Below are 56,900 nucleotides of genomic sequence, written 5' to 3' on the forward strand. Positions count from 1 at the left end.
GCCTCGAAGCTGTGAGTCTGGTGTCACCACCTCATTGGTGGTGTTGTTGGGATCGACGGTCGCGTCGTGACTCTCCTCGAAGCTGGCCCTCCGGGTGCCTTGGTCAGGACATGTCCGGCGTGAGCGTCGACCCCGACCCGAGCAGAAACCAGTGGCCTGATTCAGGAGCTTGACCAACCAGCGTCAGCAGCGCCGGTTGTGTCCCATCACAGTTGTGCCTAGTCCCTGCCCGGATCGGAACCCGATGGTTGACGTCCATGGAAGGGGACGCATGTCCAGTGTGAAGAATCTCCGCGAGCTTGTCGACCTCGTGATCGGGGTCGACACCCACGAGCAGTTCCACGTCGCCGCGGCCGTTGACGCGGTCACCGGCGGGGTGCTCGACACGATCAAGACCCCGGCCGACCCGGCCGGCTATCAGCAGCTCATCGACTGGGCCCACACCCGTCCCGGCCGGCGCGGGTGGGCCATCGAGGGCACCAACAGCCACGGCATCGGCCTGACCCGCGCCCTGGCCGGCGAACTGGTGGTCGAGGTCGACCGACCAGAGCGGATCAAGCGCCGCAACGGCGCAAAGTCCGACTCCATCGACGCGGTCCGGGCAGCCCGGGACGCGTTGGGCCGGGACTCCCTGTCCACCCCGCGGGCGGTCACCGGTGACCGTGCCGCGCTCCAGGTCCTTGTCACCAGCAGACACCTGACGATCACGCAGGCCACCGACACCGAACGCCAACTCCGCTCGATGGTGCTCACCGCCCCCGACGAGCTCCGGTCACGGTTCACCGGCCGCAAGACCGCCCCGATGGTCACCCAGGCCCTGAAACTACGACCCCACACCAATGACGACCCCCTGACCGGGATCCTGATGCCGGTACTGAAGGAACTCGCACAGCGGGCCCGGTCGCTGCGGCTCTACGCCAAGGCCCTGCAACGGCAGATCCTCGACATCGTCAGGAAGTGGCGCCCTGACCTGCTCGACCTCAACGGCGTCGGACCGATCGTCGCGGCGAGCCTGCTGCTGGTGTGGTCCCATCCCGGACGCGTCCACTCCGAGGCCGCATTCGCGATGCTCTCCGGAACCGCCCCCATCCCGGCCACCAGCGGCACACAACAGACCAGACACCGCCTTAACCGCTCCGGCGACCGCCACCTCAACCAGGCCATCCACACCATCATCCTCTGCAGACAACGCAACGACCCAGCCACCAAGGCCTACATCGAACGCCGCACCGCTGAAGGCCGAACCAAGCGAGAGATCCGCCGCTGCCTCAAACGATACGTCGCCCGCCAGACCTTCAGAATCCTCAAAAAAGGGGTTGACAAAACATAGGAGCGTCCTAAGAAGAGTGGTGGGGGCCGGGGCAGGTTGGGTGGGCGTTGCTGACGGCGCAAGCGCGAAGCGCCACCGCCGGAAGCATGGGCGGCCCGGCCCCCACCACACACCGCCAGCCCAACCACAGACACCACCAGCAGAGTCCATGGTCAAACTCGCGTTTCTTAGGCTTCGAGGCCGCTACGCGGCACCTCAGCCAGCGGAAAGGGCGGCACCGCAGCCAGCGGGAAGGGCGGCACCGCAGCCAGCGGGAAGGGCGGCACCTCAGCCAGCGGGTGGGGCACCTCAGCCAGCGGCAAAGGGCCGCCCCCTCCAGCGGGAGAGAGCGGCACCTCAGCCACCGGGAGGGGCCGAAGAACCCGACGACCCCTCCCCGCCTGCTACTTCCCCGTCATGTCGCCGGGGATCACCCAGGCGTCGAAGTCCTCGCCGCTGACCCCGTTGGCCAGGGCCGACTCCCGCAGCGACGTGCCCTCCTTGTGCGCCTGCTTGGCGATCTTGGCAGCCTTGTCGTAGCCGATGTGCCGGTTCAGGGCCGTGACCAGCATCAGGTTGGTCTCCAGGTTCTGCTGGATCCGCGGCAGGTTGGGCTCGATCCCGACGGCGCAGTGCTCGGTGAACGACAGCGCCCCGTCGGCCAGCAGCCGGATGGACTCCAGCACGGCGTGCGCCATCACCGGCTTGAACACGTTGAGCTGGAAGTTGCCCTGGCTACCCGCGAAGCCGACGGTGGCGTCGTTGCCGAACACCCTCGCCACCACCATGGTGAGCGCCTCCGACTGGGTGGGGTTGACCTTGCCGGGCATGATCGAGCTGCCGGGCTCGTTCTCCGGGATGTTCAGCTCCCCGATGCCGTTGCGCGGGCCGCTGGCGTACCACCGGACGTCGTTGGCGATCTTCATGAGCGCGTCGGCCAGCACCCTCAGCTCCCCGCTGACCTCCACGAGCGAGTCATGGGCGCTGAGGGCCGCGAACAGGTTCTCGGCCTGCCGGAACTCCAGCCCGGTCTCCGCGGTGATCTTCTCGGCGGCCAGGCGCCCGAAGTCGGGGTGCGCGTTCAGCCCTGTGCCGACGGCGGTGCCGCCGATCGCCAGGTCCCGCGCCCGGCCGTCGGCGTGGCGCACGCCCTCGACGGCGAAGTCCAGCTGCGCCACCCAGCCGCCGAACACCTGGCCCAGGCGCACCGGCGTGGCGTCCTGCAGGTGGGTGCGGCCCACCATGATCACGTCGTCGTACTGCCCCGCCTTGGCCGCCAGCACGTCGCGGAGCCGGGCGATGGCCGGGTAGAGCCGCTCGTTCAGCTCGGTCACCACCGCGATGTGCATGGCGGTGGGGAAGGTGTCGTTGGAGGACTGGCCGCGGTTGACGTCGTCGTTGGGGTGCACGGGCGTCTTCGAGCCGCGCACTCCCCCTGCCAGCTCGATGGCGCGGTTGGAGATGACCTCGTTGGAGTTCATGTTGGACTGGGTGCCGGAGCCGGTCTGGAACACCACCAGCGGGAAGTGGTCGTCGAGGTGGCCGGCGATCACGTCGTCGGCGGCCTGCGCGATGAGCTCTGCCCGGTCCGCGGGGAGCTCACCCAGCTCGGCGTTGGCCTGCGCCGCGGCCTTCTTCAGCACGCCGAGGGCGCGGATCATGGCGCGTCCCCAGACGAAGGTGTCGCGGCCGATGTCGAAGTTGTGCAGGCTGCGCTGCGTCTGCGCGCCCCAGTAGCGGTCGTCGTCGACCGGGACCTCGCCCATGGAGTCGGTTTCAATGCGGGTGCTCATGGGCCCAACCTACCCGCGCCAGTGGTGCGTCACGGCACAAAAAAGAGCCCGACCGCTGCCCTTGGGGGGGCGGCAGCGGTCGGGCGGTCTTTGGTGACACCATCGGGTGTCGCGCTAACAGTACCCGATCCGGGGCCTCTCGCGCGCGCTCCCGGTACTGGGTTTTCGGGGTCCTTGACCCTTTCTTGACGCGGGATGACAACACCCCCAGTCAGCGGGCCTTGACCCCCCGGAATCCCTTCAACCGAAGGCTGTTCAGGACCACGAAGACGCTCGAGAAGGCCATGGCCGCGCCGGCGATGATGGGGGTCAGCATCCCCAGAGCCGCCAGAGGGATGGCGGCCGTGTTGTAGCCGAACGCCCACACCAGGTTGGACTTGATGGTGCGCAGCGTGGCCCGCGACAACCGCACCGCGTCGACGGCGGCCATGAGGTCGTGCCGCATGAGCGTGATGTCGCCCGCCGCGATGGCCGCGTCGGTGCCGGTGCCCATGGCGATCCCCAGGTCCGCCTGCGCGATGGCCGCCGCGTCATTGACGCCGTCACCCACCATGGCCACCTGCCGCCCCGCGGCCTGCAATTCCTTGATGGCGGCCACCTTCCCCTCCGGCGTCACTCCCGCCCGCACGTCGTCGATGCCCACCTGCGCCGCCACGGCGCGCGCGGTCCGCTCGTTGTCCCCCGACAGCAGCACCGGGTGCAGGCCCAGCGCCTTGAGCTCGCGGATGGCCGCGGCGGCCGACTCCTTGACGGTGTCGCCCACGATGATGCGGCCCAGGATGCGCTGCTCGTCAGCCACCTCCACCACGCTGCCCACCTGCTCGGCCTCCCATGCCACGGGGGCCAGCCCGAGGTCCGCCATGAAGGCGGCCGAGCCCGCGAAGATCGCACGCCCGTCGACCACGCCCCGCACGCCGCGACCAGGCACGTTGACGAAGTCGACGACGGCTCCCGGCCGCTCCACCTCTGCGACGATGGCCTGGGCGATGGGGTGCTCCGAACCGGACTCGACGGCGGCGGCGAGCTCCAGCAACTGCTCGCGGGTGACGCCCTCGGCCGTCTCGACACCGGCCACGGACATCTGTCCGCTGGTGAGGGTGCCGGTCTTGTCGAACACCACGGTCTCAACCCGTCGGGCGCGCTCCAGCACCTGCGGCCCACGGATCACCGTGCCGAGCTGGGCCCCGCGGCCGGTGCCCACCATGAGCGCCGACGGCGTGGCCAGCCCCAGCGCGCAGGGGCAGGCGATGATCAGGACGGCGATGGCCGCCGACAGCGACATCGTCACCCCGTTGCCCACCAGCAGGTGGCCCGCCAGGGTCAGCGCGGCGATCACCAGCACGATCGGCACGAAGATGCCCGAGACCTTGTCTGCGAGGCGCTGCACCTCGGCCTTCCCGGTCTGCGCCTCCTCCACCATGGCCGCGATCCTCGCCAGCTGCGACTGGGCGCCGACGGCGGTGGCGCGCACCACCAGCCGCCCCGTCGTGTTGACCGACCCGCCCACCACGGATGATCCGGGTTCCACCTCCACCGGGAGCGACTCGCCGGTCATGATCGAGGCGTCGACTGCGGAGCGACCCTCCACCACCTCGCCGTCTGCCGCGACCTTCTCGCCCGGCCGCACCACGATCAGGTCCCCCACACGGAGGGTCTTGACGTCCACGAGGCGCTCCCCGCCGTCGACGACGACGGTGGCCTGCTTGGCGCCCACCTCCAGCAGGGCGCGCAGCGCGGCTCCCGACTCGGTCTTGGCGCGGGCCTCGATCCAGCGGCCCAGGAGGAGGAAGGAGATGATGGTGACGGCGGCCTCGAAGTAGATGAAGCCGCGCGCGTCCTGCCGGCTGAGGCTCAGCGAGAACTCGTGCTTCATGCCGATCATCCCGGCGTGGCCGAAGATCATGGCGTAGAGGGACCACGCGTAGGCGGTCAGCGTGCCCATCGAGACGAGCGTGTCCATCGTGGTGGTGCCGTGCCGGGCGTTGGTCCACGCCGCCTGGTGGAAGCTGCGGCCCAGCCACAGGACGACCACGCTGGAGAGCACCAGAGCCACCCACTGCCAGGCGGGGAACTGCAGCGCGGGCACCATGGAGACCACCACCACGGGCACGCTGAGCGCGAAGGACCAGAGCACCCGCGGCTTCAGCGCGGCCGCCTCGTCGGTCTTCTCCGCCTCGGGCACCGGCAGCGTGGCGCCGTAGCCGGCCTGGGCCACCACCTCCATGAGGCGTTGCGCGGTGATCCCCGTGGGCGCCTCGACGGTGGCCCGCTCGGTGGAGTAGTTGACGGTGGCGGTGACGCCGTCGACCTTGTTGAGCTTCTTCTCGATCCGGGCCGCGCATGAGGCGCAGGTCATGCCCTGGATGTCGAGCTGGATGGTGGAACTGGCCATGGCCGGCCCTTCCGGATTTCGGGCGCGTTCGTACGCGCGGACGCGGGAGTGGTTCATGGGCGCCGACGGCGCGTGGCTGGGAGCGGGTTTACCCGCCTGCGTCAGGCCTCGACGACGGAGTAGCTGCCCGCCTCGCGGACGGCCTCGATGATCGCGTCGAAGGGGATGCGCTCCGAGGACTCGACGAGCATCGAGCCGCCCTCGAGGGTGACGGACACGTTGTCCACCCCTGCGACCTCGGAGACCTCCTCGGTGACATGGTTGACGCAGTTGCCGCAGGTCATGCCGGAGACGGTGTACTTGCTGATCATGGTGTGAATCCTCTCGTGGGTCAGCGGACGAGCCGCTTGATGGCCTGCATCGCTTCGTCGATCTTCTCCTCGGCCTCCGGCCCGCCCTGGCGGGCGGCGTCGGCGACGCAGTGGGAGAGGTGATCGTTGAGAAGGCCGAGCGAGACCGCCTTGAGGGCGCTGGTGACGGCGGTGACCTGGGTGAGGATGTCGATGCAGTACTGATCCTCCTCCACCATGCGCGCGATCCCGCGCGTCTGGCCCTCGATCAGCTTGAGCCGGCGAAGGTACGCCGCCTTCTCCGGGGTGTAGCCGTGCGTGGTGTGACAGCTGCCGTCAACGGTCTCGGTCATCGATCCCCCTTCTCGCCACCCAGCATACCCCACGGGGGTATCGGATTCAACTGGTCCCATCATGACATGACGAGGCCTCGGACCTGCGGGCGGGGTCGGCTAGCCAGACCGGAATCGGACTTGTCCACAAGGAGGGCCGCACGGCTGTGGAAAGCGTGCCGTCCGGGCGCCATTCTGGCGCCAAGGCCGCGATGAGGGCCCTCTATCACAGACCGCGGATCATCGCGCAACAAATGCTGGAATTCACACGCAACCCAAGTCAGCGAAGAATCGCCGAGCCCCCCGGGCCCGGATCGACCAGAAGGGCGGTTGCTACGACGAGGTGCAGGGCCGCCTTGCCCCTCGCCGCGGCGATTTGTGGACAAACAGATGCGACACACCCACCCAGCCGGTAAACATAACGATTTGATAACGGCTCCTGGCGCTCGGCGCACAGCGATGTCCACAGCCACGCGGCTGGCCGTGGAGAGTTGTCCACAGGCCTTCCACAGGCCACCCCCAGGCTTGCCCACAGCAGGCCGCCGGGAGCTGTCGGAGACGTGCCCTAGCCTGTCCTGTGGCCGGATTCCTGGGCCAGAGGAGGGGAACATGACGCAGACCGCCGTCTACGACGATCGGGATCTGGACCGTACCCCCCCGCAGGACCTGGCCGCCGAGCAGAGCGTCCTCGGGGCCATGATGATGTCGAAGGACGCCATCTCCGATGTGGTCGAGGTGCTGCGTGGGGTGGACTTCTACCGCCCCAACCACGAGACCATCTTCGACGCCATCATCAACCTCTACGGTCGCGGGGAACCGGCGGACCCCATCACCATCGCCGGAGAGCTCAGCAAGTCCGGGCAGCTGTCCAAGGTGGGCGGCGCGGTCTACCTGCACGACCTCCTGGCCTCGGTCTCCATCGCCGCCAACGCCATCTACTACGCGGAGCTGGTCCGGGACAAGGCCGTCCTTCGCCGCCTGGTCAACGCGTCCATCCGCATCGCCCAGCTCGGCTACCAGGGCCAGGGCGAGGTGGACAAGATCGTCGACGAAGCCCAGCAGACCCTCTTCGAGGTCACCGAGAAGAAGGCGTCAGAGGACTACAAGTCGCTGCGGGAACTCATCGAGCCCACCTTCGACGAGATGGAGGCCATCGCCTCCTCGGGCGACGCACTCTCCGGCGTGCCGACGGGGTTCGTGGACCTGGACCGGATCACCAACGGCCTGCACGCCGGGCAGATGATCATCGTCGCCGCCCGCCCCGGCGTCGGGAAGTCCACCTTCGCGCTGGACGTGTGCCGCTCTGCGGCCATCCACCACAACCTCACGGCCGCGTTCTTCTCCCTCGAGATGAGCCGCACCGAGATCGTGATGAAGATCCTCTCGGCCGAGGCGTCGGTGCCGCTGGGCAAGATCCGCGGCGGCAAGATGGACGAGAACGACTGGCAGCGGGTCACGGACAAGTCGGCCATCCTCGGCGAGAAGAACCTGTTCATCGACGACTCGCCCAACCTGACGATGATGGAGATCCGCGCGAAGGCGCGCCGGCTGAAGCAGCGCCACGACCTGCAGCTGCTGGCCATCGACTACATCCAGCTGATGAGCTCCGGCAAGAAGGTGGAGTCGCGGCAGTTGGAGGTCTCGGAGTTCTCCCGCCAGATCAAGCTGCTCGCCAAGGAGCTGGAGATTCCGGTCATCGCCCTGTCACAGCTGTCGCGCAACACCGAGCAGCGCAAGGACGGCATCCCGCAGCTGTCGGACCTGCGCGAGTCGGGCTCGCTCGAGCAGGACGCGGACATCGTCCTCATGATCCATCGCCCGGAGATGTACTCGCAGAACCCCACCGACGAGGAGCGCGGCCTGGCTGCGTTCCACATCCCCAAGCACCGCAACGGCGAGACGGGCAAGATCGACGCGCTCTTCCAGGGCCACTACAGCCGGTTCACCAACGCCCCCATGTGACCCCCTCCGCAGTCAGGCCCCCTGACTAGCTCGAATGCCGGTCACGTGCGGTGTGCTGAATAATGCGAGGTGTCGGACTTCGCGATCGAAAGGCCCTCTCATGACCGGTGAAGCCCTGCCCCCCGTCGACACCTCCCCGGACGCGCTCCTCGTCGCGGACCTGACGCTGCTGACCGAGCTGCACCGTCAGGTCCTCACCGAGTCCGGCCGCGGGGAGCTCGCCACGCTCATGGACCGCCTCGAGGAGGCCGCCGCCGGCGCCGCGGATGGGGGAGACCCAGACGCCCCGTCGCACATCATCGAGAGCCTCACCGCCACCACGGCCGCCAGCCTGGCGCAGACCCTCACCGTGCACTTCCACCTCATCAACCTGGCCGAGGAGCGGCACCGCTCGCGCCTGCTCCGCCGGGCGGATCCACGCTCCGGGGAGGCCACGCCGGACATGTGGCCCGCGGTGGCGGCCCTGGGCGAGCTGGCGTCGCGGGTGCGGGACCTGCGCGTCCACCCCGTGCTCACGGCCCATCCGACGGAGGCCCGGCGCCGGGCGGTGTCGTCGGCGCTGGACCGGATCGGGGACCACCTCGACCGCTACGACGACGCCGCAGTCGGCCACCAGGAGCGGGGCGCCGCGCTGCGCCGGATGCTGGAGGAGATCGACATCCTCAGCCGCACCTCTCCGCTGCGCACCACCCTGCCGCAGCCCTCCGACGAGGTGCGCGCGATCATGCAGGTCTTCGACCAGACCCTCTTCCACGCGGTGCCCCGGCTGTACCGATCCGTGGAGTCGGTCATCTCCGACGGCGACGCGGGTCGTCGCGAGCCGGCCGTGCCTGCCTTTCTGCGGTTCGGCTCGTGGGTGGGTGGGGACCGGGACGGCAACCCGTTCGTGACCGCCGAGGTGACCAGGCAGACCGCCGCCATCCAGGCCGACCACGCGCTGCGGGCGCTCGCCACCGGGGCCATGCGGATCGCCCGCACGCTGACGATGAGCGATGACGCCACCCCGCCGTCGCCGGACCTGGCCAACTCTCTGGCCCGCGACGCCGTCGCCGCGCCGGAGACGTTCGCCACGATCCGGACGTCGTCGCCCAATGAGCCGCACCGCCAGAAGCTGCTGTTCGTCGCCGAGCGGCTGGCCGCCACCCGATCCGGCCGCATCGAGCTGGCCTACCGCCAACCCGAGGAGCTGCTCGCCGACCTCCGCCTCATCCAGGACTCCCTGCGCGCGGCCGGCGACGACCGCGCCGCCTTCGGCGAGCTGCAGCACCTCATCTGGCTCACCGAGACCTTCGGGTTCCACCTGGCAGAGCTCGAGGTACGCCAGCACAGCGCGGTCCACAAGGCCGCGCTGGAGGAGCTGCTCGGCCAGCTCGACGAGGCGCCGGCCGACGACGAGGCCCGCATCGCGCTGCTGGACCGGCTCGCCGTCGAGGGGTGGCCGAGCCACGTCCAGGCCACGAGCGACCGCACGCGCGAGGTCCTCGACACCCTGCGGGTGATGTCCTGGCTGCAGGAGCGGTGGGGCAGCCGGTCCTGCGGCCGCTACATCGTGAGCTTCACGCAGGCACCTGAGCACCTCGTCGGGGTGCGGGCGCTGGCCCGGCTCGCCGTCGGCGACGGCCGGCTCCGGCTGGACGTCGTGCCACTGTTCGAGACCGGCGCAGACCTCAACGGCGCCGTCGGGATCCTCGAACGCTGGCTCCCCCTGGCCAGCACCCAGGCGTGGCTGGGGCAGACCGGCGGCCACGTCGAGGTGATGGTGGGCTACTCGGACTCGGCCAAGGACGTCGGCCCGGCCAGCGCCACCCTCACCCTCTACACGGCGCAGAGCGGGCTCGTGGACTGGGCGGACCGGCACGGCGTCGAGCTGACGATCTTCCACGGCCGCGGCGGCTCCCTCGGCCGCGGCGGAGGACCGCTGCACCGCGCCATCCTCGCGCAGCCTCCGGGCTCGGTGGCCGGCCGGTTCAAGGTCACGGAGCAGGGAGAGGTGATCTTCGCCCGCTACGCCGACGAGACACTCGCCCAGGCGCACCTGGAGCGGCTCACCTCCGCGGTGCTGCTGGCCGACACCGAGGACGCCACCTGCCACAACCGCGACGCGGCGGCGCAGTTCGCCGATGTCGCGGCCACCGTCGAGAGCGCCTCCCGGGAGGCGTGGTGGTCTCTGGTGCGGATCCCGGGGTTCGCTGACGTGGTGGCCGAGTCGAGCCCCATGGAGGAGCTCGGCGAGCTGCGGCTGGGGTCGCGGCCGGCGCGCCGCAGCGGGGCCACCGAGGGCCGCGACCTCGCGGACCTGCGGGCCATCCCGTGGGTCTTCGCCTGGTCGCAGATTCGGGCCAACATCCCCGGCTGGTACGGGCTCGGCACCGGCCTGGCCGCCGTCGGGGACGCGGAGCGCCTCCGTGCCGCGTACCGGGATTGGCCGCTGTTCGCCAGCCTGATCGACGTGGCGGAGATGAGCCTTGCGAAGGCCAACCCACGGCTCGCCCGGTCGTTCCTGGCGCTCGGCGGGCAGCCCGAGGTCACCGAGCTGGTGCTGGCGGAGCTGGAGCTGACGAGGCGCCTCGTCCTGGAGACGATGGGTCAGTCCGAGCTGCTCGAGGCCAAGCCGATGCTCCAGGGCCGCGTGAGCCTGCGGGCGCCGTCGATCGACGCCCTCAGCCACCTCCAGCTCCGCGCGCTGCGTCTCATCCGCGACGCCGCGTCGCCCATCGACGACGCAGAACGCGCCGTGTGGGCCAGGGTGCTGCTGCTCACGGTCAATGGTGCGGCGGCCGGCCTGCAGAACACGGGCTAGTCGCGTCGCTCCCCACCGGGGACCCGCGTCGTCACCGGCCGCCTAGTCGGCTCGCCCGACGCCCTCGTCATCGGGCCCCGCGTCGCGTAGCTGGTCCAGCAGGTCGGCTTCGTCAGCCTCCGTCGACCCCGCCGCGGATGCCTCGAGGGCCGCGGACAGGTCGTCCGCCTCGTTGTGCAGGACCTCTGGGGACAGTTCATGGGAATCGTGCGTGGGCCAGTCCTCCGGGTCAGGGGGGAATCCCTCCTCGGCTCCGAGATCGGGTGTGACCATGTCCGCCTCCTCGCAAGTGACCATTCGAGCCTACTCCGCGGGCCTGGCCCACGACGGTTCCTGAGTGGAGACGTGCCCGCGGGCCCCCGTCAGGCGTCCCGGGGAGCCGCCACCGGCGTCGAGCGGCGGATGTCCAGGACCGCGCGCACCAGGATCCACGCCACGACCGCGGCCCCGGCGGCGCTCGCGGCCCAGTGCTCCGCGATCATCAGCAGCATCATGGCCAGCAGCGTGGGCGCCAGGTACTGCATCGACCGCACGACGTAGACCCCGAACGACGGCATGTGAACGCCCCGCGAGTCGGCCACGGACTTCACCATGAAGTTGGGTCCGTTGCCGATGTAGGTCAGCGCGCCGCAGAACACGGCGCCCAGGGAGATCGAGATCAGGAACGTCTCCGGCACCGCAGGCGAGGTGCCGATCATGGCCACGCCCGGCGGCGCCGGCACCTGCGAGGCCATCTCGTAGAAGGTGGCATAGGTGGGCGCGTTGTCCAGCACCGACGACAGCCCGCCGGTGAAGAGGAAGAAGGTGATCTCGTTGAGCGGCAGCTTCGGCGCCTGCTGACCGAGGAACTCCAGGGCGGGGATCATGGTGAGGAAGATGCCGATGAACAGCGCCGCGACCTCCCCGATGGGCGCCCAGCTGAACTCGTTGTCGCCGTGACGGACGCTCCGGGGGGTGGTCAGCAGCGAGGCCGCCGTCACGGCAAGCATGATCAGCTCCCGCACCGGGACCCAGGACCACGCCGTCGCATGCCCCGTCTCGATGGCGTGCAGGTCCATCGACGGCGCGAACGCCACCGCCGCGATGATCACCGCGAACCAGAGGAAGTTGATCTTCCCGCGTACCCCCAACGGCTCGATGTGGGTGCGGTCGAAGGCCACGTCCTCCGGCGCCTCGGTGGCGTAGATGCGGCGGTCGAGCGCGTAGTAGCTGAACAGCAGGATGGCGTTCACGAACAGCCAGTAGGGCCACAACCCGAACGTCCAGGTGAACGGCACGCCCCGGAGCAGGCCGAGGAACAGCGGCGGGTCCCCCAGCGGGGTGAGCAGCCCGCCGCAGTTGGCGACGATGAAGATCGCGAACAGAACGGTGTGGACCCGGTGCTTGCGCTCCACGTTGGTGTTGAGCAGCGGGCGGATGAGCAGCATCGCGGCGCCGGTGGTGCCGACGAACGACGCCACCAGGCCGCCGATGGCCAGGAAGGTGGTGTTGTTGCGCGGGGTGGCCTCGATGTCGCCCTTGAGGAACAGCCCCCCGGAGACGACGAACAGCGCCAGGAGGAGGGCGATGAACTGGGCGTACTCGTAGACCGCGTGACCCACGCGCCACGGGTCGTCCAGCGCCCATACCGCGAGGGCGACGGGCAGGCCGAGAACGAGCGCGTATCCCAGCTGGGTGGCCGGCTTCTCCCACAGGTGCCTCGTGCGCGACAGCAGGGGGAACACCGCGATGCCGCCGAGCATCGCGACGAACGGCAGCATGCTCCACCACGGATATTCCATCGTCGGGTCCCTTCACCGGAGCCCGCCGGGACTCCTGGCTAGACCGCTCAGCCTAAACCGCCCGGTGCTGGAACATGCGTCCGGGGCGGATGTTGCAGGCAGTTGCCGCCTGTCGTCGGGTCCAAGCCCGGCCAGTAGGGCGGTGTCGGCGGCACTGCGGACACGGTTCCCCACTGACCGGCGCCGCCCTCAGCGCTCCACCGGGACAGCGCCGCGAGGATCGTCTCCGCGGCCCAGCCTGGCACCAGCGAGCTTTGGCATGATCGACCGATGACCACCGACCCACTCCACCCCCGCCTCGCGGCGTGGTACGTCGAGCACGCCCGCGACCTGCCGTGGCGCGCGCCCGGCACCACACCCTGGGGTGTGCTGGTCAGCGAGGTGATGTGCCAGCAGACGCCCGCCGCGCGCGTGGCGCCGCAATGGGTGGAGTGGATGGACCGCTGGCCGGCGCCGTCGGACCTCGCGGAGGCCCCGACCTCGGACGTGCTGCGCGCCTGGGGGCGGCTCGGCTATCCGAGGCGGGCGCTGCGTCTGCAGGAGGCGGGCCGCGTCGTCGCCGAACTCCACGGCGGGGTGGTGCCCGACGACGAGGCGGCGCTCCTCTCCCTCCCCGGCGTCGGGCGGTACACGGCCGCCGCGGTGCTGGCATTCGGGTTCGGCCTCCGCTCCCTGGTGCTGGACACCAACGTGCGCCGCGTCCTTGCCCGGCTCGACGGGGGCGTCGAGTTCCCCCTGGCACACGAGACGGCCGCGGAACGGCGGCGGGCATGGGACTTCGTCCCCGACGACGACGCCGACGCGGCGCTCTGGTCGGTCTCCGCGATGGAGCTGGGCGCGCTGGTGTGCACGGCGAAGTCCCCCCTGTGCGGTGAGTGCCCCGTCGCCGACGCGTGCGCCTGGCTGGCCGCCGGCCGGCCGTCGTGGGACGGGCCGGAGCGACGGGTCCAGGCCTGGGAGGGCACGGACCGGCAGTGTCGCGGCAGGATCATGGCCGCGCTGCGCGGCCACGGGGCGGTCCGCCTCGCGGACGTCGCCTGGCCGGACGCGGCGCAGTTGGAGGCGTGCGCGGCGTCCTTGGTGGCCGACGGGCTCGCGATCACCGTCGACGACGGGCTCTCCCTGCCCTGACTCCTGCCTCCCGGCGCGTCAGGCGCCGGGAGCCCTGACACGACGCCCGCGCGGCCAGATGCCGCGGGGCTCCCTGTGCCGGTGCAGGGAGCCCTTGGTGGCAGGCCGGGTCAGTGGACGGTGAGGGTCCACGACGTGACCGGGGCCGAGCCGTCAACGAGCCTCGCCGAGACCTCGCCGTCCGCATCCGCGAGCACCTCGAACCGCGACACCGAACCGTCCGGACGGGGCACCTCGACGGTCCGCGACATTCCGGCCTCGAAGCCGTAGGCGCGCAACTCCACGCCCTCGGCCCAGTCGTAGTCCGGCCGGTCCGCGACGGCGCCCCACGGGATCACCGACCCCGGCCGGGCCAGCAGGGGCAGCGAGTCGAAGCCGTGCTTCTCGGTGCGCCACCCCGGACCCTCGACGACACCCCCGTCGAGCACCCGCGTCCAGCGCCCGCACGGCACGTAGTACGACACCGTGCCGTCGTCGGAGAAGATCGGCGAGACGAGCAGCTGGTCGCCCAGCATGTACTGCAGGTCCACCATCGCCGCGCCCGGATCGTCCGGGAACTCGAGGAACAGCGGCCGCATGACCGGCAGCCCCTCCAGGTGCGCGATCTCGCCGAGCTGCCCGATGTAAGGCATGAGCCGCATCTTGAGGCGGGTGAACTGGCGCGCCACGTCGACGGCCTCGTCGTCGAACGCCCACGGCACCCGGTAGGAGTTGGAGCCGTGCAGGCGACTGTGCGAGCTGAGCAGCCCGAAGGCCAGCCATCGCTTGAACACTGCCGGATCGGGGGTGCCCTCGAAGCCCCCGATATCGTGGCTCCAGAAGCCGAAGCCCGACGCGGCCAGGCTCAGCCCGCCCCGGAGCGACTCGCTCATGGCGGAGAAGGTGGACTCGCAGTCCCCGCCCCAATGCACCGGGAACTGCTGGCCGCCGGCGGTGGCGGAGCGGGCGAACACGACGGCGTCGCCCTCGCCCCGCTCCTCCACCAGCAGGTCGAAGACGGCCTTGTTGTAGAGGTGGGCGTAGTAGTTGTGCATGCGTTGAGGGTCCGAGCCGTCGTGCCACACCACGTCGGTGGGGATCCGTTCGCCGAAGTCGGTCTTCAGGCAGTCGACGCCCTGACGAAGCAGGCCCCGCAGCTTGCCGACGAACCACGCCGTGGCCTCCGGGTTGGTGAAGTCGACCAGCGCCATGCCGGCCTGCCACAGGTCCCACTGCCACACGGACCCGTCGGGGCGCTTGACGAGGTAGCCGCGATCCCGACCCTCCGCGAACAGCACCGAACGGCGCGCGATGTAGGGGTTGATCCAGGCCGAGACCTTCAGCCCCCGCTCGTGGAGGCGGGCCAGCATGCCCTCCGGATCCGGGAACGTCGCCGGGTCCCACACCAGATCGGTCCAGTGGAAGGCCCGCATCCAGAAGCAGTCGAAGTGGAACACCGACATGGGCAGGTCGCGCTCGGCCATGCCGTCGATGAACGAGGTGACCGTGGCCTCGTCGTAGTCGGTGGTGAAGCTGGTGGACAGCCACAGCCCGTAGCTCCAGGCGGGCACCCGGGCGGGGCGGCCGGTGAGCGCGGTGTAGCGGCGCAGCACGTCGGCCGGGGTGGGGCCGTCGATGATCAGGTAGCGCAGCCGGTGGCCGGGCACCGAGAACTGGGCGCGCGACGCGAACTCGGAGGCCAGCTCGTAGGAGACGTGGTCCGGGGTGTCGACGAAGACGCCGTAGCCGCGGTCGCTGAGGTAGAACGGCACGTTCTTGTAGGCCTGCTCGCTGGAGGTGCCGCCGTCGGCGTTCCAGATCTCGACGCTCTGGCCGTTCTTGATCAGCGGCCCGAACCGCTCGCCCAGCCCGTAAAGGTGCTCGCCGGGCGCGATGGCCAACTGCTCCCGCACGAAGCGCCGCCCGTCCGGGTTGGTCAGCGCCGACGGCGACCTCCCCGTCGACGACGTGAGCGGCCCGCCCGCACCGACGAACCGCAGGTCCCACGGCACGTCCCGGCCCAGGGTGGCGGTCAGCGTGCCGCTGGTGAGCGAGACCGAGTCCGCGCTCTCGGTGATCGAGACCTGGTGCCCGCCGTCGATCAGCGCGAAGCTGGGCCCGGCGGTGGGCTGGTCCCAGTGCTCGATGGTGACCCCGATGACGCCGTCGGCGGGCGAGTCGACGGTGATGGTGAGGGCCGGGCAGTTGAGGGTGTCGCCGCGGGTCTCGATCACGCGCGTGGGCGTGTGGGCCACCATGCGGTCGTCCTCGACCACGATCTCGGCGATGCTGCGCGGGCTGAGCGCGGTCACTCCGGGGCGCAGCTGCCAGTAGCCGTCGGTGAACTTCATCCTTGGGTCCTCTCGTCCTGCCGCGACACGTGCGCGTGCCGCGAGATGGTGGGTGGCACGGGGCGGATCCCCGCCGTGCCGGGGGTGGCCGGGCGACGGCCTCCCCCGCTTGGTCGAAACGCTTGCGCGGGCCTACGCTTGGCTCTCACAGGGCCGTATGAAGACGGCGCCGGCCCGTCGGGCCGAAGGGGCCAGACCCCGCCGCTCCCGCCCTGGGACAAGGGGTCACGATGGCTGGTATCCAGGAAGTCGCACGCAAGGCGGGGGTCTCGCAGTCCACCGTCTCCTACGTGCTGAGCGGCCGGCGGCCCATCTCCGATTCCACTCGCGAGCGGGTGATGAAGGCCATCGACGAGCTCAACTACCGCCCGCACGCCGGGGCGCGCGCCCTGGCGTCGTCGAAGACCCACGTGCTGGGCCTGGTCACGCCGCTGCGCCCGGGCGTCAACGTGGACGTCATCATGCAGTTCGTGGCCGGCATCGCCACGAGGGCGCGTCACTTCGAGCACGACGTCCTCCTGGTCACCGAGCCGGACGCCTCAGGCATCGAGGGCGTCTCGCTGCGCTCGATGGTGGACGGCTTCATCGTCATGGACGTCGAGTCCCGCGACAGCCGGCTCCCCACGCTGGCGGCGCTGCGCCAGCCGAGCGTGCTGATCGGCATGCCGGAGGACCCGGGATCCTTGAGCTGCATCGACTTCGACTTCGAGTCCGCCGGCTCCATGGCGGTGCGGAAGCTGGCCACGGCCGGGCACACCCGCATCGCGCTCATCGGCTCCTCGCCCGCGGTGCACACCCGCGGCACGTCGTACGCGGTGCGGTTGGCGCGAGGCGCGGAGCGGGAGGCCGAGGCCCACCACATCGAGCTGCAGCGCCTGGCCTGCGGCGACGACCCCATGGAGGCGACCCCGCTCATCGACGAGCTGGTGGAGTCCGGCATCACCGGGCTGATCGTGCACAACGAGGCCGCGCTGCCGGGCGTCATCACCGCGCTGGCCCGACGGGGCCCCGAGGTGGCCGATTCGGTGGCGGTGGTGGCCATCGGGCCGAAGTCGTTGCTGCTGGCGCCGCTGCTGCCGATGACGGTGATCGACATCCCCGGCACCACCATCGGGTCCACGGCCGTGGACATGCTGATGGCACTGGTCAACGACCACTCCCTGCCGGAGCGACGGCTGGTGGCTCCGCGGGTGGAGTGAGCCGTCGGCGCGGCCGGTGACGGTGCGCGCTGCGGGCCGGATCGCATTGCACTCCTTCGCTGAGCTGGTCTGTCGATTCGTCGTCGAATCATTTCGACATAAGTGAATCACGACGGCGCCTCAGGCCGCAACACCTCGGGGCGGATTGGGCGCCCGGTCTCGCGCGCGCAGCGTAGATAGTGCATCATTGGGGCAACGATCACTGCGGGCACCGCCGCCACTCAAGCATCGAAAGGCTTCGACCTCATGGCTTCTGACTCGACGACCAGCAGCACCACTCCCACCCCCGCGACCCTCGAGGACCTGGTGGCCGCAACACTCGCGCGCCTCAGCGACGACGAGGCGGTCGCGCTCCTCCACCAGGTCAACCCGGCGATGCCGGCTCACGGCCTGGCGGAGTTCCACACCGGCGCCGAGGCCCTGCACGGCGTCGCCTGGACCGGCACCGCCACGGTCTTCCCGCAGCCGGTGGGCATGGCGGCCACGTGGGACGCCGGGCTGCTGCGCGAGATCGGCGAGGCCACCTCCACGGAGGTGCGCGCCAAGCACGCGGCTGACCCCGTCGGGATGTCGCTCAACGTGTGGGCACCCGTGGTCAACCCGCTGCGCCACCCCTTGTGGGGGCGCAACGAGGAGGGCTACTCCGAGGACCCGCACGTCACCGCCGAGTGCGCCATCGCCTACTCCTCAGGGCTCCGCGGGGACCACGACGTGTTCTGGAAGACCGTGCCCACCCTCAAGCACCTGCTGGCCTACAACAACGAGCAGGACCGCTGCACGTCGTCGTCGAGCCTGCCGCCCCGCGTGCTGCACGAGTACGACCTCCCGCCGTTCGTCGAGCCCATCGCCGCAGGCGTGGTGGGCGGCGTGATGGCCGCCTACAACCTGGTCAACGGCCGCCCGGCGCACACCTCGCAGGAGCTGTTCGAGGCCGTGCGAGCGGCGAACCCGGACCTGCTCGCGGTCTCCGACGCCTACGCGCCCACCAACCTCACCGGCGCCGAGCGGGCCTACCCCACGGAGGCCGAATCCCACGCGGCCGCGATCCTCGCCGGCCTGGACTCCTTCACCGACCACGACGCGGACTCCTCCTCCACGCTCGCGGCCATCAAGGCGGCCCTCGCACAGGGCCTGCTCACCATGGACGACGTCCGCCGCGCCGCCCGACGCGTGCTGCTGGTGCGGGCGCTGACCGGGGAGCTCACCCCGGAGGCGGACCCGTACGCGGGCATCACCGCAGACCAGCTCGACACCCCGGCCCACCGCGACCTCGCCCGCCGCGCCTCCGCCGCGCAGGTCACCGTGCTGGCCAACGACGGCGTCCTCCCGCTCGCCGCGGGCGCGCGCGTGGCCGTCGTCGGGCCGATGGCGGAGGTGGTCAAGCACGACTGGTACTCCGGCACCCCGCCCTACATGGTCACGCTCGCCGCGGCCGCGGCCGAGACCCACGAGGTGAGCGCGCACGACGGCGCGGACCGGGTGGTGCTGCGGTCGCGGACCACCGGGCTGGCGGTGTCGCGGGCGGCCGACGGCGTGCTGGTGGCCGATCAGGGCCACGACGCCGAGGCCTCGGCGTTCGCCGTCGTCGAGTGGGGATCCGACGTGGTCACGCTCCGCCACGACCCCACCGGCCTGCTCTGGCGCGGCTCCGACGAGGGCATGGTCCGCGTCGACTCCACGCGCCCGGGCGGCTGGGTCACGCACGAGCACTTCGTGCGGCACGCGCACGGGGACGGCAGCTGGTCCCTGCAGCACCGCGGGAGCCGGCGCTGGCTGCGCGTCGAGTCCTGGGGCGGGCTGGTCAGCTCCTCGTCCGACGACCTGGCCACGGCCGAGCGGTTCGACGTCGAGGTGCTGAGCAGCGGCGCCGACGAGGTGGCCAGGGCTGCCGCGGGCGCCGACGTGGTGCTGGTGGCGGTGGGCAACGACCCGTACCTCAACGGCCGCGAGACCGTTGACCGGCCCGAGCTGGCGCTCCCGGCCGTGCAGCGTGCGATCGTCGAGGCCGCGCTCGCCGCGAACCCCGCGACGGTGCTGGTGGCGGTCTCGTCGTACCCGTACGCGCTCGGCGCGCTGGCCGACGACGCCGCGGCCGTGGTCTGGTCCAGCCACGCCGGGCAGGAGCTCGGGCACGGCCTGATGGACGTGCTCGACGGCAGGGTGGAGCCCACGGGCCGCCTCGCGCAGACCTGGTGGGCCGACGAGTCGCAGGTCGGCGGGATCTTCGACTACGACATCGTCGATTCCCGCATGACCTGGTGGTACTCCCCGCACACCCCGCTCTACCCGCTGGGGCACGGCCTGACCTACGGCGCGGTCGAGTACCTCGGGCTCGAGCTCCCGGACGGCCTCGACGGCGCGGCCCGCGTGCGCGTGGCCAACCGCGGGGCCCGGCCGGCGCACGAGCTGGTGCAGGTGTACGCGGCCAGCGACGACGAGCGGATCGGGCGGCGGCTGCTGGGGCATGCGCGGGTGGTCGTCGAGCACGGGGCGGAGGGCACCGTCGAGGTGGCGCTGCGCCCGGAGCGGCTGCGGATCTGGAGCGGCCCCGAGGCCGGCATGGACCTGCCCGCGACGAGCTGGCGGATCGTCGCGGCGCCGTCGGCCGCCCTGAACGGCCCCGAGCTGACGCTGACCACCGCGCCGGAGCGCGCCGCGGGTCCGGCCGCGCTGCCGCTGGGCGCGTGGGAGGCCCCCGAGTGGTCGGGTGTGGTGGGTGTCGCGGCGGGTGCGCTCCGCGGCTCCGGCTACCGGGCGCGGGCGGGGGCCGGGCGGGTGGCGTGGCCCTCCGTCGAGCCCCTGCCCGAGTGGTTGAGCGTGCGCCTGCGGGTGGCCACGGGCCTCGGCGGCGAGGTGGAGGTGCGCTGCGGCGACGGTGTCGCGGTGGTCTCCCCCGACCCCGCGAGGCGCGGGGAGTGGCACGATGTGCAGGTGCAGTGCCCCGCGCCGGGCGCGACCACACTTGAGGTGCAGCTCCGCGGCACCGTCGAACTGGCGGAGATCGGGGAGGCCGGGTGACGGGCAGACGCCGTTGGCGAGTCGCGGTGCGGCGAAGGCCGGAGGGAGGGTGAGATGCAGGTCGACCCGATGGGGAAGAACGTCCACGGCATCTCGACGCTGCTGGCATTCATCGCGCTCAACGTGATCTACCTGGTGACGTGCCTGCCGGTGGTGACCATCGGCGTGGCCACCAGCGCGCTGTTCGAGGTGACCATGCGCTACGCCGACGAGGAGCGGGGAGACCTGATCAAGGGCTACTTCGTGGCGTTCGGCCGCAACCTCGGCCAGGCGACCCTGGTGTTCCTGGCCCTGGGCGTGCCGGCCGGGCTGCTGGCCTTCGCGGCGGCGTTCTGGTTCTCCTTCGACAGCCAGCTCTCCTCCATCGCGGGCATGGCGGCGGCGGTCGCGGCGGCGTACGCTGTCGCGGCCCTGCTGTGGGGCCTGGCGCTGGTGGCGGGCTACACCAACACCACGCGCCAGACGCTGAAGAACGCGCTGCTGCTCCCCGTGGCGCAGGCGATGCGCACGATGCTGCTCGTGGCCATCCTCGTGACCTGCTTCGCGCTGGTCTTCGTCCTGCCGGGCTTCATCTACATCCTGCTGACGCTGGGCTTCTCGCTGGCCGCGTACGCGATGGCGTTCGTCTTCAGGGGAGCGTTCGCCCGGCACTCCTGACCCGACACCCGGTCATCCGGCCGGCGCGGACGTCCTTCCGTGAGCACCGACGAGCCTCCTCCTCACTCATGGCGGCCGGATGTCCACCGTGTGGCGATCCCGGGGGGATCGCAGAAGCTCAGCGGTTGGCCGGGAGTTCCCTGCTGCCGCCCAGCACAAGGGTCACGTGCGCGTCCACACCCTCCAACCCTGCCTGGTCCAGCCTCTCGCGCAGGCCGGTCTCCTGGATGGTCGGCGGCGGGCCAAGGGCGACGATCACGAGCGTGCCGTGCCTGAACGTGACGTCGTCGACCTGCCAGCCCTGCGCCTCGGCCCACTCGGTGGCCACGGGGACCGCCCGCGACACCACGATCTCCTGCTGCACCACCACGGCGCTGCCGATCGCCAGCGGGACGGCCAGCGCCACCAGGGCCACCAGCTCGACCGCCACTGTGCGGGCACGGAGGTGGCCCACCTCCACGCCGATGGCCGTGGCGGCAGGCCTGACGCCGTAGATCATGAAGACCACGGTCCCCGTGGCGATGATCGCCGTCACGTTCGTGCCGAACAGCAGCAGCGCGCCGAGCGCCTGCTCGGGAGCGCCGGACTCGAGCGTCAGCCCCACGACGGCGAGCGGCGGGACCAGCGAGATCGCGATGGCCACGCCGGGGAGCGCGTCGGAGATGTCGGAGCGGACCATCGCGAAGGCCCCCACCACGCCGGTCGCCAGGGCTGCCACCAGATCGATCAGCCTCGGCGACACCCGGGCCGCGATCTGGGTGTTGGTGTCGGCCACATGCAGGGTCTGCGTCATCAGGCCGAGCAGGAACGCGATCGCCACGACGCACAGGGCCCCGGCGAGGACCATCCCGAGGTTGGCCAGGATGAGCCTCCGTTGCGCCAACACCACCGAGAGCGCGGTGCCGAGGATGGGCGTCATGAGTGGCGCGACGATCATGGCGCCGATCACCGCCGCCGTCGAGTCCGCGATGATGCCGGACGCGGCGATCACCGTCGCCAGGATGAGCAGCGCCCAGAATCCCGTGAGCTTCGTGCGGCTGTCGCTGCCCTCCGTGAGCAGGAGCTTGCCCATCACGCGTTCGACGTCTGCGCCGGTGACGGCGGGGCGGTGGATGCCGGCTGGTTGTGCGTTGACCATGGAGGAATGATCGTGGATCGGGCATCCCGCGCGAGCCACCGGAGCTAATTGTCACGCTCAGTGTCGTACTCGACACTGGGCGTGACAATCAGCTCCGGTGGCCACGCCCCGAACCTCTGCCGGAACGACGACGGGGGGTGCGCGGAGCGATCCCGCGCACCCCCCTGGCCGTGTGGCCGCTCTGGGTCAGCTACCAGCGGCCGACTTCTCGCGGAGCGCGTTCTGCTCCTTGGCGTTGGCCATGTCCACCTCGAGGACCTGGTCGTAGCCGAGGCCCCGCGCGGTCTCCTGCATGTTGGCCAGCAGCGACTCGAACTCGGCGTCGTTGGCCGCGAACGACATCTTCCACGACTCCTGGACGATGATCGCCTTCACCTGGTTGCGCAGGGTCTCGATCTCCGAGCTGTCGGCGGGGGCCGTGTAGCTCGCGCCGGGGGCGACCATGATCTTGTCCTCCGCCTTCAGGTAGTCCATCGTCGTGGCCGCGCCACCCATCTGCGCGGACCAGTCCTCGATCAGCGGGTTCGACGTGGCGGCCTGGAAGGTCTCCCACATCTTGTAGCTGAACGGCGCGCCGGTGTTCTCGTCGACGTCGATGGGCAGCACGAGCGTGGTGTTGAGCCAGGACGCGCCGTCCTCGTAGGTGCCGCCGCCCCACTCGTCAGGCACGGTTGCGCCGCCGCCGACGAGGGCCTTCATGCCGAACTCGGTGAGCTCAGGCGCACCCTCGGCGTTGACGTCCCAGGTCAGGCCCTGCGGGCCGGCCGCGCCCATGGTCTGGCTGTTGTTGGAGTAGGTGCCCTCGGGCGAGTACAGCCAGTCGATGAACGCCGCGACGCGCTCCGGGTCCTCGGCCTTGGATCCGATGGCCATGACCTGCTTGCCGCCGAACGGCTCGGCGCCGTAGGAGAACACCTGCATGTCCTGCAGCGGGGCGATCATGAAGCCCTTGCCGGCGTTGACGTTGTCGGTGGTGTTGTAGGCCGACTGTCCCTGCCAGGGCCACCAGGAGAACAGCACCTGGCCGTTCTGGTACTTGGAGAACAGCGTGTCGTAGTTCTGCGTGGTGGACTCGGGGTCCATGATGCCCAGCTGGTTGGCCTCGTAGAAGAAGCGCAGGTTGCGCACGTAGGCGGAGTCGGAGTCGATGACGCTCTGGTACTCGGAGCCGTCGGCCTTGGCGTAGACGAAGCCGATCTCGTCGAAGCCGTAGAAGGTGGCGGGCTGCTTGGCGTTGTTCATCATGTTGCCGTCCCAGTCCTTGAACATGGACAGCGCGTAGGTCTTCTTGCCGTTGGGGGCGGTGGGCTCGGCGTCCTGCATCTTCTTGAGCACCGGCAGCAGGTCCTCCAGCGTGCCGATCTCCGGGTAGCCGAGCTCCGCGTACAGGTCCCAGCGGACGAACGGGCCGAAGGTGGGGTCGATGCCCTCGCTCGAGTCCGTGGGCTTCAGCTGCGACACCTGCGTCGGGAAGGCGTACGTGCCGTCCTTGCCCTCGTTGAGGCGGGTCACGGCGGCGTCGAACACGGCGGCGTTCGACATGGCCGGGTAGTACTGGGAGGCGTCGAGGAGCAGACCGCCCTGGACCAGCTCGTCGAGCTTCTCGCCCTTGTCGGTGACGATGAGGTCACCCAGCTCGCCCGCCGCGACGCGGGTGTTGTAGAGCGTGTCACCGCCGCCCGCCACGTTGGGGGCGATGATGTTGAGCTTCATGTTGAACTTGTCCTTGACGATCTTGGCGAACCATCCGGGCTGCTCGCCCATCTGGTTGGCCAGGCCGTCGAACACGTCGATGGTGATCTCCTCGGACCACTCGGTGGGGAACGTGCCGCTGGCGGCCTGCGACGAGTCGTCGGCGGGAGCCTGCTCGGGGCTGCAGGCTGCGAGCCCGGCGAGACCCATCAATGGTGCGACCACAAGGGCCACAGCCTTCCTGTACTGCATTGGGTTTCCTTTCTGGAGGTGAGGGAGCCGGACCGTCATCCCTTGACGGCGCCGAGCATGATCCCCTTGACGAAGAACCGCTGGAAGAGGGGGTAGATGAAGATGATCGGCAGCACGACGATGACCGACACAGTGGTGCGGATCGACGTGGCCGTCTGGGAGGTGGCCGCCGAGGCGATGGAGCCCAGGTTGCCGCCCGCCTGTTGGGCCGCGGCCGCCAGGGAGGCGGCCTGGTTGATGAACATGTAGAGCAGGAACTGGAGCGTGTAGAGGCTCTGGTCCGTGATGTAGAGCAGCGTGTCCTGGAAGCTGTTCCACTGCGCGACGGCGGAGAAGATGGCCACCGTGGCGAGGATGGGGGTCATGTTGGGCAGGACGATGCGGAAGAACGTCTGGAACACGTTCGCGCCGTCGACCTCGGCCGCCTCCTGCAGCGAGTCCGGCATGGACTCGACATAGGTCTTGACCAGGATGATGTTGAACGGCTGGACCACGAAGGGCAGGACGTAGACCCAGAAGTTGTTGGTCAGGCCCAGGGTCTTCATGATGATGAACACCGGGATCAGGCCCGCGTTGAAGTACATGGTGATGACGACGAGCCGGTACCAGAGCTGCCGCTTCCACAGCCGCGGCTGGGTGAACATGAAGCCGAGGAACGCGGAGGCCAGGACCGTCGCGGCGGTGCCCAGCACCGTGCGGCCGATCGAGACGAGCGCCGCCTGCGGCAGGCCGGGCAGGCTGAACACCTGCGCGTAGTTCTGCAACTGGAGGCCGACCGGCCACCACCGCACGTCGCCCTGGGCGGCGACGTCGTTGGCGCTGATCGAGTTGATGATGAGGTAGTAGAAGGGGTAGGCGCAGATGAGCGCCAGGAGGGCGAAGATCAGGTAGTTGATCCCGTGGAAGACGAAGGATCCCTTCTCTTCGACGATGCGGGTGGGCTGCTGCGCGAGCGCGGTCATGTCTGGCTGCTCCGATCAGATGAGGGACGTCCCGCGCACGCGCTTGGCGAGGGCGTTGACCGACAGGAGGAGGACCACCGAGATGATGGACTTGAGCATGCTGATCGCCGTGGCCATCGACAGGCTGTTGCCCGTGATGCCGATGTTGTAGACGTAGAGGTCCAGCACCTGGATGTAGGTCTTGTTGAAGGCGTTCTGGAACACGTAGTACTGCTCCATGCCGTTGTTGAGCAGGTTCGCGATGGACAGCAGCAGGAGCACGAAGTATGTGGGCATGAGCTGCGGGACGGTGATGTACCACATGGTCTGGAACCGGCCGGCGCCGTCGACCTTGGCCGACTCGTAGAGCGCCTGGTCGATGCCGGCGATGGCGGCGAGGTACATGATGGCGCCCCAACCGACCGTCTTCCAGATGCCCCAGGCGGCCATGGTCAGCCAGATGTGCTGATCCGTGTCCAGGAACTTCATGGGCACCGTGATCAGGCCGGAGTCCAGCATGAGCGAGTTGACCAGGCCGGTGGTGGAGAACATCGAGAAGGCGATCATGTAGACCAGCACCCACGAGATGAAGTTGGGCAGCGTGGTCAGGGTCTGGATGGCGTTCCTGAACCACGGAGCGCGGATCTCGTTGAGGAACACGGCGAACGCGAGCGGGAGCACCGAGGACGCGATGCCGATGAAGCTCATGCCCAACGTGTTGGCCATCACCTGGCCGATCTGGGCCAGCTGCGTGGGCGAGCCGACGAGGAGCCGGAACCACTGCAGCCCCACGAACTCGCTGCCGGAGAGGCCGAGCGCCGGACGGTAGTCGTAGAGCGAGTAGATCCACCCGTAGAGCGGGAAGTACGAGAACAGGAAGACGAGGATGAGGAAGGGCAGGATGCTGAGGAACATCGCCTTCGACGGCTTGCGCCGCGACGAGGCGGACCCGGCGGGGGCGTCGCCTCGGCGGAGCTTCCGCTTGGCGGAGGCGACCACCTCCGGCTTCGGGGGCTGCACCGGGGCCGCGACGGTCATCGGCCCCGGCCCTCGGGCCGCGACACCGGCGCGAGCGCGTCGGTGCCTGGATGGACACCCGGCGTGGGCGCTTGTTCCTGGTTCATATTCACACTGCCTCCGTTGGCGAAGCGTTTCGACGACTCATCGTAACCCGAGAGTTTCTTCAACGCAATAGCCCTTGTAGAGCGCTCTCAAACTCTCGAATCGCAGCGACGATCCGCCGCCCACCTGAGCACGACACGCCGTCGCGCCCCCACCACCCGGCCGCCGCCCCATGAGCACGACACGCCGTCGCAACCCGCCCCCGACGCCCATAGCAACCTCGACCCCCACTTCCGACGGCGATTCGTGCCCACCCCACCGGGCCCAACCCGCACCCCGCCGCCCCCACCGTCGCGCCCCCACCACCCGGCCGCCGCCCCGAGCACGACACGCCGTCCTAACCCGCCCCCGACGCCCATAGGAACCTCGACCCCCAACTCCGACGGCGATTCGTGCCCACCCCACCGCGCACAACCCGCCGCCCTCACCGTCGACCCGCCACCACCCATCCGCCGCCGCCCTGAGCACGACACACCGCCGCAACCCGACCCCGACGCCCATAGCGACCTCGACCCCCAACTCCGACGGCGATTCGTGCCCACCCCACCGCGCAAAACCCGCCGCCCTCACCGTCGACCCGCCACCACCCATCCGCCGCCGCCCTGAGCACGACACACCGCCGCAACCCGACCCCGACGCCCATAGCGACCTCGACCCCCAACTCCGACGGCGATTCGTGCCCACCCCCACGTAGACCTGGGCGCGCAGAAAGACCGACGGGGCCGCGCGGTCGGCGCGGCCCCGTCGGTCGGGGAGGGGGGATCCCTGCTCAGCCAGGCAGAACCTGGTAGTTGATGGTGATCACGCCGGCGGAGGTGCCGCCGAGGATGGTCATGGCGCCACGCGAGAGGTCCATGCAGCGGCCGTCGATGTACGGCCCGCGGTCGTTGATCCGCACCGTGACCTCCTTGCCGTTGGCCGGGTTGACCACGCGGACCATGGTGTTGAAGGGCAGCGTGCGGTGGGCGGCAGTGAGACCGTCGGGGTTGTAGCTCTCGCCGTTGGCGGTCTTGCTGCCCTGCCAGTAGTACGAGGCCTTGCAGGTGGTCACAGGGGCCGACGACGGGTCCGGCTCGACGGGGAAGCCCGCGATGTCCGGGGTGCGCGGCGGGATGGCGGTCACCGGGGCGGCGCCGTCGGAGGAGAAGTGCACCAGGTTGTTGAAGACCTCGGTGGTGTACTGCACGTAGCGGCCGTTCTGGTAGCTGACCACGGTTGATTCCGCGTAGGTGCGGCAGCCGTTGCCGCCGGTCACCTCGCTGTCGCAGTCGGTGCGCCAGGCGCGGCCGTCGGCGTCCGTCCAGGTGCCCTTGTTGCCGAGCGGGTTGCCCTCCCACTGCGCGCGGTCCGAGGCCAGGTACGTCAGGTTGTTGAACACCCACCCGTTGCGCTGGCGGTATGCCCCGTTCTCCTTGACCACCTTGGTGGCCCAGATCTCGGTGCGGCACCGGATGACGGTGTCCGAGTAGTTCTCGCATTCCGTGCGCCAGTAGCGGCCGTTGACGTAGTGCTGGCCCGGCTGCGTGTAGGGATCGGTGGCCGCGTGCGCGACGCCGGGTGCGACGGCGCCGAGGGACACCGCGCCCATCAGCGTGGCCATGGCCGCGAGGAGGAAGCGCTTGAACATGGTGGTGGGTCCTTTCCACGGATCCGCGAGGGCCCGACCGTAACACCCGATACCTGAGAATTCCAAGAATTTCTCAGATGTAATTCTCAGCTTGGTTCACCCCCCGCCTCTGGCAAGGGCTTTTCCTCACGCGCAACAGGGCACCAACTGAGAAGCCTCAGGCGAGGCTTGAGGTGTCGGCAGCTCGAGGCCCTGCGACCGCCCGAGTGATCCACGGCCGGACCGGCTGGCCGCTAGCCTGAAGCGTCGGCCGCAACGTCGCGGCCCGCGACCCCGCAAGGAGCGACCCATGCGCATCGGCGTGCCCCGAGAGACGAAGAACAGCGAGTTCCGGGTGGCCATCACCCCCGTCGGGGTGCACGAACTGACCGCCCGCGGACACCGCGTCCTCGTGGAGCACGACGCGGGGGTGGGCTCGTCGTTCAGCGACGACGACTACCGCGCGGTGGGCGCCGAGATCGTCAAGGACGCCGACACCGCGTGGGGCGACGCCGAGCTGGTACTGAAGGTGAAGGAACCCATCGCGGAGGAGTACCACCGGCTCCGAGAGGGCCTGGTGCTGTTCACCTACCTGCACCTCGCCGCCGACGAGCCGCTGGTGGATGCGCTGCTGGCCGCCGGAACGACGTCGATCGCCTATGAGACGGTGCAGCTGTCGTCGGGGCTGCTGCCGTTGCTCTACCCGATGAGCGAGGTGGCCGGCTGCCTCGCGCCCCAGGTGGGCGCGCACGCGCTGCTGAAGAACCAGGGCGGCCGGGGCGTGCTGCTCGGCGGGATCGGCGGGGTGGCCAACGCGAAGGTGGTGGTGCTCGGGGCGGGCGTGGCGGGCCAGAACGCCGCCAACATCGCGCTCGGCATGGGCGCCGACGTCACCCTCCTCGACACCGACCTGCAGAAGCTGCGGATGAGCTTCTGGAGGTGGGACAACCGGGTGCACCAGATCGCGTCGTCGACGCTGGCGGTGCGCGAGCAGGTGCTGGGGGCGGACCTCGTCATCGGCACGGTGCTCGTGCCCGGCGCGCGGGCGCCGAAGCTGGTCACCGACGACATGGTGGCCTCCATGAAGCCGGGTTCGGTGCTGGTGGACGTGTCGATCGACCAGGGCGGCTGCTTCCAGAGCTCACGCCCCACGACGCACGAGAACCCCACTTTCCAGGTGGAGGGCTCCACGTTCTACTGCGTCTCGAACATCCCGGGGGTGGTGCCCAACACGTCGACGTGGGCGCTGACGAACGCGACCCTGGCCTACGTCGAGGCGATCGCGGACCACGGCTGGCGGGAGGCGATGCGTCGCGACGAGGCGCTGGCGAGGGGGTTGTCCACGCACGGCGGGGCGCTGGCGTCGCGGCCGGTGGCGGAGGCGTTCGGACGCGAGTGGACCGACGTCGGGGAGATCCTCGCCGGTTGAGGAACGGCCACCCTCGCTGGCTGAGGTGCCGCGCAGCGGCCTCGAAGCCTAAGAAACGCAAGCTGACAAGGAACGTCTCCGAGGCTTCGAGGCTCGTCGCTGCGCCCTCACACCTCAGTGTCCGGGGCCGCGGGCGGCCTTGTGGCGCAAGAAGGAGCGTTCCTACAAGTCAGCCAGCGGAAAGGGGCGTCGCTTCGCTCCTCGCATCTCAGCCATCGGGGTGGGGCCGGGCGCCTGTGGAGACGTGGCGATGTCACTGGATGCGGGCCTGGCCGCCGACCGAGAATCCTCCACCCTGAAGGAAGGACGGGTGGATCACGGAGAACACGTCGCGGAGCACGGAGGCCGCGACACTAGCCGCCCGCGCCGCCTCACTCACGGGAAGAACCAACCGGTACGCCGAGCTGTGCCTGCTGAAACGCCGCAGCCCACACTTCCGCAATGCGGACATGTCGGCCCGGGTCAGGCGATAGGCGCACGCCAGGACGTCGTTGCCCTCAACGATGACGCCGACCTCGCCCTCCCAGGCCAAGGTCATGACGGAGGGGGTGCCCGTCACCACGTATCCGCCCTCTTCGCCGTCCTCGTCGTCCTCACCGTTGTATCCGTCATCGACGCTCGCCAGCAGGTATTGCCCCGGCCGCAGCTCCCGCACCGCGGCTGCGTACTCCTGCTCGAACCTGCCCCATGACGCCTCCACCATGACATCCACATCGACTACGTCCATGAGTACCTCCCACCGTCCGCGCGCCGACCCGAGTGTCGACGACTGACGCCGACGCTACGACGGAGGTCCGACAGTTTCGCCCCGGTAAACTACGTCCAGGACGGGACCTCCCTCACGCACGGCCACACGGCGGAAGGCGGCTTGTGAGCACCACCAACAGAAGCAGGGACGGCAGCGTCCACGTGACCGACGAGCGGTTCAACACCCTCTCGCACCTAGCGGCCTTCTGTTTCTCGGTCTTGGGGACGGTCCTGCTCGTCTCCCAGGCCGTCGCTCTAGGAGACCCCTGGAAGGTCGTCGGCTTCAGCATCTACGGTCTATCGCTCATGACGCTGTTCGCGGCGAGCACGCTCCACCATGGGCTCGATCGTGGCCCCCGGCTGAATGAAGCGCTGCGGACAGTCGACTACGCGTCAGTCTTCTTCCTCATCGCCGGCACGGTCACGCCCCTGGTGCTGGTGCTCTTCCGCACCGTGTACGGATGGGCGGTGTTCGGCGCTGTGTGGGTGGTCGCCATCCTTGGGATCGTGCTGCGTTCCGTGTGGCGACGGGTCCCGAAGTACGTCACCAACACCCTCTACATCACGCTGGGCTGGATGGGCGTCGTGCTGATGGGTGCGGACGTCTCGCTGCCGCCCATGGCGCTCGTCCTGCTGGCGGCTGGCGGCCTGGTGTACAGCGCGGGCTTCGTGATCTACGTGATCGAGCGGCCGAACCCATGGCCCGGCCGGTTCGGCTTCCACGAGATCTGGCACGTGCTCGTAGCCGTGGCGGCGTTCCTGCACTACCTCCTGATGTACTTCTACGTCCTCCCGGCCTGATCCTTGGGCCTGTGGCGGAGAGTCGACACCACCTCCAACCGTGGAAATATGGGCTGACAAGGAACGTTTCTTAGGCTTCGAGGCTCGTCGCTTCGCTCCTCACACCTCAGCCAGCGATGGGAGGTCCTCGCCTCGCACCTCACACCTCAGCCAGCGATGGGAGGTCCTCGCCTCGCACCTCACACCTCAACCAGCGATGGGAGGTCCTCGCCTCGCTCCTCACACCTCAGTGTCCGGGGCCGCGGGCGGCCCTTGTGGCGCGAGAAGGAGCGTTCCTACAAGTCAGCCAGCTGACGGAAGGAGTTGCTCGCCTTCGATCGTCGCGCCTCAGCCGGCGGAGGACAGGAAGGGGGCGACCGCCGTCTTCGGGCGGCCGATGATCGCTCGCGGGCGGGCGCCGTCGCGGCGGATGAGGACCGGGCGCTGGGCCAGCGCCGGGTTCTCCGCCAGCACCCGCGCCACCTGGTCGGCACTGGCCACGTCGTCGTCGCTCAGGCCCAGCTCGTCGAAGGCCTTGTCGCGGCGCACCATGTCGGTGGGGTCCGCGTCGAGGATCTCCAGCAGCTCGAGCCAGGCGGCCTCGTCGAGCGGCTCCTTGAGGTAGTTGCGCACCTCCAGGCTCAGCCCCGACGCCTCCGCGGCCTCCAGACCGGCGCGCGAGGTGGAGCAGCGCGGATTGTGCAGGATGGTCAGGTCCTTCATGCGAAATCTCCTTGTCAGTCGGGGACGTTGTCCTTGAGCTCCGCTAGCCATGCCGACGCCGAGACGTCCGACGGCATCCGCCAGTCACCTCGCGGCGAGAGCGCGCCGCCGGAGAGCACCTTCGGCCCGTTCGGGATGGCGGAGCGCTTGAACTGGTTGCCGAAGAACCGTCGGAGGAACACCGCCATCCACTTCTTGATGGTGGGCAGGTCGTAGGCCGTGCGGTCGGCCTCCGGGTAGCCGGATGGCCAGTGGCCCGCGTCGACGGCGCGCCAGGCGTGGTGCGCCATGAACGCGATCTTGCTCGGCCGGTAGCCGCGGCGCAGCAGGCCGAAGAGGGTGAAGTCGTGCAGGGCGTAGGGGCCGATGGAGTCCTCCGTGGACTGGGGTCTCTGTCCCTCCCCCACCGGGATCAGCTCGGGCGAGATCTCGGTGTTGAGGATGGAGGCAAGGGTCTCGTTGACGCCCGTCTCCTCGAACTGGCCCGTGGAGATCACCCACCGGATGAGGTGCTGCATCAGGGTCTTCGGGACGCCGGTGTTGACGGCGTAGTGGCTCATCTGGTCGCCCACCCCGTAGGTGCACCAGCCGAGCGCCAACTCCGAGAGGTCGCCCGTGCCGAGCACGATCCCGCCGCGCTGATTGGCCGCGCGGAACAGGAAGTCGGTGCGGATGCCGGCCTGCACGTTCTCGAACGTGACGTCGTAGACCGGCTTCCCGTCGCCGGCCGGATGGCCCAGATCCTTGAGCAGCTGGGTGGCCATGGGCGTGATGTCCACCGTCTCGAACGTGACTCCCAGCGCCTCGGCGAGCAGGGTGGCGTTGTTCTTCGTGTGCGACGACGTGGCGAAGCCCGGCAGCGTGAACGCCAGGATGTGGGTGCGCGGCAGCGACAGCCTGTCGCACGCCTTCGCCGCGACGATCAACGCGTGCGTGGAGTCCAGGCCCCCACTCACGCCGATCACGATCTTCGGCGCCTTCGACGCATCACCCCCGCCGATGGCCTTCATCCGCCGCTCGAGCCCGGAGACCTGGATGTTGTAGGCCTCGTAGCAGTCGTGGTGCAGGCGGGCCGGGTCGTCGGGCACGAACGGGAAGCGGTCGTGCGGGCGGCGCAGCCCGAGATCCCCCGACGGCGGCCGGACCGCGAACTCGATGCTCCGGTACCCCCCCACCCCGACGGCGCGCCGGTTGTCCTCGAACGAGCCCTGCCGGATCCGCTCCTGCCGGAGGCGATCCAGGTCCACGTCGACGACGGTGCGCTGGGCCGCGTGGGGGAAGCGTTCGGTCTGGCCGAGGAGATCCCCCATCTCGTAGACCATCGTCATGCCGTCCCAGGACAGGTCCGTGGTGGACTCGCCGAAGCTGGCCGCGGCGTACAGGTACGCGGAGTTGTTGCGGGCGCTCGACGAGCGGGCCAGCAGGTGCCGGTCCTCGGCGCGGCCCACCGTGATGGGGGAGGCGGAGAGGTTGAGCTGCACCGTCGCCCCGGCCAGCGCGGCCAGCGACGACGGCGGCACCGGCACCCACATGTCCTCGCACACCTCGACGTGCACCGTGAGGCCGGGCACGTCGCGGGCGTCGAACAGCAGGTCGGTGCCGAATGGCACCTCGCCGAACTCCGCGGGCCAGCCGGGCCGGTGGAGCATGGAGACGTCCAGGTCCGCGCCGTCGGCGAACCAGCGCTTCTCGTAGAACTCGCGGTAGTTGGGCAGGTACGCCTTGGGCACCACGCCGAGCACGTGCCCGCGGTGGATCACCACCGCGCAGTTGTAGAGCCTGTTGCCCGCGCGCACCGGCGCCCCCACCACGAGCAGGGGAAGGAGGTCCGCCGTCGCGTCCGCCAGCTCGACGACGGCGCGGTCCACGGCGTCGAGGAGCACGTCCTGGAGCAGGAGGTCGTCGATGGCGTAGCCGGACAGCGACAGCTCGGGGAACACCGCGACCGCCACCCCGTCGTCGTGACAGGCCCTGGCCTCCACCGCGATCGCGTGCGCGTTGGCCGACGGGTTGGCCAGGGTGACCGGGAGCGTGCAGGCCGCGACCCGCGCGAACCCGTGCCGGTAGAGCGAGGTGAACTCCATGGGCGTCAGTCTTGCACGGAGCGCGGGGGTCGCGGCCTGGTTCGGACCGTCCCCGGGCGACCGCCTGCGGCCCGACGGTCACGTTTCAGCCACGGAACCTGCGGCGGGGGTGACGCCGCCCGGTCTCGGTGTCACGCTGGTGTGATGAAGGTCAGAGCAGTCCTCATGGCCGTCGCGCTCCTTGCCGCGACACTCGTGCTCTCGTGGGAGCAGGCCCCTCGCGCCGCCGCCTGCAGCTGCGTGGCGCTCACCCCGACGGAGCAGGCGGACATTGCGGAGGTGGTCGCCCGCGGCACCGTCGTGGCGGTGGACCGGCCGGCCCAGCCGACGTCAAGCCTGGAGGACGCCACCTACACCGTCGCGCTGGCCGAGGTGTGGAAGGGCGATCCTCCGGCCACCGTGCAGGTCCTCACCGCCGTCGACGGCGCCAGCTGCGGCTGGGAGGGCATCGAGGAGGGGATGGAGATCGTCCTGTTCGCCAAGGCCGACGGCGAAGCCTGGCGCTCCAACCTGTGCGACGGATCCGGTCCCGCGGACGACGGTGTCGCGGCCGAGCTGACGGCGTACCTGGGCGAGCCCACCGCCGTGGCGCCCGCCCCCACCGACGGCCCCGCGGGCGGGGGCGGCGGGCTGGCCGACCCGCGGCTCGCCGGGGTCATCACCCTCACGCTCGTGGCCAGCGGGCTTGCCGCCTGGTTCGTCTCCCGACGCCGCTAACCGGCGTCGCCGTTGCCCCAGCGCGCCTTGAGCCACTCCCATCCGCGTTTGATCCGCGACATCAACACCCACGCCAGCCACATCATGATGAGGAGCAGGACCAGCGCGATGGTGGCCGCGACAACCGGGAGGAGCACCGCCAGCGTGGTGACGCTGACCACGCCGACGTCGCCCGCCACCGAGGCCGCGACATTGGATGCAGGCTCCGGCGACGTGTTGATCGCCAGCCGGATGCCGGCCTTGGAGAGGTGGCTGAGCAACGCCGTCACGCCTCCGACGGCGGCCAGCGAGATGGTCAGCAGGTCGCCCTGGGCGCCCGCGATGAGCGCCCCGATGACGGCTCCGGCGATGGGGCGGATCACCGTCGACGGCACGTCCCAGATGGAGTCGACGACGGGGATCTTGTCCGCGATCACCTCCAGCAGGGCGAGGACTCCCATGATGATCAGCACGTCAGTGCGCATGAACCCCTCCGGCACGCCGCCGGTGCCGGCGTAGCGCCCGAGCAGGCCGAGGATGAACACCGTCGCATAGGCGTTGATGCCGGAGGCCCACCCGGAGGCGAACGTCATGGGGAGCAGTTCCATGCGCCCATTATGTCGAGCGCCTTGTTGGCGCGTGCTCGTCGCGCCGCACGCGGAGACGTCGAGCCGGACCGAGGGGACGTACGCGCCGAGCCCAGGAGTTGGGCCGGCCTACCGTCGGGGCAGCCCCCGACGCGTCACGCGGGCGACGACGGCTCCCACCCGGGGGGCATCATCACCTGGAGTGCCTTGGGCTCCACGTGCACCGACAGCGACACCACCTTGCCGAAGTAGTCACCGTCGAGCTGGATCGACTCCGGCTCCCGAAGCCACACCTCGATGCTGCGGCACCGCTGGTACCTCAGCTCGCCCTGGCCGCCCTCGCGGTTCCGGCGCCCACGGAAGATGCCGTTGTCCACGACGACCCCCCAGGCCACCCGCACCCAGCCGAACATGCCCTGGGGCTCCATCGCCAACACGTCGAGCACCCCGTCGTCGACGGCGGCGTCCGGCATCAGCATCACGTTGCCGCCGATGGACCCGCAGTTGCCCACCAGCACGGTGTGCACCCTGGCGCGCTGCGGGGGCTGGTCGTCGAGGCGGAACTGCAGGCGCATCCGGTGGTTGCGCCGCAGCTTCTCCACGCCCACCTTCACGTAGGCCAGCATGCCCACCCGCTTCTTCAGCTGTTCGTCGGTGCTGGACATGATCTGGGCGTCCAGCCCCATGCCGGCCATGACGACGAAGACGCGCTCCTCGTGGTCTCCCCCGGGGCGCACCCAGTCGACGACCCCCACGTCCACCGGGCGCGCGACCCCCTTGAACGCCGCCATCACCGAGCCCTGGAGATTGCCCAGCGGGAGGCGCAGGTTCCTGGCCAGCAGGTTCCCGGTGCCGCGGGGGCAGAGACCCAACGGCACGCCGCTCCCCCTCAGGCCCTCGGCGACGGCGCGGATGGTGCCGTCGCCGCCCACGGCCAGCACCAGTGCGCAGCCCTCCTCGACGGCCTGCCGCGCCATGCCCGCCCCGGGGTCCTCGGCGGAGGTCTCAAGCCACAGCGAGAGCCCCCAACCGGCGGACCTTTCGGCCTCCGCGACCGCCTTCGCCAGGTCCGCGCGATCCACCTTCGTGGGGTTGAACACGACGGCGGCGCGCCGCCCCGCCGCAGAACTGGCGGGGCCCCCCTCAGTCTGAGTGGTCATGTCAGTCCTTCCACACGGGGATGACACGGGAGCCGTCCGGCTTGGGCTGTTCCTGCCAGACGATGACGGACCAGGCCGCCACCGTCGCGCTGTCCGAGACGATCATGCCCTCGCCCTCGTTCCAGTAGTTGCACGCGGGCTCCGCGAAGGTGGAGGTGTCCACCAGGCGGCGCCACACACAACCCTCCAGGGGCGGCGGAACCTTGAACTCGATCTCGTGGTCCGCCATGTTGATCATCACCCAGAAGTCGTCCCCGGGGGAGTCGATCTGGATGGACACCGCCCGGTCCCCCTCCATGGGGAACCCCTCACCCGACGGGGTGTGGAAGAGGTACGACACGTCCTTGTCGTCGGCCACCATGTCCCCCCAGCGTCTCTGCTGCAGGGCCTCGTGCCGCTGGCGGAGGTTGGCGAGGAACGTGGCGAAGCGGAACTGCCCGTTGACATGGGAGGGCGTCTCGTACTGGCCCAGGTTGTCGTGGTACGGCTCGTCGACGCCGTCGGCCACCGGCACCCGCTGCGGGGCGTTGGTGGGGATCATGGCGTAGTTGTTGCGCATCGCCACCGAGTCCAGCGCCCACGGGTTGTTGTTGCCGTTCTGGGTGCGGCCGAACTCGTCTCCAGCCACGATCATGGGCACGCCGCGGGAGAAGAACAGGATGGTCCACAGGTTGCGCAGCCGCTGGCGGCGCAGCGCCTGCGAGCCCCCCGAGTCCCAGGAGAGGTTGTCGTCCGACCCGCCGTCGGACGGGCCGAAGGGCGGCGGCTGGTCGTTCTGCTTCTCCTGGTACGACACCAGGTCCGCCATGTTGAAGCCGTCGTGGGCGGTGATGAAGTTGATGGTCTTCTGCGCGCCGCCGCTGTCGTGGAAGTGGTGGTAGTCCCCGTTGAACATGTCCGTGAACGCCACCATGTTGGCGTCGCCCTTGGTGAACCGGCGGACGGCGTCGCGGTACCGGCCGTTCCACTCGCCCCAGCCGCGGGGGAAGTTGCCCACCTCGTAGCCCCACAGATCCCACGCCTCGGCGATGACCTCGATGCGCTCCTCGCGCGCGAAGTCCGCGATGTCCACCAGCAGCGGATGGTCCGAGAAGAAGCGCTTCTGCCTGGCCCAGTCGTCGGGATGGGCCTCTCCGGGGAGCCGCCCGAGGACGGTTGCCAGGTCGAACCGGAAGCCGTCCACCTGCATGTCCTGCGTCCAGTACCGCAGGGAGTCCAGCACCATGTTGCGGGCGGCCTGCGAGGAGTAGTTGACCTGGTTCGACGTGCCGGTGGCGCCGTCGATGAGCCGCTTGTCCGAGGTCATCTGGTAGTACTCGGCGCAGGCGAACCCGCCCAGGCTTGTGAAGCCGGTGGTGTTGACGTCGCCGTTCCAGTTGCCGCCCTCGGCGGTGTGGTTGTACACCACGTCGAGGTACACCTCGAGGCCCGCGTCGTGGAACGCCGAGACCATCTCCTTGAACTCCCTGGTGGGCCCGCACCAGCTCTTGTCCGCCGCGTATTGGCGGTTGGGGGCGAAGAACGACAGGGTCATGTACCCCCAGGCGTTCACGGCGCCGTGCCGGGCGGACTCCGACGCGTTGGTCTCGTGCACCGGCAGCAGCTCGACGGTGGTCACGCCCAGCGCCTTGAGGTAGGGCGCCATCATCCCGGCCCCCTTGTAGGTGCCCTGGAACTCCTCCGGGATGTCGACCACGCCCTCGAAGCCCGGCTCGCGGCTCAGCAGCTGCGACAGCCGCGCCACCGAGGGGTGCCCGGTGAGCTGTTCGACCTGCACCTCGTAGATGACGTTCTTCTCGCCCGGGATCCGGGGCTTGGGCGTGACGGGCGTGTAGTCCGCGATGAGCACACCCTTGGGCGCATAGGGGCCGGTGTCGATGTTGCGCCGGGGGACCCCGTCGACCAGGTCACCGCCGGTGCCGAACACGCCGTCGTTGACTCCGTAGTCGTGCAGCTGATCGGTGAAGACGTTGTGCGTGACCTCGCGGGCGTACGGGTCGAACAGCACCTTGTTGGGGTTGAACCGGTTGCCGTCCTGGTCCAGGTCCGAGACGAAGCCCAGGTCCGATCCCGGCTTCCAGCCCTTCACGTAGCGCCAGTTGCGCCCCCAGGCGCGGAAGCCGATGAGGGCGCCGAACTGCAGGCCCTGCAACCAGGCCCGCCAGACGCCGTCGCGGCCCTTGACGAGCAGGTACGTGCGCTCCGCCGAGGCCCCCAGCGCGTCCGGGTAGATCTCCAGCTGGACCCTGGTGGCGGCCGGGGCGTAGATCGCGAAGGTGACGCCCTCGGCGTGGGGGTGGGTGCCGAGCGGCCAGGTGGCCTTGGACCAGGAGCGCCGGTCCAGCGCGATCACGCGTGTCATGGCGTCGATTCTGGCACGCCACCCCGACACGCACGGCAACGCGCTTGCGAGACCCCTTCCCATGGGGCGCGGACAGGAGGACTCTGGGGGTATGAACACGCGCCCGAACGTGGTGCTCGCGGTGGTGATCGCGATCGTGGCGCTGCTGGCCGTGCTCGCGGCGGTTTTCACCGCGACCCGTCAGCAGCCGGAGGCCGACCCGTCCACGCCCGACGGTGTGGTGCAGCTGTACGCGTTGGCCCTCATCAGGGGCGACGACGAGGAGGCCGTCACCTATCTGGACCCCTCGCTCGGCTGCTCCGCCCCCCTGCCCGGGGTGCCGCGACCGCTGCGCGTGAGCCTCACCGTCGCCGACACCAAGGTGACCGGCGAGCGTGCCACGGTCCTGGCGGATATCACGGAATCCCAGGGCGGCATGCTGGACACGTGGGAGCATCGCGAGGAGTTCCAGCTGCGCCAGACCGACGGCGAGTGGCTCCTCACCGGCCATCCCTGGCCGGTCTACGGCTGCAAGTAGGACTGGGGGTTGGTTGACATGGTCACCGGGTTCATCGGCCTGGCGGTGGTCGTCGGGCTCATCGCGCTCATCGCGGCGGGCGCCAGGCGTCGCGGCCCAGGCGTGGACGCGCGCAGCGTGCGCCGGTTCTTCCAGTACGCGGTCCTGTACGCGCTGGTGATCGTCGTCGCCCTGGGCGTCGTCGAACTGCTGGGGCGGCTCCTGGGGGCAGAGGTGCCCGAATGGCAGAACCCGTCGACCGAACTGGCCACGGGGCTGGCCTTCACCATCGTCGGCGGCGCGCTGCTGGCGCTCCTGGCGTGGTGGACCCGGCGGATGCACCGGGCGGACCCGGCGGAGGCCGAGTCCCCCGTGTGGGTGGCCTACGTCACACTCGCCGCGCTCACCGGCGCGGTGGTGGCGGCCTCGTCGGTGCAGAACGCCGGCTACATGCTGCTCTCGGACGGACGCCTCGACGCCGAGTCCGCGGCGCTGTTCGTCACCTGGGCGGCCGTGTGGTGGGCGCACTGGGAGATCGCCCGCCGCACGCTCGACACCGCACGCCAGACCCCGCACCTCCTGCTCGGCTCGCTGGTGGGGCTCATCTTCGCCGCGGCGGGCCTGGTGATCACGCTGGGCACCTCCCTGGACCTGTTGCTGCGGCCGGAGGCGGTCGGGCGGCCGCTTGGCATCCTCGGCGAGGGCGCCAGCACGCTGATCGTGGGTGCGCTCATCTGGGTGCGCTACTGGGCGACGGCGGCCGTCCATCTGCCGCGGCGGCCGTTGTGGCTGGCCCTCGTGCTGCCCCTGGGGGTGGGCGGCGGCCTGGTGATGGCGCTGGTGGCCGGCAGCCGGCTGCTGTGGAGCGTGCTGGTGTGGTTCCTTGGCGACAGGCAGGACATGTCGGCGTCGGTGCACTTCGACAGCGCCGCCCTGGAGCTGGCCGCGTTGCTGGTGGGGATCCTGGTCTGGTGGTACCACCGCTCCGTGCTCGCCACGGGGGCCGAGAAGGGCACGGCCCGGACCGAGCCCCAGCGGGTCTACGAGTACCTGGTGGCGGGCATCGGGCTGGTGGCCGCTGCCATCGGCGTCGGCACCGTGCTGGTGACGCTCATCGAGGCGGTCACCCCCGGCATCGACGCCGGCATGCCGGTGGTCAACACCCTGTGGGCGGCCGTGACGCTGCTGGTGGTCGGGGTGCCCGTGTGGTGGCTGTTCTGGCGGCGCGTGGGGCGCGGCGCCGCCGTCGATCCGACGGCGGAGGCGGCCTCGCCCACCCGTCGGGTCTACCTCGTGGTGCTGTTCGGGATCGCGGGTGTCGCGGCGGTGATCGCGTTGATCACGGCGGCGGTCACGCTGATGCAGGACGTGGTCGGGGGGACGCTCGGGCCGGCGACGGTGCGGTCCATGCGCTACGCGCTGGGCACCCTGGTGGGTGCCGCGGCAGTCTCGGCCTACCACGGCTCCGTGTTCCGGGCCGACCGGGTCTCCGGGGCGTCGGCCCGCCCACGTGGGCCGCGGACGGTGGTGCTGGTGGGCGCCGTCGGCCCGGAGGTGGACCGGGAGGTGTCGCACGCGACGGGTGCGCGGGTGGAGGTGTGGGGGCGCCTGGACGCTCCCGTCGCGGACTGGGACGTGGAGGCGCTGGCCGCCGGGCTGTCGGCCTACCCGGGCGCGGATGTGGTCGTGGTCGCGGAGGGGGACGGGTTCAGGATCGTGCCCGTTGACCCCAGCGGTCGCCGCGCGGCCGCCACGCAGCCTGCCCCGCCCGAGGCCCCCGTTCCTGCCGCTCCCTGACCGGGGCAGCCGCCGTCGAGGAGGGCCGGCGGGCGTCAGTCGTCGTCGACCTCTCCCGCCAGCGCCTTCGCGGCGAGGTTCTCCTCCTCCGCGACCTCCCACACCTCCTTGGCGGCCCGAAGGTTCAGCGCGACGATGCCGAGCCCGAGGATCAGGTCCGGCCAGCCGTTGGGCACCAGCGTGAGCGTCAGCACGCCCATCGCGATGATGCCGAGGTTGATGATCACGTCGTTGCGCGCGGCCAGCCAGGCGGCGCGGGAGAGGGACCCGCCGTGGTCGCGCTGGCGCAGCAGGAGCACAGCGCAGATGGAGTTGACCACTACCGCCCCGCCGGCGGTGACGATCAGCGACAGCGGGTCCGGGGCGTCTGGGTTCTGGAACTTGGCGACGGCCTGCCACAGCGCGGCCGCCGCGGGGACCAGGATGATGCCCGCCATCACCTTGCCCGCGACGGAGCGGTGGGCCAGCGGCCAGCCGAGCGCCACAAAGATAAGCAGGTTGACCGCGGTGTCCTCCAGGAAGTCCACCGAGTCCGCGAACAGCGAGACCGACCCGATGGCGAGCGCCACCGCGTTCTCCACGAAGAAGTAGCCGAGATTCAGCAGGGCGACGACGAGGACGGTGCGCCTGAGGGCGCGGACGTGGGTGGGGTCGATCTCGTGCACGGCGGACAGGCTACGCCCCCACCGATGCCCGACCTCGCCGCCGCCCCACCGCGACTTGGGCGCATGACTCTTCCGCGACACCCCCACATCGCGTAGGCTGAACTCACCCAAGAAAGGTCAGGACAAATGAGTCTCTCCATCGGGGTCATCGGCGCAGGCATCATGGGCGCCGATCACGCTCAGAACATCCACCGGTTCATCGCAGGCGCCGACGTCGTCGCCATCGCTGATCCGGACAAAGGCCGCGCCGAGGCGGCCATCTCCGGCATCCCCGGCGCCCGCGTCCTCCAGGACCCGGACCACCTGATCACCGCCGACGACGTGCAGGCCGTGGTCATCGCCTCCCCGGACTTCCTGCACGCGGACCAGGTGAAGGCCTGCCTCGAGGCGGGCAAACATGTGCTGGTCGAGAAGCCGCTGGCCTACGACTCCGCCACCTGCGCCGAGGTCGTGGCCGCACACCGGTCCGCCGTGGCAGGCGGGACGCCCCGCGCCGCCGTCGGATTCATGCGCCGCTTCGATCCGGGCTACGTGGCCATGAAGGCGGCCATCGCCTCGCGGAAGCACGGGCGTCCGCTCATGATCCACTCGGTGGGCCGCGGGGTGAGCTCCGGCCCGGGCGCCACCAACGAGTCCGTGATCTTCAACTCCGCCATCCACGACCTTGACCTCATCCCGTGGCTGCTCGACGCGCCGGTCACCGAGGTCAGCTGGCATGCCGGGCACCCCAGCTCGACGGCCACGGACCTGGCGGACCCGTTCCTCATCCTGGTGCGCACCGCGGACGGCTCGCTCAGCACCGTCGAGGTGTTCCTCAACGCCCGCTACGGCTACGACATCCGCTGCGATGCCGTGTGTGAGACGGGCGTGCTGACGGTCACCGAGCCGGCGAAGCTGCTGGTCAACGCCAACCTGGCCACGTCGTCGCCCATCGCGGCGGACTGGCGGCCCCGGTTCGCCGACGCCTACCGCCTCGAGCTGCAGGAGTGGGTGGACTCGGTGCGGGAGGGCAGGCCGTCGACGCTCGCCACCCTGGAGGACGCCGAGCGCGCCACCCTCGTCGGCGAGGCGGTCGTGGAGTCCATGCACGGCGGCGGGCTGTTCGTCGAAGTCGACCGGTGAGGGCGCTCCCCGAGCCGCGACCCGTCGGCGACGTGCCCAGTCTGCGCTGGGGCATCCTCGGCACCGGCTGGATCGCGCACCAGTTCGTCACCACGCTGCTGGCCCATACCGGCCAGCGGGTGGTCGCGGTGGGGTCGCGCAGTGTGGAGCGGTCGCGGGAGTTCGCGGGCGAGTTCGGCATCGAGCAGGCATACGGCTCCTACGAGGAACTCGTCGCCGCGGAGGTCGACGTGATCTACGTGGCGACGGGGCACCTGGACCACCTGGCCCACGCCGCGCTGGCGCTCGAGGCCGGCAAGCCGGTGCTGGTGGAGAAGCCGATGACCCCGCGCGTGGCGGACACGGAGGCGCTCGTCGCGCTCGCGCGGGAGCGGGGGTTGTTCTGCATGGAGGCCGTCTGGACGCTCGCCCTGCCGCGCTACGACGTGGTCCGCCAGGTCCTGGAGAGCGGGACCCTCGGCGACATCCAGTCGGTGGCCGCGGACATGGGCGAGTACCTCGTCGATCACCACCGCGCCATGGACCCGGCGCAGGGCGGCGGCGCGATGAACGACCTCGGCACGTATCCCCTGATGTTCGTGGGTTGGGTGCTGCCGTCGGCCCGCGTGGTGGGGGCAACTGGACAGCGGCACCCCAGCGGCTCGGTCGGGCAGTTCGCCGCCCTGTTGGTCGACGACGAGCACCGGCAGGCGCTGGTGCACGCGTCGATGGTGGCCGACACCCCCACGACGGCGGTGATCGCGGGATCTGAGGCCACGCTCGTCCTCGACGGCCCCTTCTATCACCCGGGCCCGGTGGAGGTGCGGTTCCGCGACGGCGAGGTGCTCCGCTGGGAGGAGGACCGCGTCGCGCACGTGGGGCTCTACCACGAGGCGCTCGAGGTGGCGAGGTGCATCGGCGCGGGGCTGACGGAGTCGCCGATCCGGCCGCTCGACGCGACGCTCGGAACCGTCCGGCTGATGGAGCGGGCCCGCGACCTCATGGGCGACCCGCTCACCTGACGCCTCGGCCCGTTGCCCGTGGGTGCCCTTCCCATCCGGACGGCGACCGGCTCCGGGGCGCGTAGGCTCGTGGGCATGTATCGCCACGTGTTCTGGGACATGGGCGGCACGCTCGTCGACACCTATCCGGCGCTCGATGCCGCGCTCGCGGGGGTGGTCGCGGCCCACGGGGGTGAGGTCGCGATCGGGGACGTGTCGCGGCTGACGCGCATCTCGACGGGGCACGCCGTCGCCACGCTCGCCGCGCGCTTCGGCCTGCCGGAGGCCGAGTTCGAGGCGGCGGAGGACGCCCTGAAGGAGCGGTACCGGACGGCGCCGGCACCCGCGATGCCCGGCGCCCACCGGCTCCTGCATGACGTGCGCGCCGCGGGAGGGCTCAACCTCGTGGTCACCCACCGCGACCGCCCCAGCGCGCAGACCCTGCTGGACGGCATCGGGCTCGAGGTCGACGACATGATCTCCACCGCCGACGGCTACCCGCGCAAGCCGGACCCGGCGATGTATCTCGCGATGCTTGAGCGGCACGGCCTGGACCCGGCCGAGTGCCTCGCCGTCGGGGACCGGCCCATCGACGCCGAGGCCGCCGCGGCCGCGGGCATCGCGACGGCGACGCTCGAGTCCCCGGAGGCCCCCGTGGACGACAGGGCGGACCACTCCGTCGCGTCGCTGGACGAGCTCCGGCCGCTGCTGGGGTTGGGCGGGAGAGACTGAGGGGCGCGGTGCGGTTTCTGTTCCTCCAGGCCGGTCCTCGGCGCCCCTGAGACCGCGAGGACGGGCCTGGAGGAACAGAAACCGCACCGCGAGACCCACGCCGAGCCCGGCGGGGTTGGGGACCTCGTCGATGGCCGACCCGATCCTCCTAGTTGAACATTGAATCACCCCTTGATGCGGCGTAGACTGACCGCCGTGAACCACCGCCTCCTCCTTGTGCACGCCCATCCCGACGACGAGTCCAGCCAGTCCGTCGCCACCATGGCGCGCTACCTCGACGAGGGCGGGCAGGTCACGCTGGTCACCTGCACGCTCGGCGAGCTGGGCGAGATCATGCTGCCGGAGTGGCAGCACTTCACCCCGGCGGAGCTGGGGGCGCACCGTCGCGGCGAGATCGACCAGGCGCTGCGCGAGGTGGGGGTCACGGACCACGTCTACCTCGGCGGCGCCGGCCGCTATCACGACTCGGGCATGACCACCGGCCCAGACGGTCGCGCGGCCGTGCCCGACGACATGCCCGACAACGCCTTCTGGCGCGCGGACCTGCTGGAGGCGGCCAACCACCTCGTCGAGGTCATCCGCACCCGGCGCCCGCAGGTGGCGGTCACCTACGACCCCCACGGCAACTACGGCCACCCGGATCACATCCAGGCGCACCGGGTGCTGATGTACGCGAGCGCGCTGGCCGCGTCGCCGTCGCACCGCCCGGACCTGGGCGCGCCCTGGCGGATCAGGCGGATCCTGTGGAACACGCACAACACGGAGCGCTGGGTGGAGGCGTACGCGATCGCCAAGGAACGCGGCCTTGACCTCTGGTCCGAGGACGAGCGCGACGCCGACAGCTTCGGCCCGGATCCCGCACAGATCGTCGCCCTGATCGAGACGGCCCCCTGGCTCGACGTGTGCCGCCGCGCTCTGGGCGCCCACCGCAGCCAGGTCAACATCGAGCACCCGTTCTGGCAGTTCTACAGCATCATGCAGGAGCTCCCGGGCTCCGGGGAGGCCTACCTGCTGGGCTCCGGCGAGCCGTTCCCCGAGGGCGCCGGGCGGGCCACCTGCCTGTTCGACGGCCTCGACGACTGACCCACTCCCCCAGGCACAGACCACGGCCCCGCGATGACGATCATCGCGGGGCCGTGCTCGTCCGGGGCGGTCAGCCCGCCAGCAGCGCCTCGAACTCGACGAACTCGTCCGCCTGCCGTGAGGCGGAGCGACCGCCCGCGACGGCGTCGGCCAGCTCGGCCGCGCCCCGTCGGACCCTCGAGCTCAGCGCGGCCGAGCCGATGCCGAAGTCGGAGGTCGCGGCGAAGATCGCGGTGCGCACCGGCTCCGCGCCGAGGTAGCTGAAGAGCGGGCGCATGGCGAACTCGAGCATGAGCGAGTGCCGCTCCGTGCCGCCGGTGGCGGCGAGGAGGACCGGCTTGCCGTCGAGGGTGCCCGGCTCGAGGATGTCGAAGAAGCTCTTGACGAGCCCGCTGACGGAGGCGGAGAAGGTGGGCGAGACCACCACCAGCGCGTCTGCGCGTGCCACGTCCTCGACGGCCCGGGCGAGGTCACCCGTCGGGAATCCGCTGAGCATGGCGTCGACGATGGGGTGGGCGAGCTCGCGGAGCTCGACCACCGTCTCCTCGAGGGTCTCCCCGCGGGTGGCGAGGTCGTCGCGGAGGTGGACGAGGATGTCGTCGGCGAGGACGCGGGTGGACGAGGGCGTGCCGAGGCCGCCGGAGATCACGACGATGCGGGACATGGCTTCACTTTCGGTAGGTGGGTGCGGGGAGGCGGTGCCTGGGTGGGGTGGGGTTTGAGCCGATGGATGGGTTCGCGGAAATCTGGATCGTTCAAAAGGCCGATCCGCGGGTTGAGCCCATCCATTGGCTCAAACCCCACCCTCGCCGAGCGCCGATCAGAGGCGGTTGTCGTCCTCGGCGCGGGTGCCGGTCCAGCGGTCGACGGAGGGCTCGACCCGCTCGGTTGCCTCGACGAAGCCCCGCGCCGCGACCAGCGACGCGTGCGTCGGCGCGTCGGGCACGTGGGCCGGCTTCAGCGCCGCGAACTCCTTGCGCAGCACGGGAACCACCTCCTCGCCCAGGAGGTCGAGCTGCTCCAGCACGGTCTTCTGGGGGAGGCCCGCGTGGTCCATGAGGAACAGCTGGCGCTGGTAGTCGCCGGCGTACTCGCGGAACCCGAGTACCCGCTCGATCACCTGCTGCGGCGACCCGACGGTCAGCGGCGTCTCCCGGGTGAACTCCTCGAGCGACGGGCCGCCGCCGTAGACGGGGGCGTTGTCGAAGTAGGGCCGGAACTCGCGCACGGCGTCCTGCGAGTTCTTCCGCATGAACACCTGCCCGCCGAGCCCGACGATGGCCTGGTCCGCGCGCCCGTGGCCGTAGTGCTCGAAGCGGCGCCGGTACAGCTCGACCATGCGACGGGTGTGGCTGGGCGGCCAGAAGATGTTGTTGTGGAAGAAGCCGTCTCCGTAGTAGGCGGCCTGCTCCGCGATCTCGGGGGACCGGATCGAGCCGTGCCACACGAAGGGGGGCACGCCGTCGAGCGGGCGCGGCGCCGACGTGAAGCCGTGCAGCGGCGTGCGGTGCTTCCCCTGCCAGGTCACCATCTCCTCGCGCCACAGCTGGTGCAGCAGCGAGTAGTTCTCCACCGCCAGCGCGATGCCGTCGCGGATGTCCTTGCCGAACCACGGGTACACCGGCCCCGTGTTGCCGCGACCCATCATGAGGTCGACGCGGCCGCCGGACAGGTGCTGCACGTAGGCGTAGTCCTCGGCCAGGCGCACCGGGTCGTTGGTGGTGATCAGCGTGGTGGCCGTGGAGAGGATCAGCCTCTCTGTGGCCGCGGCCAGGTAGGCCATGAGCACGGGCGGGTTGCCGGGGGCGACGAACGGCGGGTTGTGGTGCTCCCCCGTCGCGAAGACGTCGAGCCCCACCTCCTCGGCCTTCTTCGCCAGCTCCACCGTCGCCCGGATCCGCTCCTGCTCGGTGGGCGTGCGGCCGGTGGTGGGGTCCGTGGTGACGTCCCCGATGGTGAAGATCCCGAACTGCATGACTGCTCCCAACTTGTGGATTTCCTCTACGGTAACCCAAACAAGTTGAAAACGAAACTATTCCCGTCAGGTTGCGGCGGATTGTCCCTGAGCCGCCCGGCGCCCCAGGAGCCACATGACCCCGCCCGCCACCAGCAGCACCGCCCCGGTGCCGCCCAGGATGATGGCGCCGATGAGCGCGCGCACCGCGCCCACATCGTTGCGCACGTCCAGGGGCGGGGCCACCACCACGCCGTCGCCCTCCTGGCACACGATGATGTAGTCCCCAGTCAGCTCGCCGGGGCCGCCCATCTTGCCGATCGACTCGTAGGTCACGTCGTTGAGCGGGAACGTGTAGAAGCCCTCCAAGGCGAGGTTCGGGACCGCGTCGGTGGGTCCGTAGACGTCGCAGGTGGGCACCACCCCGGCCGGTGCGTAGACCACCTGGATCTCGCCGTCGCTGACGGGGACGACGGTGTCGCCGTCCACCCGGATCACCCCGGCCGTCTCGGGCACCACCCGCGTCAGCCCCTGACCAGCGATGACGCCCCAGAGGATGCCCGCCGAAAGCAGCAGCGACCCGATGAGGGCGAGGATCAGGGCCACCTTGCCGTGCGGCTGGAGGGTGCTCATGGGTGCGTCAGCAGACCTTGCGGGTCCAGCCGAACTTGTCCTCCGCGCGCCCGAACTGGATGTCGACGAGGCGCTGGCGGATGGCGCGCGTCTTCGGGCCGGGCCGGCCGTCGGCAACGGTCTGCACGCCGCGCTGGGGGGAGTTGAAGCCGGTGATCGGCGTGACGACGGCGGCCGTTCCGCACGCGAACACCTCGGGGATCTGCCCGGATTCGACGCCGTCGAGCACCTCGTCGACGGAGATGGGCCGCTCGACGGCGGTCAGCCCATGCTCGGCCGCCAGAGCCAGGATGGACTCGCGCGTCACGCCCGCCAGGATGGAGCCGAGGGCCGGGGTGACCAGCTCGTCGTCGGCGGTGACGAACATGACGTTCATGGTGCCGCACTCCTCCACCCACTTGTGCTCGGCGCCGTCGGTCCACAGCACCTGGCTGCAGCCGTTGGCGTAGGCCTCCTGCGTGGCGACAAGGCTGGCGGCGTAGTTGCCGCCGCACTTGGCCGTGCCCGTGCCGCCGGGGGCGGCGCGGGTGTAGTTGGGCGTGATCCAGAGCTTGACCGGCTCCGAGTAGTACGGGCCGGCCGGGGTGGCGATGACGGCGAAGCGGTAGCTGTTGGCCTCGCGGACGCCCAGGTAGGGCTCGGAGGCGATCATGAACGGGCGCAGGTAGAGGCTCTGCTCGTTCTCGCCCACCGGCACCCAGTCCCGCTCCAGCTTGACGAGCTCGGTGACCGAATCGAGGAACAGCTCCTCGGGCAGCACCGCCATGCCCATCCGCTGGGCGGACTGCACGAACCGGGCGGCGTTGCGCTCGGGCCGGAACAGCCAGATGGAGTCGTCGTCTCGGCGGTAGGCCTTGAGCCCCTCGAAGATCTCCTGCCCGTAGTGCAGGACCGCGGCCGCCGGGTGGAGGGCCCACTCCGTCATGGGCACGATCCGCGGCTCCTGCCAGCCGTCGCCGGCCTGGAAGTCGATGACGGCCATGTGATCCACGTAGTAGCGGCCGAAACCGGGGTCCGCGAGCGCGGCCAGGCGGGCGGCGTCCGAGGTGGGCGTGGTGGTGCGGGTGAGCGAGAACATGGCCATGGTCACTGATGGTAGACCCCCGGTTTTCCACCGTCCCCGGTGTCCACAGGTTCGACCGCCTCCGCGATGGAGCCGTCCGGACGCAGCTCGAGCCGCCTGTCGACGGCGAGCCGGGCCAGGAAGTCGTCGTCGTGGGAGACCACGAGCAGCCCTCCGCGGTACTGCGTCAGGGCGTCGACGAGGACCCCGACGGTGGCGAGATCGAGGTTGTTGGTGGGCTCGTCGAGGATCAGCAACTGGGCGGGCGGTTCGGCCAGGAGGAGTGCGGCCAGCGCGGCCCGGAACCGCTCGCCTCCGGAGAGGGTGCTGAGCGGGCGGAGCACGGTGTCGCGGCGGAGCCCGAACCTGGCGAGGCGGTTGCGGATGGTCCCGGGGTCGACGGTGGGCGCGGCCTCGCGGACACAGTCCAGGACGGCCATGCGGTCGTCGAGGTGGTCGAGGCGCTGGGGCAGATACCCGACGCGTGCGGTGATCGACCCCGTCGGGCCGTGCCCGGGCCTGTCCGCCGTGGCCACCATGGACCCGATGAGCACCGTCTTGCCCACACCGTTGGGACCGGTCAGCGCGACCCGCTCCGGCCCCTGGATCACGTGGACCGCGCCGTCGGACCCGCACAGCTCCGCCAGCCGCCGCCCCGCCCCGACACCCGGGTCCGGCAGGTCGATGCGCACGCGGTCGTCGTCGCGGAGGCGCGCCTCGGCGTCGTCGACGGCGGACCGCGCGGCCGCGATCTTCTCGTCGAACTCCCCCCTGGCCTTCGCGACGGCCTTCTCGGAGCGGTTGGCGTAGAAGTCGCGGGCCGCCTTGCTCACGCCGCGGGCGGCGGCCGGTTTGCCCGCGTGCTCCCGCCTGGCAAGGCGCTTCTCCGCCTCCACCTTCTGCCGGCGCTCGACGCGCAGCTTCTGCTCGGCCGTCCGGAGCGCCCGCTGGGCCACCTCCTGCGCCACACCCACCGCCTCGCGGTACACCTCCCAGTTGCCGCCGAACAGCTCGACCCCGCCGTCGCGGACCTCGACGATGGCCCCGACCCGGCGCAGGAGTTCCACGTCGTGGCTGACCACCACGGCGGTGCGGCGCCAGCGCTCGAGGAGGTCGTAGACGCGGGCGCGGGTGTCGCGGTCGAGGTTGTTGGTGGGCTCGTCGAGAAGCACCACGTCGAGGCGGCGCACGCTCAGCCCCACCAGGGCCACCAGCATCGCCTCGCCCCCGGACAGGGTGCCGACGGGGCGGTCGAGCCCCAGGTCCAGGCCGACGGCGCCCAGCTCCTCGGCGGCGCGGGCCTCGACGTCCCAGTCGTCGCCCACCGCGTCGAAGTGGGCAGGATCGGGGTCGCCGGCGGCGATGGCGCCGATCGCGTCGACCTGCGCCCTGATGCCGAGGAGGTCGGCCACGGTGTCGTCGGTGCGCAGGATCAGGTCCTGCGGCAGGTGACCGAGGCGACCCTCGACGGTGACGGCGCCCGCCGTCGGGACAAGTTCGCCGGTGATGAGCTTCAGCAGGGTGGACTTGCCCGAGCCGTTGTCGCCGACGACCCCGGTGACCCCCGGCGGAAACGCGACGGTGACGTCGTCGAGGCAGGCGGCGCCGTCCGGCCAGGCGAGGTGGACGTGGTTGAACGTGACAGAAAACAAGAGGCACTCCGATCGATCAGCTTGGGGGCGCTGAGACCGGAGCGGACAGCTCGACGGGCCTCAGCGCAGGGGCGCGGTGCCGATCAGATCTGTCACTGGAGTGCTCCTCGTGCGGGAATACGTCCCGACCATGATGCCATGTAGCGGGCCAGGAAGACACTGCTCGACGTAGCGGGCCAGGATGACACTGCTCGACAAACCAGACGTGGGATGCGCAGGAGGGTGGGGGTCGGCAGGGCGGCTGGGCGCAGGGATGCCCAGCCCGAGGGGCACCCAGAACAACCCGCCTGAAGCAGACCCCCGCCAGGGCCGCCCTGACGGCACCCGCCCGGAACCGACCACGCCACAGGAAGACGAGTGCAGGGAGACGTGAGACGAGGCCCGGGCGGCCTCAACTACCCAACCCAAGACCAACACGCGGCCAACAAGCAGTAGGTGGTCAAGGGCCGCACGGGCCTCGTGTCAGGGCTCCCTGCACCGACAGCGGGACTTGACCGACGCGGCGTCGGGGTCGGGTCCACACGAAGCCAACGTTGGCTTCGACACGCGCGGAGCCGCAAGCGGCTCGGCGCGGCTCAACCAGCGGAAAGGGGCCCGGCTCAAGCAGCGCAAGGGGGCCAGTCTGGAGGCGAGCGGGCGTTAGGTGAGTGCGAGGGTGGGGGACGGCAGGGCGGCTGGGCGCAGGGATGCCCAACCCGAGGGGCACCCAGAAGAACCCGCCTGAAGCAGGCTCGAGCCAGGGCCGCCCTGCCGGCACACGCCCGAACCCGACCACGCCACAGGCAGACCAGTGCAGGGAGACGTGAGACGAGGCCCGGGCGGCCTCAACCACCCGACCACAGCCAAGCACACGGCCGACAAGCAGACGGCGGACAAGGGCCGCACGGGCCTCGACTCAGGGCTCCCGGCACCCAACAGCGGTACCCGGGTCCCTGGACAGGCGCACGACGGTTTCGACACGCGCTGAGCCGCAGGCGGCTCGGCGCGGCTCAACCAGCGGAAGGGGCGGCTCGGCGCGGCTCAACCAGCCGTCGGGAGAGCGGTCAGTCCTGGGGGATGCGGCCCTCGAGCGCCCAGGCGAGGAACTCCTTCAAGTCACCCGTCTCGCCGTCGCGACCCCCGCGGCCGATCACCAGGGGCGCAAGCGTGGGCTCGAGCTTGACGCCGCGCAGCCGCTCCATCCAGCCACCGGGGACGGTCAGCGAGTAGTAGTTGCCCTCGGTGTCGATGCCGACGGAGTGGTTGGTGCGCAGGTACCAGCCCACCTTGTCCGTCTTCACCGGGTGCCCGCTCAGCGTCTTCGCCTGCAGCGGCCTGGGCTCCAACCCTTGGGCGCGCGCGGCGACGATGAACTCGTCGATGAGCACCTTCGCCCGGGCGGCCTCCGCGCGGGCGTGCCCCTCGGTGAGCTCGTGCCGGATCTTGGCCGCCTTCTGGCGCTCGCTGAGTTCCTCTGCCACCCCTCAAGGCTAGACGACGATGCCCGGCTCAGATCGTGAAGCCCCCGTCGACCAGAATCTCCTGGCCGGTGATGTAGGCCGCCTCGTTCGTGGAGAGGAATGCGACCGCCGCCGCGACCTCCTCAGGCTCCCCGAACCTGCGCGCAGGGATGGTGGACTTGAGGCGCTGCGCGTCCGCCGCGTCCGTGTGGAGCCGCTTCAGCCGCTCGGTTGCGGTGTAGCCCGGCGCGACGGTGTTACAGGTCACCCCGTCGGCCGCGACCTCCATCGCCAGCGTCCGAAGATGATTGGTCACCGCGGCGCGCATGGCGTTGCTCACCGGAAGCGTGAGGGCCGGGCGCCGCACCGTCAGGCTGGTGATCGCGACGATCCTCCCCCACCCCCTGGACCGCATGCCGGCCAGCACGCCGTCGACCAGCCGCACCGTCGACATGAACGTGGTCTCGAACCCGGCGCCCCAGGCGTCCTCCGTGACCTGGCTGGGCAGCCCCGGCGGCGGTCCCCCCGCGTTGCTGACCAGGATGTCCACGTCACCGGCCCGGTCGATCAGGCGCAGCACGTCGTCCACGTGGCTCACGTCCGCCGGCACCCAGGAGGCGCCGATCCGCGCCGCGGCCGCCTTCAGCTCGGCCGCGTTTCGCGCCGCGATGGTGACGTCTGCCCCCATCTCGCGCAACGCCTTCGCCGTGGCGAACCCGATGCCCCTGCTCGCCCCCGTGACCAGGGCGCGCTTTCCGTCGATCCTGAACATGCCCATGGCACGACGCTACTCCGCCCGCGGGCCGGTGAGGAGCCAAACCGCGACCCCCGCCCATCCTCCCCGGGACCCGTCTGAGAAACTGGCAGCGACGGTTCCCAAGGAGGTCCCCATGCCGGAATTTCGCTACGTTGACATGCTGCCGATCGGGCACGACGAGACGCCCTACCGCCTGCTCACCACAGAGGGCGTGGAGGTCGTGGAGGGCCCCGAGGGCCGACGGTTCCTCAAGGTGGCGCCGGAGGCCCTGACGCTCCTGGCCGAGACCGCGATGCACGACATCGCCCACTACCTGCGCCCCGCGCACCTGCAGCAGCTGCGCAACATCCTCGACGACGAGGAGGCCTCCCCCAACGACAAGTTCGTGGCGCTGGACCTCATGAAGAACGCCAACATCGCGGCAGGGGGCGTGCTGCCGATGTGCCAGGACACCGGCACCGCGATCATCATGGGCAAGCGCGGCCAGCAGGTGCTCAGCGAGGGCACCGACGAGCGCCCGCTGTCGATGGGCGTGTTCAACGCTTACACCAAGCTCAACCTGCGCTACTCGCAGAACGCGCCGCTGACCATGTGGGACGAGCGCAACACCGGCTCCAACCTGCCCGCGCAGATCGAGCTGTACGCCGACACGGCCGAGGGCCACGAGAACTCCTACAAGTTCCTCTTCATGGCCAAGGGCGGCGGCTCGGCGAACAAGAGCTACCTGTACCAGGAGACGAAGGCGGTGCTGAACCCCGCGTCGATGATGAAGTTCCTGGAGGAGAAGCTCCGCTCGCTGGGCACCGCGGCCTGCCCGCCGTACCACCTGGCCATCGTCGTGGGCGGCACCTCGGCCGAGTTCGCGATGAAGACGGCCAAGTACGCCTCCGCGAAGTACCTCGACACGCTCCCCACCGAGGGCTCGATGGCGGCCAATGGCTTCCGCGACGTCGAGCTGGAGAACGAGGTGCTGGAGCTCACCCGCAAGCTCGGCATCGGCGCGCAGTTCGGCGGCAAGTACTTCTGCCACGACGTCCGCGTCATCCGCCTCCCCCGCCACGGCGCGTCGCTGCCGGTGGCGATCGCGGTCAGCTGCTCCGCGGACCGCCAGTGCCTCGGCAAGATCACCCCGGAGGGCGTGTTCATCGAGCAGCTCGAGTTCGACCCGGCCCGCTTCATGCCCGAGCACGTCGACGAGGAGCTCGACGCGCAGACCGACGGCATCACCGGCACGGGTCAGGGCGCGGCGGTGCGCATCGACCTCAACCGCCCCATGCCCGAGATCCTCGACGAGCTGCGCAAGCACCCCGTCAAGACGCGCGTCATGCTGAACGGGCCCCTCATCGTGGGCCGCGACATCGCGCACGCCAAGATCAAGGAGCGCCTCGACGCCGGCGAGCCCATGCCGCAGTACCTCAAGGACCACCCCGTCTACTACGCCGGCCCGGCGAAGACGCCCGAGGGCATGGCGTCGGGGTCGTTCGGCCCCACGACGGCGGGGCGCATGGACTCCTACGTGGACCAGTTCCAGGGCGCGGGCGGCTCGATGATCATGCTCGCGAAGGGCAACCGCTCGAAGTCCGTCACCGACGCGTGCCACAAGCACGGCGGGTTCTACCTCGGCTCCATCGGCGGCCCGGCCGCCCGGCTGGCGCAGGACTGCATCAAGCACGTCGAGGTGGTCGAGTACCCCGAGCTGGGCATGGAGGCCATCTGGAAGATCGACGTGGTGGACTTCCCGGCCTTCATCATCGTCGACGACAAGGGCAACGACTTCTTCGCCGAGGTGAACAAGCCCATCGCGCTGAGCATCCCGAAGCGCGAAGGGATCTGACTCCACGACGCCCGGATGAGAGTTTTCTCATCCGGGCGTCGTGCTGCCCTCATCGGGGCGCGGTTGACTGGTGCCGTCGAGGAGGTCTGGGATGAGACGAACGCTGGCCGGGCTGGTGCTGATCGTGGCGGTGGCCGCCGCGGGCGTGTGGGCGGTGGCGGTCATGTCCCGCCCCACGAGCGCCCCCGAGCGGGAGCCGGCCCTGGTGGTGCCGGCCGCCGGTTCACCCACACCGATGGCGACGCCGTCGGTGACCCCCTCGGCCGCCCCCTCAGTCACGCAGAGTGCCCCGACCCCTGAGGCCACCCAGGCCCCCGGCACCGCGTCGGCGCCCAAGCCCAGCGCCTACGACGACGACGACGATGACGACGACGACCGCTCCGGCTCGGGCAAGGACGACGACGACAAGGACGACGACGACTGACGGCTGACCGGCCGGGGCGTCAGGGTCGAACGCAGCCGAGGCCGCACGCCCTGCGGCCGCGCGCCTGCCGGGGGCGGGTCACACCAGCCGGTAGCCCATCCCCCGCACTGTCTCGAACCGCTCCCTGCCCAGCTTCCCGCGCAGGTAGCGCACGTACACGTCGACGACGTTGGAGCCCGGGTCGAAGTCGAATCCCCACACGTTGCTCAGCAGCTGCTCGCGGCTCAGCACCTGTCCGGGGTTGCGAAGGAACGTCTCGGCAAGGGCGAACTCCCGCGCCGAGAGGTCCACCGACCGCTCCCCCACCGTCGCGCGGCGCGTCCTGAGGTCCAGGGTCAGCCCGTTGTGGCTGAGCTGCGTCGGGTCTCCGCCGGAGGTCCCCGTGTCGGTGCGCAGGCGCAGCCGGATCCGCGCCAGCAGCTCCTCGAAGGAGAACGGCTTAGGCATGTAGTCGTCGGCGCCGCCCTCGAGGCCGGCCACGCGGTCCGCCACCGACGAGCGGGCCGTGAGCAGGATCACCGGCACCGCCACGCCCTGGCCCCGGATGCGTTCCAGCACCTCGAACCCGTCGATGTCCGGCAGGCCCACGTCGAGGACCACGAGGTCGAACCCGCCGTGGATGGCCAGCGAGGCGCCCTCCGCGCCGCTCGCCGTCGCATGGGACGTGAACCCCGCGGACTTCAGCCCCTTCGCAATGAACGCGGCGATCCGCGTCTCGTCCTCGATGATCAGGATGGTGCTCATGTGACGTCTACCTCCTCGACGGCGCGCTCCGGCCCGAGCGGCAGATTGATGGTGAACGTGGACCCGACGCCGGGCTCGGACTCGATGTCCAGGCGCCCGCCGTGCGCCGCCACGATCGACTCGACGATGCTGAGGCCCAGCCCGGCGCCCGGCGCGTGGTCCTCGGCCTCGCGGGTGCGCCCGAACCGCCGACGCACGGAGTCCAGCTGATCCGGCGCGATCCCGATCCCCTCGTCGCGGACCCACAGCTGCACCTCGCCGCGGTGCAGCCGCGACCCCAGGGAGATGGCCGACCTCGGCGACGAGTACTTCACCGCGTTGGCCGCCAGCTGGAGCCACGCCTGGGTGATCCGCGCCGGATCCAGCCACGCGTCGGCGGACGCGACCCGCTCCAGCCGCCACACCCGGTCTCCGAGGGCCCTCGCCTTCTCCAGCGTCTGGTCCGTGAGCGGCGCGAGGTCCACCCACCGCGGCTGGACGAAGTCGACCTCGCCCGCCCTGGCGAGCATGAGGAGGTCGTTGACGAGCACCCCCATCCGGTCCACCTCCTCCAGCACCAGGTCCCGGGTCTGGCGGACGTCCGTGGGGTCGTGCACGTCGACGAGCTCCATGTGCCCGCGGACCACGGTGATGGGGGTGCGCAGCTCGTGACCCACGTCGTCGAGGAGCTGCCGCTGGCCCTCGACGGAGTGCTGGACCCGGTCCAGCATGCGGTTGAGGGTCGCGGACAGGGCGGTGAGGTCGTCGTTGCCGCGGAGGGGGACGCGGGTGGTGAGATCGCGCTGGTCGATGGACTCGGCGGCCTCGCGCAGCTCCTCGATGGGCCGCAGCAGCCGGCCGACCACCAGCCAGGCCACGAACACCACCAGAGCCAGCGTGGCCAGGGCGACGGCCCAGTAGACCGTCATGGTGCGGCTGAGCTCGGCCTCGGCGAGATCGCGGTCCACCACGTGCAGGAGGGCCCCGGTCTCGGTGGGGAACTTCACGGGCACGAGCAGCAGGTGGTAGTTGCCGGCCGCCGTGCGGACCCGCTCCAGGATGATCTCGTCGCCGGTGGCCCAGGGCGTGGCCATGGCCATCAGCTCGGCGTCGTCTTCCGGCCGCAGCGGCACGTCCTCGGAGGCCACCCACCGCACCTGGGACCCGACGAACGCCACCTCGCCCTCACCCGGCCCCACGACGGTGCGCTCGAGGTAGGTGCGCAGCAGCTCG

General features: G+C 70.4%; 47 protein-coding genes (1 of these 47 running past the window's edge). 19 read left to right on the forward strand and 28 right to left on the reverse strand.

Annotated features, from left to right (window positions below; all coding sequences use genetic code 11):
- The first annotated feature begins 271 nt into the window (after positions 1-271).
- On the forward strand, positions 272-1,330 hold the full coding sequence (locus ACZK5D_RS08805; protein WP_463665009.1) for an IS110 family RNA-guided transposase: 1,059 nt from the start codon (positions 272-274) through the stop codon (positions 1,328-1,330).
- Positions 1,331-1,713: 383 nt separating this feature from the next.
- Here the strand turns inward: ACZK5D_RS08805 and fumC are convergent, their stop codons facing one another.
- From fumC to ACZK5D_RS08825, 4 genes are all read right to left on the reverse strand, one after another.
- Complete coding sequence (gene fumC / locus ACZK5D_RS08810) at positions 1,714-3,102, reverse strand: class II fumarate hydratase (RefSeq protein WP_463665010.1); 1,389 nt, start codon at positions 3,100-3,102, stop codon at positions 1,714-1,716.
- Between the two features lie 211 nt (positions 3,103-3,313).
- Positions 3,314-5,494 (reverse strand): heavy metal translocating P-type ATPase, encoded by a 2,181-nt coding sequence (locus ACZK5D_RS08815; RefSeq protein ID WP_463665011.1) that lies wholly within the window; start codon positions 5,492-5,494, stop codon positions 3,314-3,316.
- A gap of 101 nt (positions 5,495-5,595) precedes the next feature.
- Positions 5,596-5,805, reverse strand: a complete 210-nt coding sequence (locus ACZK5D_RS08820) for a heavy-metal-associated domain-containing protein (protein WP_463665012.1) — start codon at positions 5,803-5,805, stop codon at positions 5,596-5,598.
- A gap of 20 nt (positions 5,806-5,825) precedes the next feature.
- Positions 5,826-6,137 (reverse strand): metal-sensitive transcriptional regulator, encoded by a 312-nt coding sequence (locus ACZK5D_RS08825; RefSeq protein ID WP_463665013.1) that lies wholly within the window; start codon positions 6,135-6,137, stop codon positions 5,826-5,828.
- Between the two features lie 588 nt (positions 6,138-6,725).
- On the opposite strand from ACZK5D_RS08825, the gene dnaB reads away from it, so the two are divergent.
- The gene (gene dnaB, locus ACZK5D_RS08830) at positions 6,726-8,078 is read left to right on the forward strand and encodes a replicative DNA helicase (RefSeq protein WP_463665014.1); all 1,353 of its coding nucleotides are present in this window, start codon (positions 6,726-6,728) and stop codon (positions 8,076-8,078) included.
- Between the two features lie 100 nt (positions 8,079-8,178).
- On the forward strand, positions 8,179-10,878 hold the full coding sequence (locus tag ACZK5D_RS08835; RefSeq protein WP_463665015.1) for a phosphoenolpyruvate carboxylase: 2,700 nt from the start codon (positions 8,179-8,181) through the stop codon (positions 10,876-10,878).
- Positions 10,879-10,920: 42 nt separating this feature from the next.
- On the opposite strand, the gene ACZK5D_RS08840 is transcribed toward ACZK5D_RS08835, so the two are convergent.
- Both ACZK5D_RS08840 and ACZK5D_RS08845 read right to left on the reverse strand, forming a co-directional pair.
- Positions 10,921-11,151, reverse strand: coding sequence for a hypothetical protein (locus ACZK5D_RS08840; RefSeq protein WP_463665016.1), 231 nt, complete (start codon positions 11,149-11,151; stop codon positions 10,921-10,923).
- Positions 11,152-11,240: 89 nt separating this feature from the next.
- The gene (locus tag ACZK5D_RS08845) at positions 11,241-12,659 is read right to left on the reverse strand and encodes a sodium:proton antiporter (protein WP_463665017.1); all 1,419 of its coding nucleotides are present in this window, start codon (positions 12,657-12,659) and stop codon (positions 11,241-11,243) included.
- Between the two features lie 270 nt (positions 12,660-12,929).
- Between ACZK5D_RS08845 and ACZK5D_RS08850 the strand changes: the two genes are divergently transcribed.
- On the forward strand, positions 12,930-13,790 hold the full coding sequence (locus ACZK5D_RS08850) for an iron-sulfur binding domain-containing protein (RefSeq protein ID WP_463665018.1): 861 nt from the start codon (positions 12,930-12,932) through the stop codon (positions 13,788-13,790).
- 110 nt (positions 13,791-13,900) lie between these two features.
- Here ACZK5D_RS08850 and yicI read toward each other — a convergent pair whose 3' ends face one another.
- On the reverse strand, positions 13,901-16,120 hold the full coding sequence (gene yicI, locus ACZK5D_RS08855) for an alpha-xylosidase (protein ID WP_463665019.1): 2,220 nt from the start codon (positions 16,118-16,120) through the stop codon (positions 13,901-13,903).
- A 230-nt stretch (positions 16,121-16,350) separates the two neighbouring features.
- Between yicI and ACZK5D_RS08860 the strand changes: the two genes are divergently transcribed.
- From ACZK5D_RS08860 to ACZK5D_RS08870, 3 genes are all read left to right on the forward strand, one after another.
- The gene (locus tag ACZK5D_RS08860) at positions 16,351-17,319 is read left to right on the forward strand and encodes a LacI family DNA-binding transcriptional regulator (protein ID WP_463665020.1); all 969 of its coding nucleotides are present in this window, start codon (positions 16,351-16,353) and stop codon (positions 17,317-17,319) included.
- Positions 17,320-17,565: 246 nt separating this feature from the next.
- Positions 17,566-20,337: a glycoside hydrolase family 3 protein gene (locus ACZK5D_RS08865; RefSeq protein ID WP_463665021.1), complete on the forward strand. Its 2,772-nt coding sequence runs from the start codon at positions 17,566-17,568 to the stop codon at positions 20,335-20,337.
- A gap of 54 nt (positions 20,338-20,391) precedes the next feature.
- Positions 20,392-20,994 carry a DUF624 domain-containing protein gene (locus tag ACZK5D_RS08870; RefSeq protein ID WP_463665022.1) on the forward strand — a complete coding sequence of 201 codons (603 nt, stop codon included), beginning with the start codon at positions 20,392-20,394 and terminating at the stop codon, positions 20,992-20,994.
- Between the two features lie 118 nt (positions 20,995-21,112).
- Here ACZK5D_RS08870 and ACZK5D_RS08875 read toward each other — a convergent pair whose 3' ends face one another.
- From ACZK5D_RS08875 to ACZK5D_RS08895, 5 genes are all read right to left on the reverse strand, one after another.
- Positions 21,113-22,132 (reverse strand): TIGR00341 family protein, encoded by a 1,020-nt coding sequence (locus ACZK5D_RS08875; RefSeq protein WP_463665023.1) that lies wholly within the window; start codon positions 22,130-22,132, stop codon positions 21,113-21,115.
- 186 nt (positions 22,133-22,318) lie between these two features.
- On the reverse strand, positions 22,319-24,076 hold the full coding sequence (locus tag ACZK5D_RS08880) for a type 2 periplasmic-binding domain-containing protein (protein WP_463665024.1): 1,758 nt from the start codon (positions 24,074-24,076) through the stop codon (positions 22,319-22,321).
- A 35-nt stretch (positions 24,077-24,111) separates the two neighbouring features.
- Positions 24,112-25,038: a carbohydrate ABC transporter permease gene (locus ACZK5D_RS08885; protein WP_463665025.1), complete on the reverse strand. Its 927-nt coding sequence runs from the start codon at positions 25,036-25,038 to the stop codon at positions 24,112-24,114.
- Positions 25,039-25,053: 15 nt separating this feature from the next.
- Entirely contained in the window at positions 25,054-26,055 is a 1,002-nt protein-coding gene (locus ACZK5D_RS08890; RefSeq protein WP_463665026.1) for an ABC transporter permease subunit, read from the reverse strand.
- A gap of 853 nt (positions 26,056-26,908) precedes the next feature.
- On the reverse strand, positions 26,909-27,766 hold the full coding sequence (locus tag ACZK5D_RS08895) for a septal ring lytic transglycosylase RlpA family protein (RefSeq protein ID WP_463665027.1): 858 nt from the start codon (positions 27,764-27,766) through the stop codon (positions 26,909-26,911).
- A gap of 289 nt (positions 27,767-28,055) precedes the next feature.
- On the opposite strand from ACZK5D_RS08895, the gene ald reads away from it, so the two are divergent.
- Positions 28,056-29,174 (forward strand): alanine dehydrogenase, encoded by a 1,119-nt coding sequence (gene ald, locus ACZK5D_RS08900; protein ID WP_463665028.1) that lies wholly within the window; start codon positions 28,056-28,058, stop codon positions 29,172-29,174.
- A gap of 253 nt (positions 29,175-29,427) precedes the next feature.
- On the opposite strand, the gene ACZK5D_RS08905 is transcribed toward ald, so the two are convergent.
- Complete coding sequence (locus ACZK5D_RS08905; protein WP_463665029.1) at positions 29,428-29,901, reverse strand: TY-Chap domain-containing protein; 474 nt, start codon at positions 29,899-29,901, stop codon at positions 29,428-29,430.
- A 143-nt stretch (positions 29,902-30,044) separates the two neighbouring features.
- Between ACZK5D_RS08905 and trhA the strand changes: the two genes are divergently transcribed.
- Positions 30,045-30,722, forward strand: a complete 678-nt coding sequence (trhA, locus tag ACZK5D_RS08910) for a PAQR family membrane homeostasis protein TrhA (protein WP_463665030.1) — start codon at positions 30,045-30,047, stop codon at positions 30,720-30,722.
- Positions 30,723-31,049: 327 nt separating this feature from the next.
- On the opposite strand, the gene ACZK5D_RS08915 is transcribed toward trhA, so the two are convergent.
- Positions 31,050-31,424 carry an ArsC/Spx/MgsR family protein gene (locus ACZK5D_RS08915; RefSeq protein ID WP_463665031.1) on the reverse strand — a complete coding sequence of 125 codons (375 nt, stop codon included), beginning with the start codon at positions 31,422-31,424 and terminating at the stop codon, positions 31,050-31,052.
- Positions 31,425-31,438: 14 nt separating this feature from the next.
- Entirely contained in the window at positions 31,439-33,508 is a 2,070-nt protein-coding gene (locus tag ACZK5D_RS08920) for an NAD(+) synthase (RefSeq protein ID WP_463665032.1), read from the reverse strand.
- 144 nt (positions 33,509-33,652) lie between these two features.
- Here ACZK5D_RS08920 and ACZK5D_RS08925 point away from each other — a divergent pair, with 144 nt between their 5' ends.
- Positions 33,653-34,225 (forward strand): netrin-like domain-containing protein, encoded by a 573-nt coding sequence (locus tag ACZK5D_RS08925; RefSeq protein WP_463665033.1) that lies wholly within the window; start codon positions 33,653-33,655, stop codon positions 34,223-34,225.
- On the opposite strand, the gene ACZK5D_RS08930 is transcribed toward ACZK5D_RS08925, so the two are convergent.
- From ACZK5D_RS08930 to ACZK5D_RS08940, 3 genes are all read right to left on the reverse strand, one after another.
- Positions 34,222-34,812 (reverse strand): DUF4126 domain-containing protein, encoded by a 591-nt coding sequence (locus tag ACZK5D_RS08930; protein ID WP_463665034.1) that lies wholly within the window; start codon positions 34,810-34,812, stop codon positions 34,222-34,224. The genes ACZK5D_RS08925 and ACZK5D_RS08930 overlap by 4 nt on opposite strands.
- 134 nt (positions 34,813-34,946) lie before the next feature.
- Positions 34,947-35,951, reverse strand: coding sequence for a diacylglycerol/lipid kinase family protein (locus ACZK5D_RS08935; RefSeq protein WP_463665035.1), 1,005 nt, complete (start codon positions 35,949-35,951; stop codon positions 34,947-34,949).
- Between the two features lies 1 nt (position 35,952).
- Positions 35,953-38,313, reverse strand: coding sequence for a glycogen debranching protein (locus tag ACZK5D_RS08940; protein ID WP_463665036.1), 2,361 nt, complete (start codon positions 38,311-38,313; stop codon positions 35,953-35,955).
- 91 nt (positions 38,314-38,404) lie between these two features.
- Between ACZK5D_RS08940 and ACZK5D_RS08945 the strand changes: the two genes are divergently transcribed.
- Both ACZK5D_RS08945 and ACZK5D_RS08950 read left to right on the forward strand, forming a co-directional pair.
- On the forward strand, positions 38,405-38,830 hold the full coding sequence (locus tag ACZK5D_RS08945) for a hypothetical protein (RefSeq protein ID WP_463665037.1): 426 nt from the start codon (positions 38,405-38,407) through the stop codon (positions 38,828-38,830).
- Between the two features lie 18 nt (positions 38,831-38,848).
- Positions 38,849-40,606, forward strand: coding sequence for a DUF5671 domain-containing protein (locus ACZK5D_RS08950; protein WP_463665166.1), 1,758 nt, complete (start codon positions 38,849-38,851; stop codon positions 40,604-40,606).
- Positions 40,607-40,641: 35 nt separating this feature from the next.
- Here ACZK5D_RS08950 and ACZK5D_RS08955 read toward each other — a convergent pair whose 3' ends face one another.
- Positions 40,642-41,271, reverse strand: a complete 630-nt coding sequence (locus tag ACZK5D_RS08955; RefSeq protein ID WP_463665038.1) for a cation efflux transmembrane domain-containing protein — start codon at positions 41,269-41,271, stop codon at positions 40,642-40,644.
- A 126-nt stretch (positions 41,272-41,397) separates the two neighbouring features.
- On the opposite strand from ACZK5D_RS08955, the gene ACZK5D_RS08960 reads away from it, so the two are divergent.
- The 4 genes from ACZK5D_RS08960 to mshB all read left to right on the forward strand — a co-directional run bounded on the left by ACZK5D_RS08960 (position 41,398) and on the right by mshB (position 45,188).
- Positions 41,398-42,393 (forward strand): Gfo/Idh/MocA family oxidoreductase, encoded by a 996-nt coding sequence (locus ACZK5D_RS08960; protein ID WP_463665039.1) that lies wholly within the window; start codon positions 41,398-41,400, stop codon positions 42,391-42,393.
- Positions 42,390-43,394, forward strand: coding sequence for a Gfo/Idh/MocA family protein (locus ACZK5D_RS08965; RefSeq protein WP_463665040.1), 1,005 nt, complete (start codon positions 42,390-42,392; stop codon positions 43,392-43,394). The genes ACZK5D_RS08960 and ACZK5D_RS08965 overlap by 4 nt, the downstream gene beginning before the upstream one ends.
- Before the next feature lie 75 nt (positions 43,395-43,469).
- Positions 43,470-44,105 (forward strand): HAD-IA family hydrolase, encoded by a 636-nt coding sequence (locus tag ACZK5D_RS08970; protein WP_463665041.1) that lies wholly within the window; start codon positions 43,470-43,472, stop codon positions 44,103-44,105.
- Positions 44,106-44,300: 195 nt separating this feature from the next.
- Positions 44,301-45,188 (forward strand): N-acetyl-1-D-myo-inositol-2-amino-2-deoxy-alpha-D-glucopyranoside deacetylase, encoded by an 888-nt coding sequence (gene mshB / locus ACZK5D_RS08975; protein WP_463665042.1) that lies wholly within the window; start codon positions 44,301-44,303, stop codon positions 45,186-45,188.
- 70 nt (positions 45,189-45,258) lie between these two features.
- Here the strand turns inward: mshB and ACZK5D_RS08980 are convergent, their stop codons facing one another.
- The 5 genes from ACZK5D_RS08980 to ACZK5D_RS09000 form a co-directional block, all read right to left on the reverse strand.
- The gene (locus ACZK5D_RS08980; RefSeq protein ID WP_463665043.1) at positions 45,259-45,852 is read right to left on the reverse strand and encodes a CE1759 family FMN reductase; all 594 of its coding nucleotides are present in this window, start codon (positions 45,850-45,852) and stop codon (positions 45,259-45,261) included.
- Between the two features lie 156 nt (positions 45,853-46,008).
- Positions 46,009-47,163, reverse strand: a complete 1,155-nt coding sequence (locus ACZK5D_RS08985) for an LLM class flavin-dependent oxidoreductase (RefSeq protein ID WP_463665044.1) — start codon at positions 47,161-47,163, stop codon at positions 46,009-46,011.
- 66 nt (positions 47,164-47,229) lie between these two features.
- Positions 47,230-47,775, reverse strand: coding sequence for a hypothetical protein (locus ACZK5D_RS08990; protein ID WP_463665045.1), 546 nt, complete (start codon positions 47,773-47,775; stop codon positions 47,230-47,232).
- A gap of 7 nt (positions 47,776-47,782) precedes the next feature.
- Positions 47,783-48,859 carry a branched-chain amino acid aminotransferase gene (locus tag ACZK5D_RS08995; RefSeq protein WP_463665046.1) on the reverse strand — a complete coding sequence of 359 codons (1,077 nt, stop codon included), beginning with the start codon at positions 48,857-48,859 and terminating at the stop codon, positions 47,783-47,785.
- A gap of 2 nt (positions 48,860-48,861) precedes the next feature.
- Complete coding sequence (locus tag ACZK5D_RS09000) at positions 48,862-50,490, reverse strand: ABC-F family ATP-binding cassette domain-containing protein (RefSeq protein WP_463665047.1); 1,629 nt, start codon at positions 50,488-50,490, stop codon at positions 48,862-48,864.
- 802 nt (positions 50,491-51,292) lie between these two features.
- On the opposite strand from ACZK5D_RS09000, the gene ACZK5D_RS09005 reads away from it, so the two are divergent.
- Entirely contained in the window at positions 51,293-51,457 is a 165-nt protein-coding gene (locus tag ACZK5D_RS09005; RefSeq protein WP_463665048.1) for a hypothetical protein, read from the forward strand.
- A 76-nt stretch (positions 51,458-51,533) separates the two neighbouring features.
- On the opposite strand, the gene ACZK5D_RS09010 is transcribed toward ACZK5D_RS09005, so the two are convergent.
- Together ACZK5D_RS09010 and ACZK5D_RS09015 are read right to left on the reverse strand one after the other, a co-directional pair.
- Positions 51,534-51,950, reverse strand: a complete 417-nt coding sequence (locus ACZK5D_RS09010) for a hypothetical protein (RefSeq protein ID WP_458995340.1) — start codon at positions 51,948-51,950, stop codon at positions 51,534-51,536.
- Positions 51,951-51,978: 28 nt separating this feature from the next.
- Positions 51,979-52,707 (reverse strand): SDR family oxidoreductase, encoded by a 729-nt coding sequence (locus ACZK5D_RS09015; protein WP_463665049.1) that lies wholly within the window; start codon positions 52,705-52,707, stop codon positions 51,979-51,981.
- Positions 52,708-52,819: 112 nt separating this feature from the next.
- Here ACZK5D_RS09015 and ACZK5D_RS09020 point away from each other — a divergent pair, with 112 nt between their 5' ends.
- Together ACZK5D_RS09020 and ACZK5D_RS09025 are read left to right on the forward strand one after the other, a co-directional pair.
- On the forward strand, positions 52,820-54,520 hold the full coding sequence (locus ACZK5D_RS09020; protein ID WP_463665050.1) for a fumarate hydratase: 1,701 nt from the start codon (positions 52,820-52,822) through the stop codon (positions 54,518-54,520).
- A 91-nt stretch (positions 54,521-54,611) separates the two neighbouring features.
- Positions 54,612-54,944 (forward strand): hypothetical protein, encoded by a 333-nt coding sequence (locus tag ACZK5D_RS09025; RefSeq protein ID WP_463665051.1) that lies wholly within the window; start codon positions 54,612-54,614, stop codon positions 54,942-54,944.
- 78 nt (positions 54,945-55,022) lie between these two features.
- On the opposite strand, the gene ACZK5D_RS09030 is transcribed toward ACZK5D_RS09025, so the two are convergent.
- Positions 55,023-55,688, reverse strand: a complete 666-nt coding sequence (locus ACZK5D_RS09030) for a response regulator transcription factor (protein ID WP_458995344.1) — start codon at positions 55,686-55,688, stop codon at positions 55,023-55,025.
- Positions 55,685-56,900, reverse strand: partial view of a sensor histidine kinase gene (locus ACZK5D_RS09035; protein WP_463665052.1) — the 3' portion only. 239 nt of this gene lie beyond the right edge of the window; the window shows 1,216 of its 1,455 coding nt (coding positions 240-1,455); its start codon lies beyond the right edge, outside the window — the gene reads right to left on this strand; it ends in the stop codon at positions 55,685-55,687. Before ACZK5D_RS09035 ends, ACZK5D_RS09030 begins: the two co-directional genes overlap by 4 nt.

This window comes from Tessaracoccus yangjingae (assembly GCF_055326235.1).

What these genes read in the sequence shown, in the direction of transcription:
- ACZK5D_RS08885 (WP_463665025.1), bottom strand. Translation starts at nt 25,038, where the DNA reads ATGACCGCGCTCGCGCAGCAGCCCACCCGCATCGTCGAAGAGAAGGGA.
- ACZK5D_RS08990 (WP_463665045.1), bottom strand. Translation starts at nt 47,775, where the DNA reads ATGAGCACCCTCCAGCCGCACGGCAAGGTGGCCCTGATCCTCGCCCTC.
- ACZK5D_RS08860 (WP_463665020.1), top strand. Translation starts at nt 16,351, where the DNA reads ATGGCTGGTATCCAGGAAGTCGCACGCAAGGCGGGGGTCTCGCAGTCC.
- ACZK5D_RS08905 (WP_463665029.1), bottom strand. Translation starts at nt 29,901, where the DNA reads ATGGACGTAGTCGATGTGGATGTCATGGTGGAGGCGTCATGGGGCAGG.
- ACZK5D_RS08835 (WP_463665015.1), top strand. Translation starts at nt 8,179, where the DNA reads ATGACCGGTGAAGCCCTGCCCCCCGTCGACACCTCCCCGGACGCGCTC.
- ACZK5D_RS08945 (WP_463665037.1), top strand. Translation starts at nt 38,405, where the DNA reads ATGAACACGCGCCCGAACGTGGTGCTCGCGGTGGTGATCGCGATCGTG.
- ACZK5D_RS09030 (WP_458995344.1), bottom strand. Translation starts at nt 55,688, where the DNA reads ATGAGCACCATCCTGATCATCGAGGACGAGACGCGGATCGCCGCGTTC.
- ACZK5D_RS08950 (WP_463665166.1), top strand. Translation starts at nt 38,849, where the DNA reads ATGGTCACCGGGTTCATCGGCCTGGCGGTGGTCGTCGGGCTCATCGCG.
- fumC (WP_463665010.1), bottom strand. Translation starts at nt 3,102, where the DNA reads ATGAGCACCCGCATTGAAACCGACTCCATGGGCGAGGTCCCGGTCGAC.
- ACZK5D_RS08890 (WP_463665026.1), bottom strand. Translation starts at nt 26,055, where the DNA reads ATGACCGTCGCGGCCCCGGTGCAGCCCCCGAAGCCGGAGGTGGTCGCC.
- ACZK5D_RS08865 (WP_463665021.1), top strand. Translation starts at nt 17,566, where the DNA reads ATGGCTTCTGACTCGACGACCAGCAGCACCACTCCCACCCCCGCGACC.
- ACZK5D_RS08825 (WP_463665013.1), bottom strand. Translation starts at nt 6,137, where the DNA reads ATGACCGAGACCGTTGACGGCAGCTGTCACACCACGCACGGCTACACC.
- ACZK5D_RS08980 (WP_463665043.1), bottom strand. Translation starts at nt 45,852, where the DNA reads ATGTCCCGCATCGTCGTGATCTCCGGCGGCCTCGGCACGCCCTCGTCC.
- ACZK5D_RS09020 (WP_463665050.1), top strand. Translation starts at nt 52,820, where the DNA reads ATGCCGGAATTTCGCTACGTTGACATGCTGCCGATCGGGCACGACGAG.
- ACZK5D_RS08935 (WP_463665035.1), bottom strand. Translation starts at nt 35,951, where the DNA reads ATGACCACTCAGACTGAGGGGGGCCCCGCCAGTTCTGCGGCGGGGCGG.
- ACZK5D_RS08805 (WP_463665009.1), top strand. Translation starts at nt 272, where the DNA reads ATGTCCAGTGTGAAGAATCTCCGCGAGCTTGTCGACCTCGTGATCGGG.
- ACZK5D_RS08820 (WP_463665012.1), bottom strand. Translation starts at nt 5,805, where the DNA reads ATGATCAGCAAGTACACCGTCTCCGGCATGACCTGCGGCAACTGCGTC.
- ACZK5D_RS08895 (WP_463665027.1), bottom strand. Translation starts at nt 27,766, where the DNA reads ATGTTCAAGCGCTTCCTCCTCGCGGCCATGGCCACGCTGATGGGCGCG.
- ACZK5D_RS08880 (WP_463665024.1), bottom strand. Translation starts at nt 24,076, where the DNA reads ATGCAGTACAGGAAGGCTGTGGCCCTTGTGGTCGCACCATTGATGGGT.
- ACZK5D_RS08985 (WP_463665044.1), bottom strand. Translation starts at nt 47,163, where the DNA reads ATGCAGTTCGGGATCTTCACCATCGGGGACGTCACCACGGACCCCACC.
- ACZK5D_RS08875 (WP_463665023.1), bottom strand. Translation starts at nt 22,132, where the DNA reads ATGGTCAACGCACAACCAGCCGGCATCCACCGCCCCGCCGTCACCGGC.
- ACZK5D_RS08940 (WP_463665036.1), bottom strand. Translation starts at nt 38,313, where the DNA reads ATGACACGCGTGATCGCGCTGGACCGGCGCTCCTGGTCCAAGGCCACC.
- ACZK5D_RS08970 (WP_463665041.1), top strand. Translation starts at nt 43,470, where the DNA reads ATGTATCGCCACGTGTTCTGGGACATGGGCGGCACGCTCGTCGACACC.
- ACZK5D_RS08815 (WP_463665011.1), bottom strand. Translation starts at nt 5,494, where the DNA reads ATGGCCAGTTCCACCATCCAGCTCGACATCCAGGGCATGACCTGCGCC.
- ACZK5D_RS08915 (WP_463665031.1), bottom strand. Translation starts at nt 31,424, where the DNA reads ATGAAGGACCTGACCATCCTGCACAATCCGCGCTGCTCCACCTCGCGC.
- yicI (WP_463665019.1), bottom strand. Translation starts at nt 16,120, where the DNA reads ATGAAGTTCACCGACGGCTACTGGCAGCTGCGCCCCGGAGTGACCGCG.
- ald (WP_463665028.1), top strand. Translation starts at nt 28,056, where the DNA reads ATGCGCATCGGCGTGCCCCGAGAGACGAAGAACAGCGAGTTCCGGGTG.
- ACZK5D_RS08845 (WP_463665017.1), bottom strand. Translation starts at nt 12,659, where the DNA reads ATGGAATATCCGTGGTGGAGCATGCTGCCGTTCGTCGCGATGCTCGGC.
- ACZK5D_RS08850 (WP_463665018.1), top strand. Translation starts at nt 12,930, where the DNA reads ATGACCACCGACCCACTCCACCCCCGCCTCGCGGCGTGGTACGTCGAG.
- ACZK5D_RS08995 (WP_463665046.1), bottom strand. Translation starts at nt 48,859, where the DNA reads ATGGCCATGTTCTCGCTCACCCGCACCACCACGCCCACCTCGGACGCC.
- ACZK5D_RS08920 (WP_463665032.1), bottom strand. Translation starts at nt 33,508, where the DNA reads ATGGAGTTCACCTCGCTCTACCGGCACGGGTTCGCGCGGGTCGCGGCC.
- ACZK5D_RS09015 (WP_463665049.1), bottom strand. Translation starts at nt 52,707, where the DNA reads ATGGGCATGTTCAGGATCGACGGAAAGCGCGCCCTGGTCACGGGGGCG.
- ACZK5D_RS08925 (WP_463665033.1), top strand. Translation starts at nt 33,653, where the DNA reads ATGAAGGTCAGAGCAGTCCTCATGGCCGTCGCGCTCCTTGCCGCGACA.
- ACZK5D_RS09025 (WP_463665051.1), top strand. Translation starts at nt 54,612, where the DNA reads ATGAGACGAACGCTGGCCGGGCTGGTGCTGATCGTGGCGGTGGCCGCC.
- ACZK5D_RS08960 (WP_463665039.1), top strand. Translation starts at nt 41,398, where the DNA reads ATGAGTCTCTCCATCGGGGTCATCGGCGCAGGCATCATGGGCGCCGAT.
- ACZK5D_RS08930 (WP_463665034.1), bottom strand. Translation starts at nt 34,812, where the DNA reads ATGGAACTGCTCCCCATGACGTTCGCCTCCGGGTGGGCCTCCGGCATC.
- ACZK5D_RS08840 (WP_463665016.1), bottom strand. Translation starts at nt 11,151, where the DNA reads ATGGTCACACCCGATCTCGGAGCCGAGGAGGGATTCCCCCCTGACCCG.
- ACZK5D_RS08870 (WP_463665022.1), top strand. Translation starts at nt 20,392, where the DNA reads ATGCAGGTCGACCCGATGGGGAAGAACGTCCACGGCATCTCGACGCTG.
- dnaB (WP_463665014.1), top strand. Translation starts at nt 6,726, where the DNA reads ATGACGCAGACCGCCGTCTACGACGATCGGGATCTGGACCGTACCCCC.